Source organism: [Muricauda] lutisoli (nom. illeg.) (assembly GCF_017313105.1).
GTDB classification, from domain to species: domain Bacteria; phylum Bacteroidota; class Bacteroidia; order Flavobacteriales; family Flavobacteriaceae; genus Flagellimonas; species Flagellimonas lutisoli.
Map to the genome: position 1 here is coordinate 1 of NZ_JAFLND010000002.1, position 57,671 is coordinate 57,671.

Sequence of the window (57,671 nt, forward strand, 5' to 3'; positions counted from 1 at the left end):
TATTAATTCTACGCTGTCGTTACAATATGTATATGAACTTCTTCTCTTATATTTTACTTCCGAAATCATCCTCTCGGCCCCTCGGAAGCGCCCTGCCTTATCAGCTAAGCGGGTGCAAATATACGCACGTTATTTTGTCTCCACAAAATGTTTTTCAATATTTTTTTCGAAAAAAAATCAATTAATTTATAACTGCTTGTTTCTCAGGTTTTCCTTTTTTTCTCCTTAACATATTTTATGAAAAGAAATTCCAGACCAACCCAAATCTGATCACAAAATCCCGGTAAGGGTAGTTTGGTGCGGAATAGTAATTAGGCTCGGAAAAAATTGAGTTTATGTGTTCCGCTTTTAGATAAATTCTTGTTTGCCTCACTTTAGCGTTTATAAAAAAGTCCAATAAGGGATACCCCCCCAACTCTTCATTGTTCTGAATATAAAATTCACCCAACAAAGGATTGTATGCATTCATATTATATGAAGTGAAATATTTAAAGGTGACCCCCGTCTGTAAAAACATAGCTTTTTTAAACACATCGCTTGAAAAGTACAGGGTGTTCCTTGTAACAACTTGCGGAAGATTGAGCACCTGATTGTCTTGGGTTACTTCTTGATACATTACCGTATTCATCAGCGCCCATTTTCGCCAGCCGATTTCCTTGGTATATTTTACCTTAAGGTGATTTATGGTCCCAGATTCTTGAAACGGTCTAACAAAAGCTGTTTCCTGATTCAATTCTATCTCCTCTTGACTAGCCGTGGATGCAAAGTAGGTGTAGTTATCCACTAAACTGTATTCAGCTTCAAGTTGACCTATTTTTTTGGAATCCAAACCAAACCTTAGACTTTGAGTCTGTACGTTTTCGAAATCATTGTTGTTTTGCCAATTAAAGTTTCGATAATCACTTTGATACAGCAAATAATTAAAATCCGGCATACGTGAAGAAACATGGATGGCTCCCGTTAACGAGTTATTGTTATTTAATCTATAGGTAGCCAAGGCATCCAAATTATTACCTGTAAGATCACCCGACACCGTATAGTTGATATTTCCTTTTAGAAACAAAGGACCAATTGTATTGTTATAGTAACCCCCGACTGAAATTTCCTCTCCTTTTAGCTTGTTTTGAATAGTTTGCTCATCGGTAATCAATAGACTATTAAAGAAATAATTGTAACTATATAAACTCACGTTACCCGACAACCTACCCAATGTCCTGTTCGAAAACGCTATGGTTCCTTTATTGAACATCGTTTTTAACCTGGCCCGATCTTCGATAGGGGTTAAAAAGGGATCTTGACCAAAAGCATCGTTCTGTCGGGTTTGCTCAAAGTCATATATTTTAGATTCATAACTAAACTCATGCCCTATGGCCAGGGTGGTAGGGTCTTTATCAGTTGAGTCCTTTTTATGATTAACCAGTTTGAATTGTTGTTCCAGAAAATAGCGTTTTCCCAGAATTCTATTGTTAGCATCGGTATACAGCAAATCGATTTTTGCCCGATCCTGAAAATCCGGTGCATCATCCTCAAATTGGCTCCTGTCCAACAACCCCCCACTTTCTTCACTTTGCATTTCTTGAGCGGCTATATGCCCTCTTAATCCATACCTTCCATTTTGAGAGAGGTAATTGAAGGTTGCCCTGAATTTTCCATCTTGAGCCTCCTCATACCTATATTTTCCCAGAGAACGAAATCCATTATAGGCAACAGAGGCATTGAATCGTTCGGAGAGATTAAAGGTTAACAAAGCATCCAAATACTGTCCTTGCTCCATGGTAGTCTTAAACATAAGCTCCGTCATTGGAGTAGGGACATTATAATAGTCAATATCCTCCTTTTCAAAATAACCTGGGTGCTTTGCAGTTGCCCCAATACTGGGGTAATATATTGTTCTAGAAAAGGTTTTACCAAGTTCGTTATAGGGCTGCCCCATATTTGCGAAAGGCATTAATTCAAAGTCATCTTCCCGTATATAGTTGTACTTGTATTCCTTTCTTATGGTTAGGGTAGTGTCCAGATAAGTTGTATCCCGCTGATACGAGATTATTTTATAGTCCCGTATACTTAGCGAATCCTGCTTTGTGGATTTTGACTTCCCTGCTTTTTTACTTCCAATTTTAGCACGACCGCCCTGTATGGTATCTTTTGGGTTAATAACGTCTGGTTTGGTTTTTCCAGTACTTAACGAATCCATCCTTTTTGTTGCGGGAATTGAATCCTTCTGCGCTACCGCAGATTGGGTAAAAAACAAAAGTAGGGTCAACAATATTAATCTCATTCCACGATATTGGTTGGGCAAAGGTAAAAGTTTTGTTTCTAAAGAAATGTGAAAACTTTGGGCATAAAAAAAGCCCCCAAAATAATGGGGGCTTTAATATATAAGGCTACATAGCCATTCAAATAATTATTAGTAGTCAGCGTTCTGTTCAATGTTAGAATTCGCGTTGATCTCACCAATTGGAATTGGCCAAGGGAACAAGTTGTTAGGATAGCTCAACGTACCCAAACTATTTTGTGCAGTACCCCAGTAAGGCATGTCCATTCCTGTTCTCATCATGTCATCAAAACGGAACCCTTCGAACATCAATTCCTTTCTTCGCTCGTTAAGGATGTCTTCCTTGGTAACAGTAGCGTAGGCAGAAGCTCCACGGTTAGCCGTGATCAAGTTGATCTGTGTAAGAGCATCGCCACCTGTCTCCAACAATGCTTCCGCATAGTTCAAGATCACCTCTTCATATCGGAAAAGTGGAATGTTATCGGCACCAACAGCTGTATCAGGATATTTACCCATATTTCTCAAACGTGTACCACCATCTTGATAACCCAAGATATCAGCCCTTACATCACCATCTTCAAATAGGTCTATTACCGTGCTCACTACTTCGATGTCACCATAACCGGCAGGGGCATCTTCTGGGAAACGATAGATATAGGACAATGCATTTGAACCGCGGTTATCCGCGCTGGTGAAAGCCAACTCAAACAACACATTGGAACCACCATCCGCTGTCCAGCTACTCACGTACGAATCAGCACTTACAATGGAATACAATCCTGAGTTGATCACAGCTTCGGAAGCAGATACCGCTCTACCCCAGTCACCAAAATATACTGCAACACGAGCTTCCAAAGCTTTGGCTACATATTTGGAAACAATGGTCTTGTCAGTGTCATATGCAGAATCCATCATATTGAAAGCAGTTTGCAAATCGTTATAGATCGCAGCTTTCACTTCATCAATAGTATTTCTGCTTGGGTCCAAATTCTCACCTTTGAACTCAGTAACGACAGGCACACCTAAGTTTCCACTGGTCGCAGCATTTTGCTGACCATATACCCTCAACAAATCGTAGTGGGCAAGAGCACGCAAAATCATGGCCGCACCTTGTAAGTGTTCACCATAGGCTTGATCACCTTCCAACGTAGTTACATCGGTATTGATGATAATGTTGGCGTTTGCAATGGTTTCATAAGCTTCTTCCCATATGAACCCGGTGTTTGCATTCTGCTCGTATTCACCTTGCGTGGTAAACCTTCCCGAGTTACCGTTGGAGAAACAGTTGTCTGAACGAACCTCGCTTGTCGCGATCATGTCTCTACCATAATAACCAGCACCGGTCATAATGTTATGGGCACCTTTTAGAATACTATAAAGGTTGTCAACTTTTGTAATACTTCCCTCAACAGTTTTGTTCTGCGTAAGGGTTGGTTCAAGACTGTCCGCTGTACAAGACCCCAAAATAAGTCCGGCACCGGCCAACAGCATAATATTGAATTTATAAAATGTTCTTTTCATCTTCTTTTTCTTAGAAATTTATGTTTACACCTAATGAAATTGAACGGGCAGGAGGAGTTTCTAGACCTGTTTCCCCTGGATCTACCGTACCATTCTGGCTAGAGATATCCACTTCAGGGTCGAACAACAAATTATCATCTTTCACCCACGTAGCCAAGTTATTACCTCTTAGGAAAAAGCTCAACTTCGTCAAACCAATTTTCTCAAGTGCTTTGGAAGGCACATTGTAACCTACCGTTACAGAACGCAATCTCATGAAGTCTGCATCGTAAAGATATTTGGAGTGTCTCTGCCATGGTGTTGCAGAAGTGGTAAATGCACCATTTCTTGCAATGTCCCCTGGCTGTTGCCATCTATCCAACAAGGAAGTATACCCTTGGAAAGCCAAAATTGGATAAGCATTTGATTCGTTCAAATATCTGTGCCATCCTTCATAGATCTTGTGACCTCCGGCATAATATCCGTTGGCATTCAAGAAAAATCCTTTGAACCTAACGTTCAAGTTAAGACCTGCAGTTGTTTTAGGAATCGCATTTCCTCCTTGGAACACAGCTTCAGCTTCGTTAAAGTTGGTAGTGGTTTCACCATCAACACCGTTGATGTACCATTCCTCTACACCAGTATCAGGATTAACTCCCGCCCATGTTGGCATGTACCAAGCATATGCTGGTTGACCAGTCTCTATCCTTGTTCTAACAGTTGTAATGGTTCTCTCTTCTCCATTTGGATCAAGAGGCAATTTGGTGATTTCGTTTTCCACGAAAGAAAGGTTACCTCCAACACTCAAACCGAAATCTTCGGTATCAACCACGTTGAAGTTCAAATCCAATTCGAAACCTTTGTTGTTCAACTCACCAATGTTCTGAACTTGGCTTGTGAAACCGGTAGTTCTTGATAATGGCACATCCAACAAAAGATCTTTTGAATCTCTGTTGAAGTAAGCAAAGCTACCACTTACCGTATTGTTGAACAATCCAAAATCAACACCGATATCCAATGTGTTGGAAGTTTCCCAAGTTAAGTCTTCGTTACCGAAAGTATCCACGTACTGGGCACCTTCACCGGCGTAATCGGCAGAATAACCAAATAAGGATTGATAGTTGTTCAAACCGATGTTCGCGTTACCGGTCACACCATAAGAAGCACGTAGCTTAAGGGCGTTCACAATATCAGAATCTGCCAAGAAATCTTCTTTATTCAAGTTCCACGCAGCACCTACAGACCAGAAGTTACCCCAACGGTTGTCTTTACTGAAACGTGAGTTACCTTCCCTTCTGAAGGAAAGATCCAATACATAACGGCTATCGAAAGCGGAATAGTTAACCAATCCCATATAAGCTCCTACATACCAATCGTTGTAGGAAGAGCTTACAGATGTTGGAGTACCCAAGTTGTCCAAGAACTCAAGACCTTCGTCTGCAAAGTTCTGACCGGCACCACCAACAAAGTAACGTCTGTTGGACTGGTATTCTTGAAGAACCTTGAACTTGAATCTGTGATCTGGGTTCAATTCCCAGTTGTAATCAAAATAGTTCTGGAATACGTAGAACACATTTGTCCTGTCATACTGACTGGCATCACCACTGGTTGGCGCTCCGTAACCGTATGTTGGGTTAGAGTATGATCTAAAGTTATATAGCTGGAAATCCACGTTGAACGTAGAACCAAAAGTCAAATTATCTGTCAAATCCCAAGTCACACCATTGTTGGTAACGATACGGGTCAATCTGTTCTCGGCCGTATTGTTTTCTGTCAAGTACAATGGGTTTGGCAAAGATCCTCCGAACTGGTTGATGCTTCCATCCTCGTTGTATGGCTGAACCAAAGGAGAAAGGAAGAACTTCACAGTACGTGGGCTCTCAAAGTAAGCACTGGTTTCCAAGAATGCATTTTGAAGCATGTGGGAAGCCTGGTTATTTGATGAGAACGTAATGTTATCCGTCAAATCTTTGGAGAAGTTCAAGGAACCGGAGATTCTCTCGAAATCCGAACCGATTACGGTAGCCTCTTGCTGCATATATCCAAGGGAAGCGAAGAAAGTATGTCCTTCATCTCCACCTGAAGCAGAGAAACTGTGCTGCTGAATAACGGCATCCTTGTTACGAACTACTTGGTCCCAACGAGCTTCAGGACGTCCGTTGGCATCCCAATCGGCAAATGAAGTACCCAACAAATAATCTTGGGCTTCGGCCTTGGATGGGAAAATGCCATCATTGAAATACGCTTCCGCTGTAAGTTCCAAACGATTAGCTGCTGATAACGGCACTGGACCGGTGATAGCGTCGTTTTGGAAACCGTAAGTACTATTTATACTGAATACGGTTTTACCAGCTTTACCATCCTTGGTAGTAATAAGAATAACACCATTGGAACCACGAGCACCGTATTGTGCTGTCGCAGAGGCATCCTTTAACACAGTAATGGACTCAATGTTGTTTTGGTCCAAACCTGCCAAGGCTGACAAAGACGAGTAAGCTCCACTTGTACCAACGTTGGTGTTGGATACTGGAACACCGTCAATAACATACAAAGGCTCATTACCCGCTGTAATGGAACTGATACCACGAATACGGATATTTGCAGTAGAACCAGGTGTACCGGATGTTGCCGACACAGTAAGACCGGAAACATTACCCTGAAGGGCCTGATCCACAGATGGAGCGATAATTTCCCCAAGTTTTTCTGAATCCACCTTTACCACGGAACCTGTGATATCGGAACGTCTTTGAGAGGTATAACCTGTTACTACTACCTCTTCCAACGCTTGTGCATCTTCTTCCATCTGTACATTAATGGTACTTGATGCTCCAATTGTTCTTTCAACGGTCTTCTGACCAATGTAACTGAAACGTAACACTTGGCCGTTTGAGGCCGAGATGGTGTAATTACCATCGAAATCTGTTTGTGTTCCGTTGGAGGTTCCCACCACCATTACAGAAACACCCGGCAGTGGCAAACCATTTTGGTCCGTCACATTACCTGAAACTGTTTTCTCTTGTCCAAAAGAGAAAGACATGCATAACACCAAAAAAGGTGTCAGCATCCATGCTAACTTAGCTCTCATTTATTTCATTTTTTGAATTAGTCCGCTCAAAAATCAAAATAAAAACTTAATATTCAAAAAAATTAACAACCCCAGAAACCCGCTTAAACAGTCATGAAAATCAAACTTTTTCATAATTTTAACATAATATATTTATGTAAACACCCGATTATTTTTCATGTAGGAAAATTTTTAACCATTTTATTGATAATTCCATTTTTTTACATAATCGATTTACTAAGATTTCAGCCATTATGTTAAATTTATGTTATCATTCATCCTCCGAAGCGGGGACCGATGAAGCGGGAAGAGGCTGCCTTGCAGGCCCAGTAACGGCTTCGGCAATCATACTTCCAGAAAATTTCAGCAACACAATACTAAATGACTCCAAACAACTTTCCGAAAATAAAAGGGCCTTATTAAAGCCGATTTTGGAAAAAGAGTCGGTTTCCTTTTCCGTTTGTCACGTTTTTCAAGATGAAATTGACGAAATAAACATTTTAAACGCCTCCTTCTTGGCCATGCACCGTGCCATAGCAAAACTGGAACCTGCTCCCGACTTTATCATTGTTGATGGAAACCGTTTTAAACCTTACCCTAATATTGAACATGAATGCATTGTTAAGGGAGATGGGAAATACATGAGCATTGCCGCTGCATCTGTTTTGGCCAAAACATATCGGGACGATTATATGACAAAGATCCACGAAGAATTCCCTATGTACAATTGGAAGAAAAACAAGGGATATCCCACCAGAGAGCATCGAGAGGCGATAAAAAAATACGGACTCACCAAGTATCACCGAAAAAGCTTTAGACAACTGCCCGAACAATTGACCTTGGATATTTAAAAATCCTAACTTTGTGTCAAAATTTAAGAATGAGATTAAAGGTACTTTTTTGTTTGCTCCCCATTTTTATTGCATCCTGTACTAAAGAGGTAAAAACCAAAGATTCCCTTTTGGGACATTTACCCCCCAACCCTGCACTCGTTCTTAAAGTCAACAACCTTACCAATTTTAAAAGCGAGCTCAAGAACAATGCACTACTAAAAAGCATCGAAGGTCTCTCAACCCTAAGCGAAGTATCGGACAAAATTGAGGGATTGAACCAGCTGTCTACAGACAAAACCTGCGTGCTCGCCCTTTATGAAATAGGTAAGGACAATTACGATTACATACTCGCCACAAAAAACGTTTCGGGACTCTTTAATATTGACAGCATCTCCGACAAAAAGGTGGAAACCCTCACCTACGAAGGTGCCAAAATCACCAAATATAATCTTGATGGCCTAGAAGTGTTCAGCCTTCAAAAAAACAACGATATCTTGATGAGCTCATCGATGATGCTCATGGAAAACCTCATCAGAATTAGTGAGACTACTTTGGTGGACACGACCTTAAAAAAACTTTACGAAGCAAGTTCGCCCGACAAATCGGCAACCTTTTTCATCAATCCTAGCGAAAACATCTCCCTGTTATCCCTAAAAACACCGGACCAAGCACTGGAGACCCCGTTCTCTTCATGGATTTCTCTGGATTTTACAGCAAACTCCGACGAAGTCAACCTGAACGGCGTGGCCATGGCACCCGATTCCACTAAAAATTTTGTCAACCTATTTAAGGGAACTTCTCCTTTGGCCAACAAAACACCAACCTATGCTCCTTTAAATGCCCAAGCTACGGTATCCTATACTTTTGATGATTACCAGGTATTTGCCAAAAACCAAAATACCTATTTGGACAGGGTCAAACAAACCGATTCCCTCTTCAACACCATTGAGGAAGTCGGGATAATTTATTTGAACAACGAAAAGGTCACGCTTTTAAAGTCCTTTGGCACGGAAACCTTGTACGATTATTTGGAAAGTAAAAAAACAGCATCGGAAGAATATCAGGGCAGCGAAATCTTGATTCTTGACGAACCCAACTTGATTGAGGAAGGTTTTACACCATTGGTGACGAACTTTCAATCAAACTATTGCACCATCTTGGAAAACAGTTTCATCTTCTCGGAAGAAAAAGAGGCCCTGCAGACCATTATAAGCAATCACAAAAGCTCTTCTTCTTTTGAAAACGACCAAGGGTACAAAACCGCCAAAGCGTCTTTGGCCAGCGAATCCAGCATGCTTTTCGTTTCCAACGCATCAGGTATTGGATTTTTTACCGAACGGACGCTTGCTCCCGAAATATCGGAAGATATCAACGAAGATGATTTAAAGGAGCAAGTTTTTGCTTCGCAAATGGTCATGGACAACGGTTTCGGACATTTCAACATATTGGCATCAAAAATTGAAAAGAACCAGGAGAGGAATACGGTATCCCCCCTATTTACACTGGAACTGAATACCGATCTGGCCACAGATCCCCAATTTGTAAAAAACCACAGGACCAAGCAACAAGAAATTGTGGTACAAGATCAAAATAATGTGCTCTATTTAATTTCCACCGACGGAAAAGTTCTTTGGACCAAGCAATTGAAGGGTAGGATTCAAGGAAAAATACAACAAGTGGATATTTACAAAAACGGAAAACTACAACTCGCTTTTACCACCAACGATCAATTTTTGATATTGGACCGCAATGGCGACGAAGTTGCCCCATTTAATATCGCGTTTGAAGGCGGCAACCTAAACCCTTTGGCCGTTTTTGATTACGATGGCAGTAGGAACTATCGTTTTTTGATAACACAAGGACGCAAAGTTCACATGTACAACAACCAAGGTAAAATCGTTCGTGGATTCACCTTTACCGAGGCCCCTGCTAATATTCTGGGCGCTCCAAAACATTTTAGAGTGGGAAACCGGGATTATTTGGTATTTAAGCAAGACAATGGTACCCTAAGAATTTTACATCGGGTTGGCAGTGACAGAATAAAAGTGCCGGAAAAAATAGATTTCTCCAACAACGAAGTGTTCCTTTATAAGAATAAATTTTCGGTGACCAACAAAACCGGTGTGCTACATCAAATTGATACCAATGGGAAACTTGTCGCCACCAATTTCAACCTAAATCCCGACCACGGATTCTATGCCACAAGCAATACGCTTGTATTTATGGATGATAACGTCTTAAGTATAAAAGGAAGAAAAGTAGAGTTGGCGCTAGGTGTCTATTCCAAACCCAAAATATTTTACATCTACGATAAAATATATGTTGCCGTGACGGATATTCAGAACCATCAAATTTATTTGTACGACAGCCAAGCGGAACCCATTCCAAATTTCCCGGTATTCGGCAGTTCTTTAATTGACCTCACCGATATGGACAACGACAGGAAGTTGGAACTGGTGGCCAAAGACCAAGACAATTCGTTGATTGTTTACAAAATGAACTAATCCCGAAGCCCAGAGTTAAAAAAACCGAGGTGCGAGCCTCGGTTTTTCTTTATTCTTTATCTTCCGGTAAAGGGGATATCATAATGTGTGCCCTGTGCGTGCCGGGATTCATGATCCAAGGATGGTTTGGACCTACGGGTCTTTCTGGAAGCCCAGTAGATTCGGCCGTGGCAAACGGTAAATACACCACATACCGATAATGCGCCCCTTCCACTTCATTGGTTTCAGGATTGTATTGATCACTTTCCCCATAATAAATATGAAGTGTGGCACCCGGTTTTCCCATATCCAGTTTGCCCGATTTGGCCTCTTCTTCACGAATATCAAAAATTTCGGGACCTGTTTTACCTTCGGCCCGCAATTCACGACCTCTTGCCATAAAAGGCTCCAAGCTTTTGTGGTAGCAAGCCGCATTAAATCCCGATTGTTGGGGGTTATCGGCGAGGACAATGAATTCGTTGTCCCCTTCCCGGAATGTAACAAATTCTCCGGCCATGTTATACCCAATTACTTTACAACCATCGCGACTCTCTTCAGGAGCTGCCATTAACGATGCGGCAATCAAGGCTTCGTCAGAATCTATGGGAACATAGTTGACTTTGGGTTGGTTGGCAGTATTATTCTCCATTGCTTCTGAAACAGTCGATTCACCTGCCTCATTTTTGTTTTCGCCAGTATTCTTGCAGGCCATTAGGCTTCCTGCCAAGGCAATAGTCAAAAGAAATCTTTTCATTGTATTTAAGTTTAGTTATCGGCAACATGATGGGAGCCGGGCAAACATAAATCCATTTCACCGATGATACCCACCTGCACCTATTTTGTGCAACCAGTAAGTTAAGAATTTTTGCAACAAGGTTTTTTTGGGGATGCACTTATCGATTAGCGAAATGTCGTTTCAATGATGTTTTGATATAATAATCGTGTTATCATTTTTCCAAAACTTCATTCCAAATTCACGAATGGCCCTTTAAATCAAAGAATAAAGAACAATCTATACCCCAGCCTTTTCTTTAACCAATTCAGCTTCAAAAAGTGTGGTAAAATGTTTGAGCAGTTTTTGCTTCACTTCGGCCATGTCCACTTCCTTTTGGCCCAGTTCCACATTGAGGGAGGTTACTGCTTTGTCCTTGATGCCACAGGGAATCATCATGTCAAAATATCCCAAATCGGCATTTACGTTAAGTGCAAAACCGTGCATGGTCACCCAACGGCTGGCTCGAACGCCCATCGCACATATTTTACGGGCAAAGGGGGTGCCCACATCCAACCAAACCCCGGTCTCTCCTTTGGACCGTTCGCCCTTTAGGCCGTATTCGGCTAGTGTTAAAATGACCATTTCCTCCAAAAAACGAAGGTATTTATGGATATCCGTGAAGAAGTTATCCAGATCTAGGATCGGATACCCCACGATTTGTCCCGGACCATGATAGGTAATATCGCCGCCACGGTTGATTTTGTAGAAAGTCGCACCCTTTTCGGCCAGTTTTTTTTCATCTACCAACAAGTTGTTGATGTCGCCGCTCTTGCCCAAAGTGTACACATGTGGGTGCTCCACAAATAAAAAATGGTTTGGGGTTTCAAGGCCGGCGTCCTCACGTCTGTTGCGCACCTTGGTATCGACAATATCCTTGAAAAGCACTTCTTGGTAATCCCAAGTTTCCTTGTAATCCTTAAATCCTAAATCCTGTAGGGCTACTTTCTTGTTCATGCCACAAAGATACGAAGCTCTTTCCTGGAAAACTATTTCTCCAACTCCACCTCTAAGTCCAGAACGGATGGATCTTTCATCAAATCCAAGAATTTTACTTCATAGATCAACGTTTTGCCGTCTTGACTAAAAGTAGCTGCTTCGGCAGTCGTGGATTTTATTTTTTTAGGAAAATGATATTTAAGTGTGTATGTAGAACCCGATAGGAACATCTCTGCTCCCTGAAGACTGTCCAGCTGCTGCTCGAACAATGCTTGGTCCACAATTTTGGCGGTACGGGTGAACTTGTTTTGATTGAACGAATAATGTACCTCTGTTGGCTGTTCCGTGGGTTTCATTTGTTCTGGTTGTGGACTTGCCTTCGCCCCCATGGAACTGGCATCTTGGAATGCGCCGAAGGCATCGTTCACCTCGCTCACATTCTTAAATTCACTGAATAAATCGAACATCATCACCTTTTTTTCAGGATCCATCACCATCCGCATGTTAAAGTGCTCCAATTTTTTCAGTTTTTCTTGTTCTTCTTGAGGCAATTGGGCAATACTGTCCTTTTTTTTCTCTAAAAAATCCTTGAAAGAAATGATGGAATCAATGGGTTTCTCATCGGTCTTGGCCAATTCATCCCCAGCCATGTCCATCATCTCTGAACCGTCAAAATTAATGGAAAGCTTTCCGGAACCATCCTCTTTTAAATGAATCTCTTCCGTGAAATTACAGGATGCAGCCAAAAAAATGATTGCCACAGTGATTGCGTAATGAATTTTCTTCATGATGTTCTTCTTAATGGTTAGTGTTATTAAATATTTTTTGAGGCTGAAAAAGATTGACTATTGGGTTAAAAATACCATAATCGGCACATATTCACAATGCAACCCGATCATTTTGGGAACATCACATCCCAACCAGTCGCCCCCAATGAAAGAAACAATGAATTTTAATTAGGATTGTTCAAAATTACCAAAGCGGCAATTACGCCTGGGACCCAACCACAAAGGGTCAATAAAAAAACGATAAGAATAGATCCACATCCCTTGCCTATCACAGACAACGGAGGGAATAAAATGGCCAGTAATACTCTCCAAAAACTCATGATTATAAGATTTGATTGATGACACTATATAAGTAGTCCAAAAGCATATTTTGTTACAGGAATGCCAAGATATTCCTCAAGAAATTTAAAGACGGAACCCCTTGCAAATACATTCAATGTCAAATTACACACATTAAACCATACCAAAGGCGAGGATTTAATAGACAAAAGTGTAATTTTGCGCTTTAAATTTTTTACAGATTATGCAACTATCGGAACAAGAGATCGTTCGAAGGGAAAAATTGACCAAACTCAGGGAAATGGGCATCAACCCATATCCCGCAGCATTGTATCCTGTTGATGCCACCTCCAAGAGCATCAAGAATGATTTTGAAGAAGGAAAAAAGGTGGTGATTTCCGGTAGATTGATGTCACGAAGAATCCAAGGAAAGGCTTCTTTTGCCGAACTACAGGACAGCGAGGGCCGTATCCAAGTCTACTTTAACCGTGATGAAATTTGCCCAGGTGATGATAAAACCCTGTACAACGATGTGTACAAAAAATTGTTGGACATCGGTGACATCATCGGTATCGAGGGAGAGCTTTTCACTACGCAAGTAGGTGAAAAAACCGTGATGGTGAAGAACTTTAAGCTCTTGAGCAAGAGTTTAAGACCATTGCCGCTACCAAAAGTAGATGACGAAGGTAAAGTCTACGATGCCTTCAACGACCCCGAGCTACGGTACCGTCAGCGGTACGTGGATTTGGTAGTGAACCCTCATGTAAAGGACACATTCATCAAAAGAACCAAGATCACCAACAGTATACGGGAATTCTACAACCAAAAAGGATATTTGGAAGTAGAGACCCCGATTCTACAGCCCATTCCAGGAGGAGCAGCGGCACGTCCGTTCTTAACGCACCACAATGCATTGAACATTCCTTTGTATTTGCGCATAGCCAACGAATTGTATCTAAAAAGGTTGATTGTCGGTGGGTTTGATGGCGTGTACGAATTTTCCAAGGATTTCCGCAACGAAGGAATGGACCGTACCCACAATCCGGAATTTACCGTAATGGAACTCTATGTGGCCTACAAGGACTACAACTGGATGATGGATACCACTGAAAAGCTATTGGAAAAAGTGGCCATTGATGCCACCGGAAGCTCCAAAGTAAAAGTGGGCGATCACGAAATAGAGTTCAAAGCTCCATACCCAAGGGTTCCCATTTTGGAAGCCATTAAAATACATACTGGTTACGATGTTGCCGAAATGGAGGAAGATGAGCTTCGAGAAGTGGCCAAAAAATTGGACATTGAAGTGGATGAGACCATGGGTGTAGGTAAATTGATCGACGAGATTTTTGGTGAAAAATGCGAGCACCATTACATTCAACCAACCTTTATCATCGATTACCCCAAAGAAATGAGTCCGTTGACCAAAGAGCACCGTACCAATCCAAGGCTTACGGAGCGTTTTGAATTGATGGTGAACGGCAAGGAGTTGGCAAATGCCTACTCTGAGCTAAACGATCCCATTGATCAACGTGAGCGTTTTGAAGACCAGTTGAAACTTTCCGAAAAAGGAGATGACGAAGCCATGTTCATTGACCAGGATTTCCTGCGTGCATTGGAATATGGTATGCCCCCTACCTCAGGCATCGGTATTGGAATAGATCGCCTGGTCATGTTAATGACCAATAATTCGTCTATACAAGAAGTGCTGTTCTTCCCGCAAATGCGACCGGAGAAAAAGCAGGTGGAGCTGACCGAAGAGGAAAAATCCATTTTGGACATTCTTAAACCACAGGGTGAAATGCATTTGGCCGACCTAAAGGAAAAAGCAGGTTTGAGCAACAAAAAATGGGATAAGAGCACCAAAGGGCTTACCAAACATGGCTTGATCAAGGTAGAAAAAACAGAGGACGCCCTTCTTGTAAAGTATACAGGTTGATTTTTGTATCTTGTTGAAGACCAATCAGCTTCAACAAAATGAATACAATCGCTTTTTTCGAAATCCAGTCTACCAATCCCAAACGAGAGGTCGAGTTTTACAAGTCCATTTTTGGCTGGGAAGCCACTTTGGACACATCGGCCCCCATTGAGCTCTATCGCTTGGAAACAGATGGCCTGCAAGGGGCCATATTAAAAAGACCCGTGGACACTCCGCCTACCTATCAAGGCACCAATGCGTTTACTTGCTCGATTCAGGTGGACGATTACGACCAAAAGGAGAAAATCATCATAAAAAATGGTGGACAAGTGGCCATGCCAAAATTTGCGGTTCCTGGCAAATGTTGGCAAGGTTATTTTTTGGATGCCGACCATAATGTTTTCGGCATCTTCGAAATGGATAAAAATGCGAAATAGTATTTTTTTCAAGTTTCAATTAAAAATCCTAGCTTAGGACCCCAATGGAACTAAGCAAAAAAATTGGGCTGGTCCTCGGACCTGTTGTCTTTCTTGTATTGAACCTGTTGCCTTTTGAAATGGTATCCGAAAAAGGCGACCCTGTAATTTCAATTGCGGCATGGATGCTGATCTGGTGGATTACCGAAGCAGTCTCCATTTCAGTAACGGCACTCCTACCCTTGCTTTTGTTACCTATTTTAAAGGTGTTGCCCATTGCAGAGGTCGGCGCCAATTATGGCAGCCCTATCGTATTCCTGTTTTTTGGTGGCTTTGTAATGGCCTTGGCCTTGGAGAAGGTCAATCTGCATCGGAGAATCGCTTTAAACATCATAAAACTCACGGGGACAACCCCGAACAAGGTAATATTGGGCTTTATGATCGCTACGGCCACTTTAAGTATGTGGATCAGTAATACGGCCAGCACAGTGGTTATGCTGCCCATCGCGGTTTCGGTTATCAATCTTCTGATCAATGATGAAGATGGTTTTACCAAAAGTGACCAGAATTTTGCTTTGAGTGTAATGCTGGGTATCGCTTTTTCCGCCAACGCGGGTGGAATTGCAACAGTCATCGGAACACCTCCGAACTCTGTCCTCATCGGTTTGTTGGAAAATGAATACAACACAGAGATCTCCTTTTTAAAATGGATGACCATTGGTTTACCCTTCTCCATTATCATGGTCGGGATTTGCTATTTGGTTTTGGTGAAATGGATGTTTCCCAACAGAGATTTAAAGTTCAGCGCTTCCAAAGATGTAATCTATACCGAGCTGGAAAAGTTAGGTCCAACTTCAGGGAAAGAAAAAATGGTTCTTATCATTTTTGGCGTTACTGTTTTTCTATGGATTTTTAGGACCTTGATCAATAATGTATTCCCCAATTTGGGACTGACTGATACCATGATCAGTATTTTGGCAGCTGTTGCGCTATTTGGGATTCCTTACAACATAAAAAAAGGTGATTTTATAATTATTTGGAAAGATACTTCCAAACTGGCATGGGGTATTTTAGTTCTCTTTGGCGGAGGTTTGGCCCTTGCCCAAGGAATGTCTGCAAGTGGGATTGTGGACATGGTGGCCAATTCCATAGCACAAAGTGAAATAAGTGTTTTATTCACAGCCGCACTGTTGATTTTCTTGATGTTGTTTATGACGGAGTTGATGAGCAATGTAGCCTTAGTGGCCGTTTTGGCACCTGTTGTGGCCGGTATTGCCATTGGTTTGGATATTCCAATGCTGCACTTATTGATTCCGGTTACCATTGCCAGTAGCTGTGCCTTTATGCTACCTATGGCCACGCCACCCAATGCCATTGTGTTTGCGAGTGGCTATGTGAAAATTCCTCAAATGGCACGCGTTGGGGTCATCTTAAACCTTATTGCCGTAGTACTTCTTATTTTGGTTTTTCAGTTTGTAATTCCACTATTGTTCTAAACTAAAAATGCCCTTCCGGGCGGAAGGGCATTTTTACAAACTAACTAACTCAAAAAAATGTAAGAAACTAACTTAACTAACGCTACTGGCTTTTAAGCAAGTGTGGCGTAACTCTTTGTTAGGTACAAAGTTATAACTCTTTTTGGGAAAGATTATTGTAATTAGATTTTTGTTAACGTAGCCATTCAAAAAGCAGGGTGGTTCGTTTTTCAGTTTTAAACTAAAAAGAGTGCATTAATTTCAGCCTACGGTAAAAAACGTTGATCATTCTGCACATTAAAAAGCTTTTCACTAAAGATTCCACTTAATGAAAGTCCAATGTTATTTTTTTGTTAACCAGTACTTTATAGGATTTTATTAACAAACAAAAACCCCTCGGTAGAGGGGTTTTATAGCTAACTCAAATAAGTTGTAAAATGAAAAACATCTTACTGTATTGATCCAGAGTAAGGATCAAAGTTTTCTGGGAGATACTTGGAAGTATCAAAACCCAAATCCATTTCTTCTTCCTCCATATAGTTGATGGAAGTAATCGCTATCACATCGGTGTAAGGGTCAAAACCTTCTGGCAACAAATACTTGCTGTTTATTCCTAATTCAAGTTCAAATTCTTCCTCTACATATGAAATCGATTTTAAATCCACATAAGCCTCATAAGGAGAGAAATCTTCTGGCAAGTAATCTTTGGTATCAAAACCTAGGTCCATGTCCTCTTCCTCCATATAATTGATGGAATGCACATCCACCACCTCTGTGTAAGGGTCAAAATTTTCCGGCAAATACTCTTTGGTATCAAAACCTAATGCGGGTTCAACTTTGTTTTCGAGGTATATGATGGAATTCAAATCAAAATAGCTTTCGTAAGGATTAAAGTCCTCGGGAAGGTAATCAGTGGTGTCAAAACCTAAATCCAAATCAGGTTCTTCCTCTAAATACACTATTTCGTTCAAATTCAATTCATACGATGCATAATCCGTCATCTCTGAAGTTGAATCGTTTATCTCAGCACTGATGTTCAATGTGGTTAAACTGTTCTCTAAACTACCGGGTGTCTCGGATTGAACCTCGACAACCTTGGTATTTTGTTGGTCGTTTGCTATGGCGGTACTACTTAATAATACACTTCCATAAATTAATAATAACTTGTTCATTTTTTGATTGAATTTTATGATTGATGTTATGCCTATAAGACTACTCAAAACCCAAAACGTTACAGTCTTTAGGATTTTTTTACGAAATTTAAATACTCCCTGAGCCCAGCTATACAGGGCGATTCGCTCCAAACCATCAGTAAAACGCAGGACTCCCAAAGGTTGAGGCATTCCGTTAAAAAAATGACTGTTAATATATATTTAACAGTTAATTTTCGCGATTTTTAGGTTCTTTGAATCTTCTTACTTATTCAAACGGACTTAAAAAATGATTAAAAATTTACTGCCTCGACTATTAGTAGTCTTTATTCTATTGGGAACCGTTCAAAATTTGGACGCCCAACTTTTCAAAAAGAAAAAGAAACAAACCGAACAAAAAAAGGACGACAAGTCCAAACCTGGTGACATAAAGCCTTACGATAAGGTAATCACCAAAGACGCAAAAACCGACGAAGGACTTTTTAGCGTCCATACCGTGGATGACAAACATTATTACGAAATTCCGGACTCCCTGTTCAACCGTGAAATGCTCATGGTAAGCCGAATCTCCAAAACTGCCACAGGAATTGGTTTTGGTGGTGGAAAAATAAACACACAGGTACTGCGCTGGGAGAAAAAGGACAAAAAGGTATTGGTTCGCGTAGCTTCCTACGAAAATGTAGCGGCCGATTCATTGCCAGTTCACGAAGCCGTGGTAAACTCAAACTTTGAACCCGTACTTTATTCTTTTGACATCAAGGCCATCAATAAAAAAGATTCTTTGAATCCAGCTACGGTGATAGAAATTGACCCCTTGTTCTCCAAGGATGTAAAAGCCCTTGGATTTCCGGACCGATACAGAAAAAGGTACAAGGTTACACGACTGGATGGAGACCGAAGCTATATCGAATCCATTAAAAGTTATCCTCTTAATATTGAGGCCCGTCACGTAAAAACATACTTTTCCAACGACCCTCCCAGTAATTCGAGTCTAGGTTCCATTTCGTTGGAAATCAACAACTCCATGATCTTGTTGCCCAAAGAACCGATGAAACGTCGTTATTTCGATCAACGCGTGGGCTGGTTCGCCAGAGGACAGGTAGATTACGGTCTTGACGCCCAAGAAAGCAAAACGGTTACCTATTTGGACCGTTGGAGACTCGAGGTCAAAGACGAAGATATCGAAAAATACAAGGCCGGTGAATTGGTTGAGCCAAAGAAACCAATTGTTTATTATGTAGACCGAGCTACTCCAAAAGAGTGGGTACCTTTCATAAAACAAGGCATAGAAGATTGGCAAGTTGCCTTTGAAGCGGCTGGCTTTAAAAACGCTATTATCGCCAAGGACCCTCCTTCCCCAGAAGAAGACCCTGAATGGTCTCCGGAAGATGTGAGGTATTCTGTGGTGCGTTATTTGGCCTCTCCTATTCCAAACGCCAATGGTCCACACGTAAGTGACCCTAGAAGTGGTGAAATCTTGGAATCGGACATCAACTGGTACCACAATGTAATGAGCTTGCTGCGCGGTTGGTATTTTGTGCAGACAGCGGCCATTAATCCTGCTGCGCAGAAAACAGAATTCGAAGAAAAAGTCATGGGACGTTTGATACGTTTTGTATCCTCCCACGAAGTAGGTCACACTCTTGGATTGCCCCACAACATGGGAAGCAGCGTTGCTTACCCTGTTGATTCTTTGCGTTCGGCCAGTTTTACCAAAAAGTATGGAACCGCTCCTTCCATTATGGACTATGCCCGTTTCAACTATGTGGCCCAACCAGGTGACGAAGGCGTTGCATTGATGCCCAATATTGGTGTTTACGATAAATATGCCATTAAATGGGGATACAAACCCATTTTGGACAAAACGGCCAAAGAAGAAAAACCTATCCTGAACAGTTGGATTTTGGAGCACGCCGGAGACCCGATGTACCGTTTTGGCCACCAGCAAGTTGGTGACATCCATGATCCAAGTTCCCAGACCGAAGATTTAGGGGACGATGCCATTAAGGCAAGCTTATATGGTATCGAAAACTTAAAACGTATTGTTCCCAAATTGATGGAATGGACCACCGAAGAGGGTGAAAACTATGATGACCTGGAAACCATGTACGGACATGTAGTCGCGCAGTTCCGTAGATACATGGGGCATGTATCCAACAATATTGGTGGTGTTTACGAATATCACAAAACAGCCGACCAAGAGGGAGCCGTTTATACGCATGTAAGCAAGGAGCACCAAAAAAATGCGATGAACTTTATGCAGGAACAACTCTTTGAAACCCCTGAGTGGTTGATCGATCAAAACATTTTCAATAAAATTGAATACTCTGGTTCGGTAGAACGTATCCGTGCTACCCAAGAACGTTATTTGAACACTATGTTGCAATTGGGCAAATTGGCTCGAATTATTGAAAACGAGACCTTGAACGGTGATGAAGCCTATGGATTGGTAGAAATGATGCGTGACCTTCGTAGGGGAATATGGTCCGAAACACGAAGTGGCAGAAGCATAGACACCTATCGCAGAAACCTTCAAAAGGCGCATATTGATCGTTTGGAGTATTTAATGACTGCGGATAGCCAAAGTAAGCAGCCAGATTTTGGAGGGTATAGAAAATCTACCCCTATCAATACAAGCCAATCCGATATACGTTCAGTTGCACGCGCTGAACTCAATAACTTAAAAAGAGATATCAGAGGCGGTCTTGCCAGGATTTCGGACACGATGAGCCGTTACCATTTACAGGACGCTTTGGAACGTATAGATCTTATTTTGGAGCCTGCTAAATAGGCGACTTTTTATACATTGTACAAATTGCAAAGGTGTAACCGATTCGTTTATCGGTTACACCTTGTTTTTTTAAACATTCACATCCATTCAAGGTCGTTTCACAACAAATCGGTGAAAATCCCGTTAGGTTTAATTACATTAGTAATCCCAAATCTCAACATCATGACCTACAAGACAAAAAGCCTTATTTATTTTATTTGTTTCGTGGCAGCTTCCACACTATACTACGTTGTGGACAAGCACGATGAATTCCAAAATCAAATCAATTCAGAAACTTACGTCGAGACTAATTTCCAAGACGCCGACGATTATACTGATGATACCAAAGAAGATTTGGAAAAAGAACTCAAGTAATTTCCCTAAAACACATTTGTACTGTTAAATGCTTCATAAACTATGTTGCAATGATTAAACCTTTGGACACCGTATCTGTCCAAGGAATAAATCATTAAAGTTTAGACATATGAAACGATTAACAGTAGTATTGGTTATGCTCATGAGCATTGGCATGGCCGCGCAAAGAAATGATGGCCCCAGAATGCGTAAAGGTCCGAAAATGGACATGACCGCGGAGCAAATGGCCACATTGCAGACAAAACACATGACCTTGGCACTGGATTTGACCAAGGCACAACAGGATAAGGTGTATGAGATCAGTTTGGAAAATGCCCAATTTAGAAAAGCCAAATGGGATGAGATAAAAGCTTTAAAAGAGAGCGGTGATTGGAAAAGGCCATCTTCTGAGGAGCGATTTGAAATGGAAAATGCCCGATTGGACCGTCAAATTGCGATGCAGGGAAAAATGAAAAAAGTACTGGATGAAAAACAGTATGAAACTTGGCAAAAAATGCAGAAAAGCAGAAAAGCCAAACACGGCAAAAAGAGAATGGAGGAGAGAGGGAGAAGACGATAGTGTTTTTTGTTGATTTTAAGAAGCCGCGCCTGCCATGGTCGCGGTTTCTTTTTTTTATCGCCTTTATTATCGATATTTTGATATATCGGTTTTTTTATCGATATTTGTTTGAATCGTCAAATTAAACGATAAAAAAATGATAGCCGTACTTACTGGAGACATCAAAAACTCCAAAGATCATGAAGCCAACATATGGTTGCCCGTATTAAAAGCGGCATTGGATCATTATGGTTCCGAACCATCGGACTGGGAGATTTATAGGGGTGATAGCTTTCAGCTGCAAACCACTCCAGAACAAGCCCTGGAAGCCGCCATCTTTATAAAGGCCAGCATCAAACAAATACGACACTTGGATGTACGGATAGCTATTGGTCTGGGCAAAAAAAATCATACTGCAGCCAAAATCACGGAGTCCAATGGGGAAGCTTTTGTAAATTCTGGCGAATGTTTCGACCAGTTAAAAAAACAGACCTTGGCCCTAAAATCCAACGCCGATGCTTTCAACGATACCCTGAATACCATGCTGCAATTGGCCGCATTGACCATGGACAATTGGTTGCCCGCTACCGCTACCGTGGTTAAAAACACCATGGAACATCCCGAGGCCAACCAAAAAGAACTGGCAACCCTGCTGGGCAAATCCCAAAGCACCATAAGCGAGGCATTAATCAGGGCAGGATTTGACGAAGTCCAAAAAATGATTGAATTTTACAGAACACAACTCGCCCAATTATGATGCTTTTAGCCCTAAAATTGATACTTGCCCATTTTATAGGAGATTTTGTTCTACAACCGGCACATTGGGTGAAAGACAAACTAAAAAACAAAGGCAAGTCAAAATATCTCTACTTTCATATCGGGGTGCATGCTTTGGCACTTTTGCTCCTATTGCAATTTCAATATTTGGGTGCCATTGCGGTTATTATTGTGACCCATTACCTCATCGATTTGGGAAAATTGTCACTCACTAATCCTAAAAATTACCGTTGGCTCTTTGTAGTGGATCAAGTGCTTCATTTGTTGGTGTTGTTCGGCATGCTGTATTGGATATTCCCTTTTACATTGGATTTCAAAACCATTTTCACGGAGAACACCCTACTGTTGATTACTTTTTTGGTCTTTGTCACCTACGTATCCGGCATTGTTATGCGCATGTTTCTGGCACCGTATATTGATGAGGTGGCCAAAAGCGATGAACCTGGAGAGGGAGGTTCCCTTAAAAATGCCGGCACCTACATTGGCATGTTGGAACGCCTTTTTGTATTCGGGTTTATACTCATGCAGCAATGGGCCGCCATTGGATTGCTTATCGCTGCAAAATCCGTGTTCCGTTTCGGGGACCTGAACAAGGGCAAAAACCGAAAACTTACCGAGTATGTGCTCATTGGTACGCTGTTGAGTTTTGGACTCGCCATACTTTCGGGCATGTTGTACCTCTATTTAACGGACCAGCTGGCCCCATAAAAAAACCGTCCCAAAGGGACGGCTTTCTCCGAATAAAAAATCTACTTTATTAAAACACTTTGTATGTATGGCATTGGAGCATCATAACATCCGTATAAAGGTACTTAAAAATTTTTATTTAGATTTATTTTAAATTATTTAATTTTGTTGTCAGATGCATAAAGAAAAAGTGTCACATCAATCTTTTTTATCTCTTTGCATTCTATTGAGTTAGTTTAAGTGAAAAGCGGGGCCATGTCCCGCTTTTTTTGTGGTTTTACGATACAAAATAATTGGATAGCGTTAAACACAGCCATCAAAAAAGTGTTAGTTTACAGTAAATTACAGTTTTTAATGAAGAAAGACATGGGAGTAATAGCAACAAACAACCGAGAAATAAACCTATACTACAACGCCGAGACCAATAAGGGCATGCAGACCCTGGCCTATGTACAATCTTCCAAGAAAAAAGTGTTGGACGTGGATTTGTCCAAAACCAAGGTAACGGGTACCCAATGGACTGAACTCGCCAAACGTTTGGGCAAGCCCATTAAAGAATTGATCAATACGGAACATCCTGATTTTATAAACGACTACGGAAAAAACCACAACCTCCAAAGCGACGAAGATTGGCTAAAAGTGTTGGAAAACAACCCAAAAGTAGTGACCCAACCCATTTTGGTACAGGGAGACAAAGCCGTACAAATTGATACTCCTTCGGAAGTAATGGTATTTTTGGAAGAAGAAGACCAAAGCTAAGTCCCTACCCTTAAAAGCAGACAGCTGATAGCTTAAAGCTAATACTCCCAACCTATTTCATTTTCAATTTTCAACTTTCCATTCCTTCACCTTTCACCTTTTCACCCTTCACCCAACACCCCTTAACCCTTAACCTATCACCCTTTACCTTTCACCTTTCACCCCCATTGTAAATCACACCTTGCTTATTGATAATTGTCAACTGTTTATTGCCTATTGTAGATTTACCCTAATTTTTTAAGGTTTTCTAACAGCATGGTATCATAGATATTGATTACTTTGCAACCTCAACCTCCCTTAAATTTATTCCAACACGTATTGCAACTGTGACCCAATGTCATAGGATAACCTCCTTTACCTGTTAGTCAAAAAACTAAGAGGTTGCAAACGGACTGGCCATCCAACGTCAAAATATGTGAAAGCCAAAAAAAGACACCAAAAATAATTGGACGAGATATCCGAAAATCGAAAGAGTAGGTTATTACTAACATCTTAAATTTTAAGATAATGTTCAATTACCGTAAAACACTTAACCTGATTCTTGCATTGGTTTTATTAGCCTCATGCACCGAAAATACAGCTGAAGAAAATGACATCGTAAAATCATCGGATATAAATGAGACTTCTTTAACTATTCGCGAAAATGGCAAATTTCATAACGAAGCAATACTATCCATCTTGGACAAGAGTAAATTTAATGACCCACTAATAACAACTGGTGAGGTCTTAAAACTAATGTACTATGAAATGTCAAGTAAGTATCCTGATAAATTTCACAAAACTGACCTATCTACACTTGATCAAGTTTTTGATTTTGACCAAAAGTATTCTGATTTCAAATTTGATTCCGAATTTTATGAATCCCTAAAATCTAAAATTGGTAAAAACAATATTGAGCAAAATATTCTTTCTTTTTTGGACAAAGCTTTTTATGAGGGACAGGTAACAGAAAAGGAATTCGTTGCTTTTGATACCAAAACCGGTTCTTCAAACATACAAATCGAAATCTTTAAGTCTTATTATGAAGCTTCTGAAATTCTTTGGACGCAAGACGCTGGAAAGACATTTGCAATTAATCCAACCGCAAAATGTGATGCAGCAAGTCAAGTAATAATAGCCGATGCAGTCGGAGGAACCTTAATTGGCATATTAACCGGTGGAGCCGGTGGTCCGTTGGGAGGAGGAGCTGTTTCCCTTGCAGTGAGACAAGCACAAATTGAGGAGTATGGAGGAGGTTGCATCGAATAATTTTAATTAATGCCCATGATAACCCTAAAACGAAAAAAAGACCTAATCGACCTACTGATACCTTATAGGTATTGTGTAAATGGCAGGGAAGGTCAAATAAAGGCGGGAGAAACGGTTCCACTAGAGTTTGAGGATGACTATGTTTTCTTTCAGCTCAAATACCTCTACTTCAAATCGCCCAAAATACTCTTGAAAAAAGATGTAAAAACGGAAATTACGGTAGGAACGGCTATCAGCAATTCGTTTATACTCACCGTGATTCCATTCTTGATTTTGATATTTATTCTAATCTCCTTTACCAAGCAAGACATAGGAATTTGGAACGATGTAGCTAAGATTATTGGTATAGCATACTTTGGTGTGCTTTGTTACTTCCCCACTTTTGGCTATAAAAAGTATCTAAGCATAGACATTGCATTTGAAGAATAAAAATAAGGCGGTGCGTATGCTCCGCTTTTTTCTTTCATCTCCCCCCTCCCATTAAACTTTTATCAATTTACCTTTTACCCTTAACTCTTCACCCCTTCTTAATTGTCAACTGAATTGCCTTCGTACTTCCGACTTCATACTTCGTATTCATGGAAAACCCCCCAGTTTTTTTAAGGTTTTTGTACAACGCTGTTTTGTTAACATTTGGTAATTTGCTGACCGCAGCCCCTTTCCCCAAGAATTTTATAGCACCGATTTATGGCTTACAAATAGATGTCTGAATACATTAGTTATCTCCTGATTTTGGCATATAGAAGAGCATTTTAATATTCAACAAGCTAGCAGCAATAAAAGTTAATCCATATAGAACAAAAAATGGAAATTAAATTACCAAATATTGAAAAACTAATCTACGAAAATGGAGACAATCATATTAAACAATATTATGAGGATTCACCAACCTTAGATTTTGAATTCGTGCAAAGCACACCATTCATAATTTCTTCAAATGGAGAATCTTATTTCATAACAAATAAAACTGATGATGAGATTCCCCAAGATTGCAACTATGCTTTACTTGCTACAAGAAAACCATCTAAGAAATATTTTTTAGCTAATAGCTTAAAACTATATAGATGGATAAAACATCCCTCTTTTGAAGATTTAACTCCACAAGATGTATTGACTTCATGGAAAGGCAAATTCAAGTTCATTAAGGAAGATCTTGAGAATGACATAAAAGGATTAAGACCACCACAATTGGGAGCATTATATTCCATCTTAGCTCATACACAAAGCCCTGAAGATAAAGGGGTTGTTGTGATGCCTACTGGAACGGGCAAAACAGAAACAATGTTATCGACCTTAGTAGCCAATGAATGTGAGAAGCTCTTGGTGGCGGTTCCATCTGATTCACTGCGCACCCAATTATCAAACAAATTCTCTAAGCTTGGATTGTTAAGGGAATTCGGAATGGTAGATGACACTTGCCATAATCCAATAGTTGGAGTAATACAATCAAAGTTTGAAAGCAAGGAAAGCCTATTAGAATTCATTACTAAAACAAATGTAGTGGTTACTACAATGAGTATTCTTGGGGGGGGCGATTACCAACATCAAATGGCTTTCTCCGATTCCTTTTCGCATCTATTTGTTGACGAAGCTCATCATTCAGCAGCTAGTACATGGAAGAAATTCATAAACCGATTCGATAAGGAGAAAGTGTTTCTATTTACAGCAACTCCTTTTAGGAACGATGGGAAGAATCTAGATGGCAAATTCATTTTCAACTTTTCACTTAAAGAAGCACAAAGACAAGGGTACTACAAACAGATAAATTATTTACCCATTAGAGAGTATGATAAGGATGAGGCTGACAAAAAAATAGCAGATAGAGCAGTAGAGCAATTGAGAGAAGATTTAGCTAATGGATATCCACATATAATCATGGCAAGATGTGTTTCAAAAAGTAGGGCTAAAGATGTCTTTAAACATTATAAAGAGCATGAAGATTTAAACCCTGTTATTGTCTATACAGGAGTTCCTGGTCTAAAGGATAAGGTGAAAGCTATAAAGGCGAAACAACATGGTATTATTGTATGTGTAAACATGCTAGGAGAAGGGTTTGACCTTCCAGAACTCAAAATTGCGGCCATACATGATGAAAGACAAAGCCTTCCAATTACACTTCAATTTGTTGGCAGGTTTACGAGAACATCTTTTGCAGACCTTGGCAATGCAAGTTTCGTAACAAACATTGCTTATCCACCTATTCAACAAGAGCTTAATCATCTTTATGCTAAAAATGCGGACTGGAATTTACTACTTCCAAACATAAGCGAAGGTGCCACTGATAAGGAAATTAATTTCCAAGAATTTTTAGATGGATTCAATGATCTTGAGAACTCAAAAATACCTTTTCAGAATATTAATCCTGCGATGAGTTCGGTTGTATTTCGTAATAATGGAGATGTTTGGAACCCTAAAAATTGGAAGGAAGGCATTAACAATATTGGAACTTATGAGCATCAATTTAGTAGGATTAATAACGAGAAAGGCACGTTAGTAATTATCTTGGGCAAAGTTGATAAGGTAGAGTGGGGTGATTTCGATGTGGTACAAAATATGGATTGGAATATGATAGTAGTCCATTGGGACACTAGACCCAACAAGAATTTGGTTTTTATACATACTTCCCTAAAAAACCTATCATATACTAAACTTGTTAAATCAATATTTGGAGATGAGGTTTCCCAAATTAAAGGGATGGATGTGTTCAAAATCTTTCATGAAGTTAAAAGACTTACCTTATATAATGTTGGCGCAAGGAAAGGTACTGGCCGTGATATAAGCTTTCAATCCTTTTTTGGAAAGGGAGTGCAAGATGGAATAAAACTATTGGAGCAAGGAACTTTTATTAAAAATAATTTCTTCGGAGTTGGTTATAAAGATGGAGAAAAAGTATCCCTGGGATGTTCTGTAAAGGGCAAGGTGTGGTCTTATTTAAGGGGTAATTTAGATGAATTAATTAAATGGTGCAAGGATGTAGGGGATGTACTAATAAACCCAAATATCAATCCTAATACTGTTTTAGAAAACACTCTTATACCTAAAACTATCACGGTAAAACCAGAAGTTACTCCAATTGCAGTTGAATGGCACCATGAGATGTTTCAACATGCTGAAAATAGATATAGGATTAGTATCAATGGGAGCACCTATGATCTTTCTAATTCTGAATTGAATATTGTGGAAAGCCCTAATCACGCTCCATTACGTTTTTGCTTCAAATGCGAAGATTATTGCATTGAATATGATTTAGTTTTGGGAGCTAAAATCGTTGATGGAAAAGAAGTTGCTTTCCATAAAGTCACAAAAAAATCTATTGAGAATCCTATTATTGAACATGGTAGTAAAAGAGAAAATTTAGGGAGCTTCTTACAAGAGTTCACCCCTATTTTTTGGTTTGCAGATGGTAGTCAATTATTTCAAAATAGCTATGTTGTTCCTAAGCCTTGGGTTGATGGAATTTCATTGGATAATATTATACCAATGAATTGGGAAGGTGTTTCAATAGGAAAGGAGGCGCAAGGAATTGTACCTTATGAAACAGATTCAATACAATATCATTTCATCAATCAGATTAGAGCTGATTATGAAATCATTTATGATGATGATGGGTCAGGAGAGATTGCTGATGTTATAGGAATTAATGATGGAGATAATAAAATTGATATTCACCTATTTCATTTGAAGTATGCTAAAAATGGACATACAGGAAACGACATAGGAAACTTCTATGAGGTATGTGGTCAGGCACAAAAATCTCTTAATTGGAAGTATCGTAACGGTAAAGACTTTTTTGACCATCTATTAAGAAGAGTAACTAAGAAAAAGAACGGTGCTACTTGTAGTAGAATAATAAAGGGTAGTGAAGATGATTTAGAACGTCTGTTAAATGCTGCGAAATGGACAAAGGAGATGAAGTTTCATATTTGCATAGTTCAACCTAGTTTAGTGAAAGGAGAGGGTTCTAATAATATTATGTTGCTCTTGGGAAACACCCATCATTATCTACATACAGTCGGAAATGTTGAATTAAAAGTTTATTCCAGCTAATAGCCAGTTAATAAAAATAGCTATAAGTAATGGCCCAGCACTCACCTGCTTCTTAAAACACCTTCCCCACCGCTTCAATGGTCTTATCCAAATCGGCATAGCTGAGGGCGTCGTTTAAAAAGTAGCTTTCAAAAGCAGAAGGCGGTAAGTATACCCCGTTCTCCAGCATCCCGTGGAAGTATTTCTTAAACGTTTCGTTGTTCCCCTTCGCCGAACTGGCAAAATCCACCACAGGTTCCTCCGTAAAGTGTACGGAGATCATACTGCCATAACGGTTGATCTGGTGGGTCACCCCTTTTTTGGTCAACACCATGGCAATGCCTTTGTGCAGATACTCCGTTTTTTCGGCCAAACTGGTAAAAATTTCAGGTTGGTTGTTCAAGGCGGTGAGCATCGCCAGTCCGGCACTCATCGCCAAAGGGTTTCCGCTCAAAGTTCCTGCTTGGTACACGGGGCCTTCGGGTGCCAAATGTGCCATGATCTCGGCCCGGGCCGCGAACGCTCCAACGGGCAGTCCACCACCGATCACTTTCCCGAACATTACAATATCGGCATCAATGCCCAAGGCTTCTTGCGCCCCTCCTTTTCCCAAACGAAAGCCTGTCATCACCTCATCAAACAACAACAAAATGCCTTCTTGAGTACAGAGTTCGCGCAATCCTTTTATAAATTCCTCTTTGGGGATAATACAACCCATGTTCCCTGCCACGGGTTCCAAAATAATAGCAGCAATTTCACCTTTATTGGCTTCCACCAAGGCTTTTACGCCTTCCAAATCGTTGTAATCGGCCAATAGCGTATCCTTGGCCGTGCCCTGCGTTACCCCAGGGCTGTTGGGGCTACCAAACGTAACGGCACCGCTTCCCGCTTGTATTAAAAAAGAGTCGGAGTGGCCGTGGTAGCAACCCGCAAATTTGATGATTTTTTCCTTGCCCGTGTACCCACGCGCGAGGCGTACCGCACTCATACATGCTTCGGTTCCGCTGTTCACAAAACGGATTTTGTCAATGTTCGGCACCATGGAAACCGCCAGTTTAGCAATTTCTGTCTCAATCTCGGTGGGCGTTCCAAAGGAAGTTCCTTTTTTGGCCTTATCGATCACCGCATCGATCACCGGTTGGTAGGCATGACCCAAAATTAGCGGACCCCACGAAGCAATGTAGTCGATGAGTTGGTTACCGTCTTCATCGTACAGGTAGGCCCCTTTGGCCTCCTTGATAAAAATAGGGTCGCCCCCAACGGCTTTAAACGCTCGTACAGGTGAATTTACTCCTCCGGGAATGTATTTTTTGGCCTCTGCGAACAAGGCGCTGCTTCGTTGGTAGATCATATATGCTCTATGTCATTCCCGTGAAGACGGGAATCTATTTTAGTATTCTCTTGCTTGTCATTCCTGCATTCGCATGAATGACATTCGTGCAGCAAAGGTAATGAGGATCATTCGTTTTGGGAAATGGTTTTCTGTGAATGCCCATCTGTCATTCCTGTGAAAGCAGGAATCCATTTTACCCAGTGGATTCCGCATCGGGTGCGGAATGACATTCTTCCAGCAAAGGCAATGAGGATCGTTCGCTTTGGGAAATGGTTTTTGTGGTTATGGGAGATGCTTCGTTTCACTCAGCATGACAAATAAACTACGAAAGTATTAGCCACCATGGACAACCGAACAAAAAACCTACAATCGAACCATCGAACCACCCATCAAGCCAATTTCGAAATCCTAAAGTTTACTGCGCCCTTCGGATATTGAGGGTTTGTCCTATGGAAATTATGTTGTCGTTCAAATTATTGAGGCGGCGAAGTTCCTCCACGGAGATATCATATCTTTTGGAAATCCCATACAGGGTATCCCCTTTTTGCACTTCGTGGGTAAACACCTCGTAGTTTTTGGGTTCCCGCACTGTTGCCAATCCACTATGAACCACTTCTTCATCATATTTATCCAAATCGTAGCGTTCAATGAGCGCAATCAACTTTTGCGGATACTTGCGATCAGTAGCGTAGCCTGCTTGGCGAAGCCCATGCGCCCATTTTTTATAATCGTCCCGTTTGTAGTTGAACAAAAACGCATAGCGTGACCGTGTGGACAGAAAAATACTGTGGTCTCGGAAGGAGTACATTGGATGGTTGTACTTACGAAAACATTCTCCCTTGGCATCATCATCATGAAAATCGAACTCGCCCTGCCAACCTGTATGGCATTTGATACCAAAATGGTTGTTGGTCTTTAACGTCAATTCACCACGGCCAGAGCCACTTTCCAAAATACCCTGCGCCAAGGTAATACTGGCAGGAATACCATAGGCACGCATTTCGTACTGGGCTATTTCGGCAAAGGTTTCAATATAGTCTTGGGTATCGGAAATAGGAAAACGTTCAAAACGCCCAGTATCCTCAGGCATGGGGTACAAACCATCGTCTTCTTTGGTATCCTTGCTACGGTTGGCGTTGGTGTTTTCCGAATTACTGATTACGGGAGCTCCTTTCCTATGGGTAGTTCGTCTTTTTTTTGCACCGCAGCTAGTAAGCAAAAGTGCTGCTATCAATATATATCCTATTCGCCTGATCATACGTTCAATAACGGTAAATTCTTCTTTTCCAGTAAAAGGTTCATGCCTTTTATGCCCTGCAATCCCCCTGTATGTATCGCCAAGATCTGGGTTCCTGGTTCAAAAAAATCCTGTTTTATAAGGTCAAAAATACCAAAAAGCATCTTACCTGTATATATAGGATCCAATGCTATGCCTGTTTCACTTTTGAAGAGGTTGATAAATGCAATCAATTGCTGGTCTACTTTCGCATAACCTCCAAAATGATAATCGGTTACGAGTTTCCAACCCTTGTTTTGGGTAAAGGTACGAATCTCCTCGATTAAAAAATTACCCTTGAGTGCCGGGAACCCCAAAACGGTTTGATGGGACTGGGCAGCATTGATCAATCCTGCCACGGTGCCACCTGTGCCCACGGCACTGCAGATGTAATCAAATGTTGCATCTTCTTCGGTCAATATTTCGGAACAACCCTTTACGGCCAAGGCATTGGTTCCACCTTCGGGCAAAACATAAACATCGCCAAACGCTTCCTTTAATTTTTGAATGAACGATGGCTCGTTTTTGAGCCGGTAATCGCTACGGGACACAAAATGGAACCGCATACCGTCTTCGTGAGCCAATTTTAGGGTCGGATTGTCCTGCCATTTGTCTGCCAGTTCTTCACCACGAATCACACCAATGGTTTTTATGCCCCCCTCATGCCCTGCAAAGGCGGCAGCCGCAATGTGGTTGGAAAAAGCCCCACCAAAAGTGAGCAAGGTATCTTTGCCCTGTTTTTTGGCTTCGAGCAGGTTGTACTTGAGCTTACGGTATTTGTTCCCGGAAATAAACGGATGGATGGTATCTTCCCTTTTTAGGTAAAGACGAACCTTCTTTTCTCGAAAAAGAGGCATATCAATATGCTGATTGGGTATCTTCAACACAAGAAATTAACGGGTCAAGTACTGCAAAAAGCCAAAGGTTCGGCGCTTGGAAAGATACTGCATATCCTTTTCGTTGGCATAGGCCTCACGTTCAAAACTAATATTTTGATAAGCACGATAACTGTTCAAATAGAGTACGGTTCTAATCAACCATTCCATCAAATAGATAATGTAAAAAGGCAGGATCAACAGTTCCCTCTGCTGCTTTAAATGGATACGCTCATGATTGATGAGCACCTCATCCGCCTTTAAGGAGTCTTCCTTTACAATAATGAAAGGCCACAATGAGAGCCCCACATAATTTTTATAAAAGAAATGTTTAAAGACTAGTATCACCTGATTGCTATCATTAGGTTTCCCAACAAATATAACTGCAAAAACCGCTCAAAATTGGATAGTTAGCAGAAATCAATCAACATTTTCGGTGAACAACGTTCTTTTGAAAAGGTTAAAACCTTCGTCCTATTCCCACTAAAACCGTAAATTTATATAGTAAAATGGTTGCTATACATGAAAGAGCGCATTCCCTTGGAAGAGGGGGATTATTACTTATCGGAACAAGGGTATAAGGTGTTTACCGAAAAATACCTTTTAAAACGTGGTTATTGTTGCGAGAGTGGTTGCCGCCATTGCCCCTATGGATATAATGCCAAAACCAACACTCAAAATTAGGGATTCGGCATAATATTTGTGGGTTAGTTAAAGACATCTCAAGAATTTAAAAATAACGCTATGAAAACTTTACAACGCTTTGCACTCCTTGCATTCTCCTTTGGTTTGTTGGCCTCCTGTTCCTCTGTTCGGGTAGTTTCGGATTATGACCGACAAGCCGACTTCAACAATTATAAAAGCTATGCTTTTTACAAAACAGGGATAGACAAGGCCCAAATCTCGGATTTGGACAAGAAAAGAATTTTAAGGGCCATTGAGGCCGAACTGGGATCCCGCGGATTCGTAAAATCCGACAACCCAGATGTATTGATCAGCATTTTTACCAAAGAACGCGAACGCGTGGATGTATACAACAACTACGGCTGGGGCTGGGGCGGCTTTTATAGTCCATGGGCCTGGGGTCCCGGTTGGGGCTGGGGCTGGGGCGGCAACAATGTGAGCACCCGTACCGAAGGCTCCCTATATATTGACGTAATAGATGCGGATAAGAAAGAGTTGGTATGGCAAGGTCGTGGCGTAGGAACGTTGAACAACACCAAAAACATAGAAAAGAAGGAACAGCGCATCAAAGAATTTGTTTCGCAGATCCTAGAAGAGTACCCGCCGCAAATGGCAGTGGCCTCTAACTAAAACACAGACCGCCCGGTTGGGCGGTTTTTTTATCGCACTTAACTTTCCTTAAGATAATTTCCGTTCCCTATTTCGTATCTTTAAGTCGCACAAAAAACTACTTATGAGCTACGAATCCAATCCTATACTGGACAAACTACCAAAGCACCTTAAACAATTCATAAAACCACAGAATTATGAAGAGTATACCGCCATTGACCAAGCGGTTTGGCGCTATGTTATGCGAAAAAATGTGGATTACCTCAGCAAGGTGGCCCATAAATCGTATGTGGACGGCTTAAAAAAGACAGGGATATCCATTGACCATATTCCCAATATGTACGGAATGAACCGTATCCTGAAAGAAATCGGATGGGCGGCCGTTGCGGTGGACGGTTTTATCCCGCCCTCTGCTTTTATGGAATTCCAGGCCTACAACGTATTGGTAATTGCTTCAGATATTCGTCAGCTTGAAAACATTGAATATACCCCTGCCCCCGATATCATTCACGAAGGGGCCGGACACGCACCCATTATCGCCAATCCAGAATATGCAGAATACCTGCGTAGGTTCGGGGAAATTGGCTGCAAGGCCATTTCCAGCGCGAAAGATTATGAACTGTACAACGCGGTGCGCCACCTTTCCATTATAAAAGAAGCCAACGGCACGCCCCAAAGTGAGATCGATGAAGCCGAAAAACACATTGAGCACTTACAAGAAAATATGGGAGAGCCCAGCGAGATGGCCCTTATTCGAAACTTACATTGGTGGACCGTGGAATACGGTTTGATCGGCACTGTGGAAAACCCCAAAATTTATGGTGCAGGACTACTTTCATCCATTGGTGAAAGTACGTGGTGCATGACGGACAAAGTGAAAAAGATTCCTTACTCCATTGAAGCGGCCCACACGGAGTTTGACATCACCAAACCACAACCACAGCTATTTGTAACCCCCGATTTTGCCTTTTTGAGTCAGGTGTTGGAGGATTTCGCCAATACCATGGCCGTGCGGACGGGAGGGCTATCCGGAATCAAAAAATTGATAGGCTCCAAGGCATTGGGAACCATTGAACTGAGCACGGGACTACAAATCTCGGGAGAATTCAGCAATGTCCTGGAAGATGATGGCAAACCCATCTATATCCAAACTACCGGCGGTACGGCATTGGCCTATCGCGAAAAAGAATTGGTAGGGCACAGTATTGCCCACCATGCAGATGGTTTTGGGTCCCCCATCGGAAAATTGAAGGGCATCAACATTGCCATTGAGGATATGGGACCCCGTGATCTTAAGGCCTATAAAATTTATGAGGGTGAACAAATTGCCCTGGAGTTTGAGGGAGGTGTAAAAGTTGAAGGAACCATCATCACAGGAACCCGAAACTTAATGGGAAAAATTATCTTGATCACATTTGAAGATTGCACCGTTACCCATAACGACAAAGTTCTATTTCAGCCCGAATGGGGCTTGTATCACATGGCAGTTGGCCAAAACATCGTATCAGCCTATAATGGCCCTGCAGACTTGAACAGTTTCGATCTGATCACGCATCAGATTACGGAAAGTACCATCAAATCCAAAAAAGATGAAAAACGATTGGAACTGGAGCGATTCTATGAGCAGATAAGACATTTTAGGGAAGGAAAAAACACCACGGTTTCCCGAAACAAAGTATTCCAGGCCCTAAAAAAAGACCATCCCAAAGACTGGTTATTGCCCGTAGAATTGTACGAACTTGCCAAGCAGGACAACAATCTAGAATTTCAGCAAGAGATTTTGGATCACTTGGAACATATTAAACGGGACAATCCAAAAGTTGGCCATTTAATTGATGACGGCCTGCAATTGGTGGACACTGCTTTGGTAAGCTAAAACCCCAGTTTTTCACTATTCTCGGAAGTGGGCTCCAATTGGGGCACCGCAGCTTTTGTAATAGGGTAAAAGGAAATGTTGAGCTTTTCCCCATTTCTTCTTAGGCCCAGCTCAACTTCATGGTCGATACTGCCCTGCCACATGCTCCGGGAAAACACTTCATCCCCTGCTCGCACACCTGCTTCCCATGCCTTGCTTCCTTCAGTTACGCTCGCAATGCCTTTTCGGTCCTCTGTAAACTCGAATCCAAGCTCGTAAATGTCACTTTCTGGGCTGTATTCCAATCCCAGTTCATCAAACAATGCCACTAAATCCACTTTTTGACCTTCTTCGATATGCTTTTGGAAAATCGTTTCAAAATCTCCATCCCAAAAGGCATCCACTACCCCAACAAAATAATCATGGGTCAGTTTTTGATCCTTGGTGGTCGCATCGGTATAAACTTGATGCATCACATCGTCCAAACTTTGGTTGCCCTCACTTATTTGTTGAATTTTCTGATCAAGGTAAAACGCAAAAATCGCCCCTCTCCAATAAGGCAGTTTGGAATACTCGTAATTGGTCCAAAAATTGTCGTAATTGATTTCAGAATTGGGAGCCTCTCCTACCGATGAGGCATATAAATCTCGAATGGTTCGGTTGAATTCATCCATAAAAAAGTTGGCTTCCAAACCATTGATCCTGTTCTTTGCAATGTTTTTATAAGTGTAATATTCGGTAAATCCTTCACTAAACCAATATTGCTCCTCTTCGTTATCGTTCTGGATGGCATGTCCGATCCAATTGTGCATCAACTCGTGATTGAAAAGGTATACCATTTGGCCAATATCCGTCTGATCATTATTGGAAACAGAGGTCGCAAAAGAGTTGGTCAATCCCGTTCCTTGGAAACTACTGCCGTTTTCTTGTGGAAAAGGTTGCATGGTCACTGTAAAATATTCTTGGGAATGGTCGTTCCAAAAATTACGTTGGCAGGTAAGGGTTTCTTCCAGCACCTTAAAGACTTCTTCGTCTATAAATGGAATCCATTCACCACGCGTAGCCAAACTGATTTGATTCCCCTGTATCTCACCAGTGAAGACCCTAAAATCACCTCCGACAAAAATGGCGCTACCGAAGAGGTCCATGTTTTGGTCGTTCAACATTTGGACTTTTTCCTTGCTCCCAAAACTGTTGTGAATGGTATATTCCGTTGGAAACGAAGACCAATCCAGTAGAATATCCTGATGATCTTCCACATTTTCGGGCACCATGAACATATTGTGTGAAAACACGTGGAAATAGTCTTGGTTGATGATGGGCCGATAAATCCGACGCGTAGAAATATCCCCTTCGAAATCCTGCTTTAAGAAATATTCAAACTCCAATTCTTTGACATCCTTCGGGTGCATTAAAACTATGCGTCCACTATCAGCATCTTTTTCAATGGCCCCTTCTACATTTAACAGCTGCATTTTTCCCAGGGAATTGTATAGTCCTTCCTGCCCCCAAGCATCATCTGGAAACGACAATTCCGTTGTTCCATCCGGATTGGCGGCCAAAGTCATTTTAATCTTAAGTTGTGGAATACTATCGATTACTACGGGTGATATTTCGTAGCTGATATCAGATTCGGATTTTTTCTGACAGGAAAATAAAAAAGTGGCTAAAAGGGCGGTTAGTAATACTCTTTTAAACATGGTTTATAATCAATTGATGTGTCTAATAGACGCATCAGATCAAGAAATGTGACAGCTCAATCGATAAAAGTTTTCAACTGCTCGGTATTTTCCACAGGAGTGTTGTTGTATACCAGCGTCCAGCCCATGGTATTGGTCAGCACCAAAATTCGTGAAAGCTCGCTCACCAAGCGATTCTCCGCATTGGCACGCAGTGCGGAAGCCTCGATTTTACCCATCAAAGATGCGTTTACGTTTCGCTTTATCGTATTATAATCATCCGCATTGAAGGGATTCAAGTAATCTGCTGTCACATCGTAATACTCAAAATCGGGACTGATCTTTATTTCCGGCTCGGGTATCCGAGTAATCTTGAGCAATTTTTGCCCTTCGTCCACTTCGTACTTGATTTTGGACATATCGTAGGCAATGGATACATCGGCATTGACCACCACCAAAGCTTTTTTATGGGCAGTGACCAAGGGACCGAACAGCTCTTTGGAATCCTTATAATTGTACACCTCGGCAAAATGCCCTTCGGTGACCACCAATTTGGAAACATTCCGTAACTCCTGCCGAATCAGCATTGAATTTTCTTCCAAAATCGATTTTTGATCACGGTCATCGGTGCACGATTTATAGATCAAAACCGACGCTAACGCAATTAGTGCTCCAAATAATACTTTCTTCATTTAACCGAATTTCATGAAAGGATACCTTTCTTGAAGATACGTAATTTTTGCACGGAGCGATGTTTTGAACTTTTGATGGGCTTCGGAATCTGGGTTAAAGGGTCGGTGCAGCAATCCTTTTTGAAAAGCATCCACTTCATCCATAACAGGGTAAGCATCCTGGGAAATCCAAGCGGACCTAAAACGTTCCCAAATATAATCCACCGCGAGTTGGTTAGGATGGACCATATCGGTTCCATAAAAACGGTAATCCCGTAGCTCGTCCATCATAATTTCATAGGATGGAAAGTAGGACACATTGTGCCCATTTATTATTTGATGCAGAGCGGTAATTAACTGCGCCTTGCTGCGTTGATTTTCCACAAAACCATCTTTTAAATGGCGAACGGGCGAAATGGTGAAGGTAATATATGCCTTGGGATTCACCTTTTGAATCAGCGCTATCACATTTTGAAGACTTGATTCAATCTCGGCTACGGTCAATAACTTTTTTGTGAATTGCTTCTGCGGAACCTTATGGCAATTGGCCACCGTTTTGCCTGACGAATTGTACTCGTACACCCAAGCCGTCCCCAAGGTGATGAAGATATGGGAAGAGGTTTCCAGTCCAACTTTGGCACCCTTCAATCGTTGATTTAACAGGCGCAACAATGCTTCGGGTTTATCGGAACGCAAATCGGAATGCGCATCAAAACAGCGCCAAACCCCATCCTGTTCAAAAATCTCTTCTTGCTGATATGCTTTTTCCTCAATGGCTCGTTGAACCAAATTCTCAATGGCCACGGGATGAAACAATATCCCAAAGGGATTCTGTAAGTGTTGGAACTTAAAATAATCCAGCTTAGCTCCAATATTTTCAACAAAACAAGACCCTAACAACACCAGCTTACTCTGATAATCGATGGGATTATCACTGAGCGTTAAAGGTATTCTTGTTTGTAGTTCCATTAAGAAAGGTATTCCTTCACTTTGTCGAGTGCTTCGGGAATTCCAGCAGGGTTTTTGCCACCGGCGGTAGCGAAGAAGGGTTGCCCACCGCCACCACCTTGGATGTACTTCCCAAGTTCGCGGACAATGGTTCCGGCATTCAAGTCTTTTCCTGCCACCAAATCTTTTGAAATGTAGCAAGATAATATGGCTTTCCCATCCTTTTCGGAAGCAAGCAACAGGAACAGCTTATCCACTTGACCGCCCATTTCAAAGGCTAAATCTTTAATGCCTCCAGCATCCAAATCCACTTTTTTGGCTAAGAATTGGATACCGTTTACTTCTTCCAGTTCAGCAATGAGTTCATTTTTGAGTCCCCTGGCCTTGTCTTTCAACAATTGCTCCACCTGTTTTTTCAGGGCTAGGTTTTCTTCTTGCAAACTGGCAACGGATTTTACAGGGTCTTGAGAATTCTTCAACATGTCCTTGATCTCGAAGAGCATACGGTTATTGTTGAAGTAAAATTCTTTAACGGCATCCGAAGTAATGGCCTCAATTCTACGAATTCCAGCAGCAACCGCCCCTTCCGAAACAATTTTAAAATGCCAGATATCGGCCGTGTTCTTCACGTGGGTCCCACCACAAAGTTCAATGGATTGCCCAAAACGTATGGTTCGCACCGTATCACCATATTTTTCTCCAAAAAGTGCCATTGCACCTTGTTCCATAGCTTCCTTCATAGGGACATTACGGCTTTCTTCCAAAGGAAGGTGTCCATCGATACGGGCATTTACAAAGTTTTCAACTTCCCGGAGCTCTTCAGTGGTCAATTTTGAAAAATGGGAAAAATCGAATCGTAAATACTTGGAATGTACCGCAGAGCCTTTTTGTTCCACGTGGGTTCCCAAAACTTCACGCAATGCCTGATGCAACAAGTGCGTGGCGGTATGGTTACAGGCCGTTCGCCAACGTTGTTTTTTGTCCACCACCGCTTTAAAGGTTCCCGAAACTTCCTTGGGCAAGGATTTTGCAAAATGCACAATCTCGTTGTTCTCCCTTTTGGTATCCACGATATAGGTTACATCACCATTGGATGCTTCCAAATAACCCTTATCCCCAACCTGACCACCGCCTTCGGCGTAGAACGGGGTAAGATTGAACACCATTTGGTACTGATCCCCTTCCTTTTTGCTGGTGACTTTACGGTATTTTACCAGTTTCACATCGGCTTCCAAACTATCGTAACCGATGAACTCCTGCTCGGTATCTGTCTTCAAGATATTCCAATCATCCTTGGACACTTCGGATGCTGCCCGGGAACGGTCTTTTTGTGCTTTCAATGCTTTTTCGAAACCTTCCTTGTCCAATTGATAGCCTTTCTCTTCCAAGATCAGAGCGGTCAAATCTATCGGAAATCCAAAAGTGTCGTACAGTTCAAAAGCCTTATCCCCTGCAATGGTTTTATCTTTTGATGATTTGATCACGGAATCCAACAACACCAAACCTTGCTCCAAGGTACTCAAGAAGGAACTTTCCTCCTCTTTGATCACATTTTCTATCAACTGGTATTGCTCTTTCAACTCTGGGAAAGCTTTGCCCATTTGTTCGCTCAAAACTCTTACCAATCTGTAAATAAACGGTTTGTTGGTATCCAAAAAGGTGAATCCGTAGCGAATGGCACGGCGTAAAATCCTTCGAATCACATAACCTGCACCCGTGTTGCTCGGCAATTGCCCATCGGCAATGGAAAATGCTACAGCTCTCACGTGATCGGATATAACACGGATGGCGATATCGGTTTCTTCGTCCTTACCGTATTTTTTTCCGGTAATAATTTCCACTTCGCGAATCAAAGGGGTAAAAACATCGGTGTCGTAATTGGATTGTTTGCCTTGCAGCACCATGCACAAACGCTCAAAACCCATTCCCGTATCGATATGCTTTTCCGGAAGCGGTTCCAAACTACCATTGGCCTTACGGTTGAACTGCATAAAAACCAAGTTCCATATTTCCACCACCTGCGGATGGTCTTGGTTCACCAAAGAAGCACCATCAACTTTTGCTTTTTCCTCTTTGGAACGAATATCCACATGAATTTCGGAGCAGGGTCCACAAGGGCCTTGATCACCCATTTCCCAAAAGTTGTCCTTTTTGTTTCCCTTGATGATTCTGTCTTCGGGCACAATCGCCTTCCATAAATCGTATGCTTCTTGATCTAGTGGCAATCCATCATCTTCGCTTCCTTCAAAAACAGAAACGTATAAACTATCCTTGTCGATTTTATATACCTCGGTAAGCAATTCCCATGCCCATGCGATGGCTTCTTTTTTAAAATAATCCCCAATACTCCAATTCCCCAACATCTCGAACATGGTATGGTGATAGGTATCTTTACCTACCTCCTCGAGGTCGTTGTGCTTACCGCTTACCCTCAAACATTTTTGGGAATCGGTAAGGCGTTTGCTCTTAGGAACCGAATTTCCCAAAAAGTACTCCTTGAACTGGTTCATACCTGCATTGGTGAACATCAAGGTAGGGTCGTCCTTCATCACCATGGGTGCCGATGGTACAATTTTGTGGTTCTTTTCTTTGAAAAAGTTTAAAAACTGGTTTCTAACTTCTTGGGATGTCATTGAATTCCTAGGGTTTTCTTAAATTTAACAGTTTAAGCAAAACAATTTTTATATTTGTTTGTTCTGTTTAAAATGAGTGAGCAAAAATAGGATAAAATCCATTCATGTCTAAAGTAAAGTACTATTACGATCCCGATACACTTTCGTACAGAAAGATTGAGCCGAAAAAATCCAAGCGATATAGGAATATTTTCCTGTTCTTGTTAGGCTCAGCGTTGTTCGGCTTCCTTGGACTGATCATCCTTTTGAACACCCGATGGGTAAATACCCCAAAAGAGCTTTCCTTGGAACGTGAAGTTCGCAATTATGAGCTCCAATACGACATCCTTAGCCGAAAAATGGACCAAATGGAACAGGTTTTGGCAAACATTGAGGAAAGGGACAACAATATTTACAGATTATATTTTGAAGCCAACCCCATACCCGAGGAGCAGCGAAGAGCTGGTTTTGGAGGGGTAAACCGCTACAAGGACCTTGAAGGCTTCAACAATTCCGAGATAATCATCGATGCTACCAAACGCTTGGATATCATCCAGAAAGAAATGGTCATACAATCCAAATCCTTGGATGAAATCGCCAAATTAGCGGAAGAAAAAGAAAAACTATTGGCTTCCATTCCTGCCATTCAGCCCGTAAGCAACGAAGACCTTACCCGAATGGCCTCCGGTTATGGATGGCGCTCCGACCCATTTACCAAAGCACGTAAAATGCATTGGGGGATGGACTTTACCGCTCCGCGGGGAACCCCGATATATGCTTCCGGTGATGGAAAGGTGGTACGTGCCGACAATAGATCTTCTGGATACGGAAAACACGTGCGTATAGATCATGGGTATGGTTACATCTCTTTGTACGGACACATGAGCAAATACAATGTTACCGTAGGCCAAAAAGTCAAAAGAGGTGACCTCATCGGCTTTGTTGGCAGCACGGGACGTTCCCAAGCACCACACGTACACTACGAAGTGTTCAAGGATGGGGAACGCATCAACCCCATTAACTTCTATTACGGAAGTTTGTCTGCTGAAGAATTCGAGAATATGCTCAGGTTGGCAAACCAAGAGAACCAATCACTGGATTAATGCACATAGATCTACCCGAAAAACGATATTATGGCATTGGCGAAGTGGCCAAAGCCTTTGGAGTGAACACCTCCCTGATTCGTTTTTGGGAAAAAGAGTTTGATTTGCTCCAGCCCAAAAAAAATGCCAAAGGCAATCGTAAGTTCACGCCACAGGACATCCAAAATCTTCAATTGATCTATCACTTGGTCAAAGAACGTGGATTTACTTTGGAAGGAGCCAAAATCCATCTGAAAGAGGAGAAGCAAAAGGCCCTTTCCAATTTTGAGGTGATTCAAAAACTGCAAAAGGTAAAAGCAGAGCTCCTGAAAATAAAAGAACAACTATAAACACTTTAACCAATAAAAAATGAAAAAAGGTATAATAGCCATTATTGTCCTAGGAATATTGGGGGTAATCATCGTGGGCTGGTATGTAAGAACCAACAACAACCTCATCAACATGAAAGGACAGGCGACCAAACAATGGGCGAATGTGGAGAGTTCTTACCAACGTAGGAGCGATTTGATCGGAAACTTGGTAAAAACGGTTCAGGGTGCAGCGGATTTTGAACGTGAGACCCTTTCGGAAGTTATCGAAGCTAGGGCCAAAGCCACATCCACCAATATTGATGCAAACAATATTACGCCAGAACAAATGGCAGAGTTTCAACAAGCGCAATCGGGGCTATCATCCGCTCTGTCCAGATTATTGGTTACGGTGGAGCGTTATCCCGACCTTAAGGCAAGCCAAAACTTTTTGGAACTTCAATCGCAATTGGAGGGCACTGAGAACAGAATCAATGTGGAGCGTAACCGCTTTAATGATTTAGCGGGCGAATACAATATTAAAATTCAACAAATTCCGACAAACATAGTGGCTAGCATTGGAAATTTTGACCCTATGGCACTCTTTGCATCGGATGCAGGTTCCGAAAGTGCCCCCGATGTGAACTTCGAATTCAACTAAATTATGTCGCACGTAGAAGAGTTTTTGACTGCTGAGGAAGAAAGTGATATTGTAAATGCCATTGTTGAGGCCGAAAACAATACTTCTGGTGAAATACGGGTGCACATTGAGGCATCGTCAAAAATAGACCACTTTAGTAGGGCACAACAGCTATTCCACTTCCTGAAAATGGATAACACCAAAGAAGGAAACGGTGTTTTATTGTACGTAGCCGTGGACGACAGAAAATTTGTGATCTATGGCGGTGAGGGTATTGACAGGGCCGTTCCCAAAGGATTTTGGGACACCACCAAGGATGTAATCGCCTCCCACTTTAAAAAAGGAAATTTTAAAAAAGGAATTGTTGAAGGTATCCTAATGGCGGGCAAGGAACTACAAACCCATTTCCCATGGGACCAAGATGACACCAATGAACTGAAAGATGCTATATCCAAAGGGTAGTTTTTTACTGTTTTTTTTATGGGTTTCCCTAGCTTGGGGGCAGTTTACCATACCCGAAAAGCCGCAAAAAGAAACGAGTGTTTACGATTATGTGAACCTGTTGCCCCCTTCACAGAGCAATGCACTGGAGCAAAAGCTGGTACGATATTCCGATAGTACATCCACCCAAATTGTAGTTGCCATTATAAGCTCTACCGAAGGTGAGGAAATCAATTTCTTGGGAGCACAGTGGGGACAAAAGTGGGGCATTGGACAAGAGGACAAGGATAATGGTGTGCTTATACTTTTGGCCAGGGACGACCGTAGAATTGCAATCAACACAGGCTATGGTGTGGAGGGCAGGCTTACCGATTTAATGTCGAGACGCATTATAGAAACCGTTATTATCCCCGAATTTAAAAAGGGCGATTATTATGGCGGTCTGGACAAAGGTTCCGATGCCATTTTTAAAGTTTTAACCGGTGAATTTACCGAGGACCGCTCTTTTGGTAGCGGCAAAAAAATCCCGATAGATGCCCTCTTTCCCATCATTATTTTTATTGTGATCATTATTATTTTGTGGAGTCGCAAAAACAAGGGTGGCGGTGGTCGCGGTGGCCGTAGAGGCCGGGGGCTCGATATTTGGGACATGATCATACTTAGCAACATGGGGCGTAGTTCCGGGTCTTCCGGTGGCTTTGGCAGTGGAGGCTTTGGCGGTAGCGGTGGTTTTGGTGGCGGTTTCGGTGGTGGAGGCTTTGGAGGCGGAGGTGCCTCTGGCGGATGGTAAATCCATGCGAAAGCAACCAAAACATCTTGTCATCATCTTCTCGGTAAAGCTGTTATGTCAAAGAAAATCCTTCTTCTACTTGTTACGGTTCTGGCCTTCTCATGCAATGCTGATAACGATTCAATAGATTTAGATTGTTCAGCCGTTCTTTGTGCTGCAGCGGACAATATGCTTTATCTTAAGTTTTTGAATCCAGAAAACGATGAGGACTTATTGGCCAATGGAACTATCAACATCAACCTGATTGAAATAGTGAATGAAAAAAGTGCTGATGTGACCTTTACGGTTGAAGAATATCCTGACATGGGTATGTTTTTGATCATTCCTATTTCTACGGAATCGTTTGGTCAAAAAAGTTTCACAATAGATTTTTACGAAGGTGATTCGTTCACTGTCAGTTTTGAAACAAGTCTCCTCGATGATGGAGGATGTTGCGGCCCATATACGACCATAGCGAGTTTTAGCCTAGACAACTATTCACATGAATTGGTGGAACCTTCGTTTCTGCCCGTTTTCAGTACTGTCTATATTCCAAATCTTGATTAAAACCTCATAAACCGAGGGCCACCTCTTTTATTTGGAGCTCCCTTGCCAACAAAGGAATCAAACATTATAGTTAAACTGCCCATAAGGATCTTTTAAGTACGGTTCCTTGAAAATCCAGCACAAAAAAATTAATGGGATGGGATAAAGCTCGAGACTTGTTCCATTTATAAATTCAATAAGGCCATCTGTAAACTATCAGGTTTTCCAATGGCCATTTTTAACTATCTTGCTGTTAGATAAAATTCTGAATTAAATATTCTCTTCTACATGTTTCAGTCCTATAAAGCGCTCCTTATTGCATTCTTCATCCTTTTCACATCCTGTAAAAACAAGAACGGTTCGGAAACGGACAACCTTTTTAAGTTCAAGGATTACATTAGCTATCACACCAATGCCAACCAAAGTATTTCCACTCCCATTACCATAGCCTTGGCCCAGCAACTGGAGCAGTTTGAATTGACCCAAGAACTTCCCAAGGAATATCTGGACATTTCACCAGAGGTGGATGGCAAGTTGATCATCGAAAACGGCAGGCAGCTCACCTTTCAGCCAACAGAACACCTAAAACCAAATACCGAATACACCATTAGTTTGAAGCTCGACAAACTCTTCGAGGAAATTGAGAGTGAGTTCAAGACCTACACTTTTAAGTTTAAGACCATTGCGCCAAATTTTAGAGTCAATCTGGGGGATTTGCAATCTTACAGCAAAGATTGGCAGTACCTCACGGGCACTTTGGATGCTTCGGACATGCTGGATGCCTCAAAAATAAAAACGGTACTGAGTGTTAAGCAAGGAGAAGAAAACATTCCCGTAAAATGGGACAACATTTCGGATAATGCACAGTACTTCAGTTTCAGAATTGATAGCATTTCCAGAAAAACGGACGATAGTGAACTTACAATCGAATGGACAGGCGACGCCTACAATATTGAGAATCAAGGTTCGGAAACCTATCCCATACCGGGCAAGAACAAATTTGTAATCGTTGACGCCAAAACCACAGCGGCACCCAATGCAGTGCTTACCCTAAATTTCTCGGAACCCTTGGAGCAAGAGCAAAACCTGAATGGTTTGGTAACCATTGAAAACGCTGAAAGCCTACGATACGAAATCAACGGAAACGTTTTGAGTATATACCCCTCCAACCGGATTTTGGGCGAAGTACGCGTCAATGCCTTTCAAGGTATCAAAAGCGAATATGGATTTACCTTGAAGGATAATTTCTCCGAGCTAGTCTCTTTTGAGCAGTTAAAACCGGCCGTTCGATTGATTTCCAAAGGAAGCATACTGCCCAATGCAGCTTCCACACCAATTTACTTTGAAACGGTCAACCTTGCAGCAGTTGAAGTTCGAGTGATTCAGGTGTACGAGGACAATATGCTTCAATACCTCCAATTCTATGATTTGACTGAAAACTACAGTCCAGATTTTAGACCGGTGGGGCGCAGGGTTGCCTATAAAGTAATCCCGCTCACGGAAGATGGAAACAAAAATACCAGCTATTGGCAGGCGCACGGTTTGGATTTATCCGAATTGATCAAAATACATCCAGGTTCGCTGTATCGGGTCGAGTTCAGTTTCAAGAAAGAGCATACCACATACGATTGCGGGGACAGTGCTGCAACCGAAGAAACACCTACGGCCTATGCATTAGAGCAAAGCTCCGATGAGGCCTCGGAAGAAGAACGCTATTGGGACAACGAAATCTACGATTACAGAAACTACGACTACAATTGGGAACAGCGGGACAATCCCTGTCACTCTGCCTACTACAACTACGATAGAATAGCCGCAACCAATTTATTGGGAAGCGATTTGGGGCTAATCGTTAAAAAAGGAAGCAACCGCTCCCATCATTTTGCAGTGACCAATCTGCTTACCACCCAACCCGTGGCGGGCGCCAAAATAAAGCTCTATAATTACCAGCAACAACTTGTCGGCGAAACCACGACCGATGCGAAAGGCCTTTCCGTTTACGATAGCGACAAAGGCTTTGCTTTTGCCGTAGCGGAGCACAGTAACAACTTTGCCTACGCTAAACTTGCGGACGGCAATGCATTGTCACTTAGTAAATTCGATGTGTCAGGTGAAAAGCTCCAGAAAGGCCTACAAGGCTATTTATATACCGAAAGAGGTGTGCACAGACCAGGCGATGTCATCCATTTAACCTTTGTTCTGGATGATAATGCCAATCCCTTGCCCAAAGGGCATCCGGTGACTTTGGAAATTAGCGATGCGCGCGGCAAATTGATACAGCGAAATGTTTTAAAAGAGGGAAGCATTCCAGTTGCTGATGGTTTGTATGCAAAAAAAGAAAAGAATTTTTACTACTTCCCCATTCCAACGGAAGCTACGGCCCCAACAGGGAATTGGTCGGCCAAAGTAATCGTGGGGGGAGCGCAATTCAGTAAAACCTTAAAAGTGGCCACGGTAAAGCCGAATCGATTAAAAGTGGATTTCTCTTTTGATGACGAAGTACTGGAAGCCAATTCCTTCAACAGAGGAAAAGCCGAGGTGAAATGGTTGCACGGTGCTCCCGCCCGAAACCTTAAAATCGACATTAATGCCACGTTGAGTCAAACTTCCACGGCCTTTCCAAAGTATAGAAATTATATTTTCCAAGATCCCGTGCGAACCTTCAACCAGACCGAATTGCAGTGGGTTTCATCAAATTTGAATGCCAATGGCGTACTGGATATCAACAAAAAAATAGATGTGAACGGCAATGCTCCAGGAATGTTACAAGCCACCTTTACCACAAAGGTTTTTGAAGGTGGAGGCGACTTTTCCATAGATGTGTTCTCCAAAAATTTGGCGCCGTTTTCCAATTTTGTAGGGCTCCGTTCACCAGAAGCCAAACAATATGGGTCTTTCTTAACGGACGATAACAATACATTTGATGTGGTTACGGTTGATGCGCAAGGAAACCCATCGGGCAATCGAAAATTAAAAGTGAACGTATTCAAAATTGAATGGCGCTGGTGGTGGAACCGCGGGTATGACAACCTATCACGCTATGAAAATGCCACCGTTCACCGACCTTTCAAAGAAATGGAGATCACTACGGGAAGTGATGGCAAGGCCAATTTCAATATCAATGTCCCGGATGAGCAAGGCGGACGTTTTCTGATTCGGGTAATCGATGAAGTTTCCGGTCACGCCACAGGTCGTACCGCGTATTTCTACCGCAATTGGTGGCGAAGACCAGCATCTGCAGATGCCGAGAGCTCCAAAGTTTTGATTTTCTCCACCGACAAGGAAACATATACCCTTGGAGAAGAAGCAAGAGTCACTTTCCCATCGGATAACGGCGGCCGTGCGCTGATCAGCATCGAAAATGGCACCGAAGTACTCTCACAACAATGGATAGAAACCTCTACCAAAGAAACTAGGGCCACCATCCCGATTACAGCGGAAATGGCACCGAATGCCTATGTGAACATTTCCTTGTTGCAACCACACAGCCAGGCTAAAAATGACCTGCCCATCCGATTGTACGGCGTTGTTCCGCTCTTGGTAGAAAATCCCGCAACATTTTTAGAGCCACAGATCAGTATGCCCAATGTGCTGCAACCGGAAACATCATATAATGTTACAGTTTCAGAAGCGGGCGAAAAACCAATGACCTATTCGTTAGCGGTTGTGGATGATGGCCTTTTGGACCTCACCCGTTTTAGTACTCCTGACATTCACAGTTCTTTCTATGCTAGACAAGCACTGGGCGTAAAGACTTTCGATATATTTGACGATGTGATGGGAGCCTACTCAGTGAGTGTGGACAATATTTACGCCATTGGCGGTGGTGGCATTGGCGCAGGTGGCAAAAACCGAAAAGCACAACGTTTCAAGCCAGTGGTGACGTATTTAGGCCCGTTTACCTTGAAAGCAGGAGAAAAAGCAGTACACACCATTGACATGCCCAATTATGTCGGCTCTGTCCGAACCATGGTAGTTGCAGGAAATTTGAACAGTGCTTACGGCAATGCAGAGAAAACCACACCTGTCCGCAAGCCGTTGATGGTATTGACTTCGATTCCACGAAAATTATCTCCCGGAGAGACGGTGACCATTCCCGTTACCGTATTTGCAATGGAGTCCAAAGTAAAAAACGTAACGGTCAATATCGATGCAGGAAAGGCATTGGAACCCATCAATGGAACATCCAAAAACATCATCTTCAATGCGGTTGGGGAACAGATCGTCAATTTTGATTTTAAAGTCAATCCAACATCATCGTTCCAAACCATAAAAGTTACCGCTTCGGGAGCTGGGGAAAGTGCGTCCAACGAGACCGAAATCGATGTGGAAAACCCAAATCCTATTACCACCAAAAGCGAATTGTACACTTTAGAGGCCAATGATTCTCAAACCATCTCAATGGAAACTTTTGGTACGTCGGGAACCAATGAAGCATTCATAGAATTCTCAACGCTTCCACCCATGGATTTCTCCAAACGAATGGATTATCTGTTGCGTTACCCTCACGGATGCGTGGAACAGGTCACTTCCGCAGCCTTCCCTCAATTGTTCTTGCCGGATGTATTGGATATCACTTTTGATAGAAAAAAGGACATTGAGAACAACATAAAGGCTGCCATTGATAAGTTGGGCGATTTCCAGATTCCCAATGGGGGATTGAGCTACTGGCCCGGTTATGGCGCTGCCGATGATTGGGGAACCTCTTATGCAGGGCATTTTATGTTGGAAGCCAAAAAAGAAGGGTATCAACTCCCCTTGACGTTCTTGAGCAATTGGTTGAGATATCAAAAAAATGCCGCGCGCCAATGGAGCAACCAGAGCACCTATTACAACGATGATGTTTCGCAAGCATACCGTTTGTACACCTTGGCCTTGGCACAACAACCCGAACTGGCCGCGATGAACCGTTTACGGGAAACCGCAAACCTCAGCAACGAGGCTAAATGGAGATTGGCTGCCGCTTATGCCTTGGTTGGCAAAAAAGAGGTCGCAGAAGCCATTGCACAAAAGGCAAGCATCAATTTCACACCCAACAGTTACAATTATAGAACCTATGGTTCCGTATTCCGAAACCGAGCTATGGCGTTGGAAACCATGGTCATATTGGGCGACTCACAACAAAGGGAACTGGCCATTTCCTTGGCCAAAAATTTATCATCACAGCGGTGGTACAGCACACAGGAAACTGCGTTTGCTCTCTTGGCCATGTCGAAAATGGTAATGAAAAATGGAGGCAGGTCCATCGACCTCACCTTTACCAGTAATGGAAAGGATATCAATGTTAAAACCGATAGGGCCATAGCGCAACGGGAACTTTCCGTTACTTCCTTTAAAGAAGACATCGAAGTGAAAAACAACGAAGCAAATATCATCTACGTTACCCTCACACAAACTGGAAAATTACCTGTTGGTGAGGAGTTGGCACAGCAACAAAATCTACGATTGTCGGTGAATTACGTAGATCCGCTTGGCAACTCGGTGAATGTGGGCGAGTTGCGACAGGGAACAGAGTTCGAAGCAAAAGTGACCATTTTCAACAGTTCCGACGACTATATTGACAATGTTGCCTTGACACATATTATACCCAGCGGATGGGAAATAGTGGACAACTCTTTTGTAAGCGGTGATAATGAAAATGCATCCAAAGCGGATTATGTGGATACTCGGGATGACCGAACCCATTTGTATTTTGATTTGGACGCGAAAAAATCCAAAACCTTTACTATCAAGTTGAACGCATCGTTCTTGGGCGATTACTATTTACCCGGAGCCCAGGCTGAAGCGATGTACGACAACAACTATCAAGCCCGAAACAAAGGGCAATGGGTAAAAATAGTTCAGTAATTGTTGAATGAGTGAATTTTTATCGCCAGTAAAGAGAATATTTATCAACCATAAGATCAAGTTCGGTGTATTTTCCATTGTTTTGACTTTATGGTTGTTTTGCCTGCCCAATAATCTGTTCGAAGACCCAACATCCACAGTCGTTGAAAGCTCGGAAGGCTCACTCATCGGGGCACGAATTGCGGACGATGGCCAATGGCGATTTCCTAAAATGGATGCTGTTCCCGAACGCTTTAAGCAGAGTATCCTACTTTTTGAGGACGAGTATTTTTATCGGCATCCAGGGTTTAATCCGATTTCCATCCTTAAGGCTATCGGGCATAATCTTACCAAAGAAACCAGAAGGGGCGGCAGTACCATCACCCAGCAAGTGATAAGATTGAGCAGAAAAAACCAAAGCAGAACCTACTGGGAGAAACTCATCGAAGTATTTATGGCGACCCGATTGGAACTACGCTACTCCAAGGAAGAAATTTTGAAACTATACGCATCCCACACACCTTATGGTGGTAATGTCGTAGGATTGGAGACAGCGGCTTGGCGCTATTTTAGGATTCCAGCACACGAATTGAGCTGGGGACAATCCGCCGCCTTGGCCGTTTTGCCCAATGCACCTGCCCTTATTTTCCCAGGTAGAAACGAACAGGCTTTTTTGGACAAGCGCAACCGATTGTTGAAAAAGCTATGGGAAAAAGAAGTCATTGATGAGACTACCTACGAATTGGCCGTAGCCGAACCTTTGCCACAAAAACCTTTCCCTTTGCCCGATGTGGCGCCCCATCTTACCGAACGTATCAGAAACGAGCATCCTGGCAAACGTGTCACCACTTCGCTGCAACGACCATTGCAACAACGACTGAATCTTTTGGCAGAACGGCATTATCGGCAATTGCAAAGCAACGAGATACACAATTTGGCTATTTTGGTAATGGATGTAGAAACCCGTAAAGTGCTCGGGTATGTGGGGAATTCGCCTTCGGAAGAAACACACGCCAACTATGTGGACATCATCACAAAAAAAAGAAGCACGGGCAGTACCTTAAAGCCCTTTTTATTTGCTTCCTTGTTGAATGAAGGCCAATTGTTACCGAACAGTCTGGTGGAAGATGTTCCTACGGTGATCAACGGATATAATCCCAAAAACTTTGATTTGAGCCATGCTGGGGCGGTACCTGCAAGCAAAGCACTGTCCCGTTCACTGAACGTGCCCGCCGTCCGTTTGTTACGTGCATATGGGCTTCAAAAGTTCTATAACAAGCTCCACAAAATGAAGATGGAATCTTTGGACAAACCATCATCCTACTATGGACTCTCCTTGATTCTCGGTGGTGCGGAAAGTTCCCTTTGGGAAGTAACCTCAACGTATGCCGCAATGGCCTCCAGTCTAAATTATTTTTTGACCCATTCCAGCACGTATAGAAACCAAGAATTTACCAAGGCTACCTATTTACAAAATGAGACCAAGGATTTTGGCAAGGAACAGTTTGACCCTTTGGTTTTCGGCGCTGGGGCCATCTACAACACTTTTCAGTCCATGTACGAGGTCAACCGACCTGAAGGCGACGAAAATTGGCAATTTTTTGATTCTTCCCAACCCATTGCCTGGAAAACCGGGACAAGTTTCGGATTTAAAGATGCATGGGCCGTGGGGGTCACGCCAAAATACGCCATTGGGGTATGGGCCGGCAATGCCGATGGCGAGGGCAGACCGGGGCTTACGGGCATCACGGCCGCCGCCCCTCTACTTTTTGATGTGCTGGACGCCCTACCACAAAGCGGTTGGTTCCAAGAACCTTTTGATGACCTTGTTGAGCTGGAAGTTTGTGCCCAAAGTGGATTTCGTGCTTCGGTTTATTGTGATGAAATCAAAAAAGAATGGGTCCCCACACATGGTACAAGAAGTGGCCCATGCCCATATCATCAACAGTTGTTTTTAGATGCTTCGGAACAGTATAGAGTAAATTCAGAGTGCTATCCTTTAGAAGATATGGTAGCCAAAAACTGGTTGGTGCTCCCCCCTATTCCCGAATATTATTATGCTTCTTCAAATCCAAACTATAAACCTTTACCACCTTATCTGGAAGGTTGTTCCACTTTGGAAAACAATTTGATGGAATTCATCTACCCGAAGAAAAACGAAGTCGTGCTACTTCCGAAGGATTTGGGCACCAAAACATCAGAAATCATTCTAAAACTGGCGCACCAACAATCCAAAGCCATCATTTATTGGTATTTGGATGAACTATTTGTCGGCAAGACCGAGAATTTTCACGAGCTGATGCTACCCGTCGAACCTGGGGAATATATGCTCACAGCCGTAGATGATAAGGGCAACCGGATTCAACAAAATATTCAAGTTCGATTGGCTTCGGGCGAATAATTACTTCTTTCGCATAAAAATGGTCATGGGAACTCCTGTAAAATCAAAATTCTGCCTGATTTTATTCTCCAAAAACCGTTTGTAAGGATCCTTCACATATTGGGGCAAGTTACAGAAAAAGGCAAACTGCGGATATGGTGTGGGCAATTGGGTGCAGAACTTGATCTTCACATACTTTCCTTTGGTGGATGGTGGTGGTGTTTTTTCAATGATGGGAAGCATAATATCGTTCAACTTTCGTGTTGGGATGCGCCTTGAACGGTTATTGTATACTTCTACAGCCGTTTCGATAGCCTTGAAAATTCGTTGTTTGTTCAAAACTGAAATAAACAAAATCGGTACATCTTCAAAAGGGGAGATCACTTCTTTTATGCCTTTGGTGTACTCTTTTACCGAATTGGTCTCTTTTTCCACCAAATCCCATTTATTCACCAAGATCACTATGCCCTTATTGTTGCGCTGTGCGAGCCAAAATATGTTCTGTACCTGTCCATCAAAACCTCTAGTGGCATCCAACATCAAAATACATACATCACAATGTTCTATGGCACGAACCGAACGCATTACGGAGTAGAACTCCAAATCCTCCTTTACTTTGGACTTTCTGCGGATACCGGCAGTATCCACTAAATTGAACTCGAACCCATACCGATTGTATTTGGTATCGATACTATCACGGGTTGTCCCCGCAATGTCAGTAACAATATATCTATCCTCACCTATCAATGCATTGATAAAGGATGATTTTCCCGCATTTGGCCTTCCTACAACAGCGAACCTGGGCAACTCACTTTCTTCTTCCGCTTCGTCGGGAAGCACTTCCACAAGGGCATCCAATAAGTCTCCTGTACCGCTACCATTAATACTGGATATGGTATAGTATTCACCCAATCCCAGAGAATAAAACTCTACGGCATCGGCCAATCGTTTGTTGTTGTCCACTTTGTTGACAGCCAAAAAAGTAGGCTTATCGGCCCTGCGCAGGAGCTTGGCGACATCTTCGTCCATACCTGTTACTCCCGATTCCACATCCACCATAAAAATGATGGCATCCGCCTCATCAATGGCCAGTTCAACTTGTTTGTCGATCTCTTTTTCAAACACGTCGTCGCTACCTACCACGTAACCACCGGTATCAATCAAAGAAAACTCTTTGCCGTTCCAATCACTTTTGCCGTAATGGCGGTCCCGTGTAACACCACTTACGGCATCGACAATCGCTTCACGGCGCTGAATGAGTCGGTTAAAAAAAGTGGACTTCCCAACATTGGGTCTTCCTACAATGGCTACGATAGCTCCCATTAGGTTTAATTTTTGGCAAAAATACCATTTATTATGAAGAAAAAATGATACCTTTTTTCATCATTTTCAAATGATTATGAGCGACTTGACCAACGAGATAGTTTTACGGCCCCGTTTTCGTGTCTCCCTGAAGGCAAATTTAGAACAATTGGAGTCCATTTTTGATAACGCCTCGGCGAATCCGTTTTTGGTAAAAAGACTGGACGAGCACATTTTTGTCAAGTTCAAAAAGGCTGAAACTACTTTTTGGACGCCGCAACTTCATCTGGAGCTTTCCTCATTTGAGGAGGGTGTGAGCAATATTCGCGGTGTTTTTGGCCCCAACCCCACCCTTTGGACCTTTTTTATGTTCTTGCATTTTGGTGTCGGTACGGTTTTTATCATTCTGGGAATTTTTGCTTATTCCAACTATTCCTTGGGCAAGGACATTACCTTTTGGTTAGTGGGCATGTTCTTTTTAGTGGTTGTTTGGTTCGCACTTTACGCCTTTGGTCGTATGGGAAAATCGAAAGGAAAAGGACAAATGGAGCAGCTAAAGCAATTTGTTCGGGACACCATTGCTCCCTTTGAACGCATCAACAACGATGCCTAGCCATTGTACCCAAAGCGCTTGAGCTGTTGGGAATTACTTCGCCAGTTCTTGTTTACTTTTACATAAAGTTCGATATGGACCTGTTTGGCAAAGAATTTTTCCAGGTCTTTACGGGCCTCCACCCCTACTTTTTTAATCGCACTTCCCTTGTGCCCGATGATGATTCCTTTTTGTGTATTGCGCTCCACCATGATCACAGAACGGATCCTGATGATATCCTCATCTTCCAAGAACTCCTCGGTCTCCACCTCAACGGAATAAGGGATTTCCTTTTTATAATTGAGCAAGATCTTTTCGCGGATGGTCTCGTTCACGAAAAAGCGCTCGGGCTTGTCCGTCATTTGGTCTTTTGGATAATACGGAGGTCCTTCTGGCAATAGCTCCAAAATACGGTTGAACACTTCGGTGACGTTAAAGTTTTCCAGAGCGGAAATGGGATGGATCTCCGCATTGGGCAATTGTTCCTGCCAATATTGCATTTGCTCTTCGAGCTTTTCCTGGTCGGATGTATCTATCTTGTTGAGGAGCAATAACACAGGTATTTTACTGTTCTGTATTTTTTTAAAGAAGCCTTCATCCTTAAGGGCTTTCTCCCCTATTTCCACCATATAGAGCAACACATCTGCATCCTCAAAAGCGGATTTCACAAAATCCATCATGGAACTTTGCAGTTCATATGCGGGTTTTATGATACCGGGCGTGTCGGACAAAATCACTTGGAAATCATCTCCGTTGACTATCCCCAGAATACGATGACGGGTAGTCTGTGCCTTGGAGGTAATAATGGACAGTTTTTCGCCCACGAAGGCATTCATCAATGTGGACTTGCCCACATTGGGATTCCCGATAATATTTACAAATCCAGATTTATGCGCCACCTTTCTTTCTTTTTTCAAAATATTGTTTGGATGCTGCGTTCACTTTTGGTGAAAGATACAGCACAGCTATCATATTGGGAATGACCATCAATGCATATGATAGGTCAATCAGGTTTTTCACCAATTTTAAAGATGCGATTGCCGCAAAAACAATCATCACTATAAAAAATACATTGTACCATTTTCCAATTTTGGCGTTGGTCAAAAATGACAAACTCTTAACGCCATAGTACGAATACGTAAACAGGGTCGACAAGGCAAATGCAGCCACAATGACCATAAGAAGCACATCTCCTATTCCATATAGCGTGGTCTCAAAAGCGGTCATCGTCATGGTGATTCCACTACCATCCTCGAGATAGGCCCCGCTTAAAATAATGACCACCGCCGTAAAGGTACACACTAATATAGTATCGATAAACGGACCCAACATGGCCACGAGCCCTTCTTTTGCCGGTTCGTCGTTACGGGATTGCCCGTGGTACATGGGTGCACTACCGAGACCTGCTTCGTTCGAGAACATCGCTCTGCGAACACCTACAATCACGAGACCCCAGAAACCGCCCGTAACGGCAGAGTCGAAATTCCAAGCTTCGACCAAGATCATTTTTAAGGCGGGCCAAACTTCCCCAGCGTGACTTGCCATCACAAAAACGACCGCCAAAAGATAAATCCCCACCATAAAAGGCACTATGGCCGAAGCTACTTTGGCTATCTTGGTCAATCCGCCAAATATGACAATAGAGGTGATAATGGCAAGAAAAAAGCCTATTCCGAGTTTCCAATTGAATTCGCTGGTGGCCAAAAGGGTCTCGTGGGGTTGCACAACACCCATAAAAGCTTCGGTAAACTGATTGGCGGTAAAGACGCCCAAAAATCCGAACAACCCACAAATACTGAAAAATATGGCCATGGGTTTTGCCCATTTGCCCATCCCTTGAGTGATATAGAACATTGGCCCACCCTGCATATGTCCATCGGAATCGGTACCTCGGTACATAATGGCCAAACTGCCCGAATAATATTTGATGCCCATCCCCAAAAGTGCGGTCATCCAGATCCAGAAGACCACACCAGGGCCCCCATCGTGAATGGCAATGGCCACCCCGGATATATTCCCCAAGCCCACCGTAGCAGCAACCGCAGCGGACAATGCCTGGAACGAACTTACATCTCCTTTTGCATTTTTATCATCGTACTTACCGGATACAACCGCTATTGCATGACCAAAATGCCGAAAGGGTGCAAATTTTGAATAAAAGGCCAAAAATAGT

The 57,671-nt window shown here is 42.2% G+C and carries 45 protein-coding genes (1 of these 45 running past the window's edge); 26 read left to right on the plus strand and 19 right to left on the minus strand.

Annotation, left to right across the window (positions count from 1 at the left end; all coding sequences use genetic code 11):
• Positions 1-235: 235 nt before the first annotated feature.
• The 3 genes from J0X13_RS07440 to J0X13_RS07450 all read right to left on the minus strand — a co-directional run bounded on the left by J0X13_RS07440 (position 236) and on the right by J0X13_RS07450 (position 6,860).
• Entirely contained in the window at positions 236-2,278 is a 2,043-nt protein-coding gene (locus tag J0X13_RS07440; protein WP_242535668.1) for a putative porin, read from the minus strand.
• A gap of 129 nt (positions 2,279-2,407) precedes the next feature.
• Positions 2,408-3,796, minus strand: a complete 1,389-nt coding sequence (locus tag J0X13_RS07445; protein ID WP_207070842.1) for a RagB/SusD family nutrient uptake outer membrane protein — start codon at positions 3,794-3,796, stop codon at positions 2,408-2,410.
• A gap of 10 nt (positions 3,797-3,806) precedes the next feature.
• Positions 3,807-6,860: a SusC/RagA family TonB-linked outer membrane protein gene (locus J0X13_RS07450; RefSeq protein ID WP_242535669.1), complete on the minus strand. Its 3,054-nt coding sequence runs from the start codon at positions 6,858-6,860 to the stop codon at positions 3,807-3,809.
• A 233-nt stretch (positions 6,861-7,093) separates the two neighbouring features.
• On the opposite strand from J0X13_RS07450, the gene rnhB reads away from it, so the two are divergent.
• Both rnhB and J0X13_RS07460 read left to right on the plus strand, forming a co-directional pair.
• Positions 7,094-7,690: a ribonuclease HII gene (gene rnhB, locus J0X13_RS07455; protein WP_207070843.1), complete on the plus strand. Its 597-nt coding sequence runs from the start codon at positions 7,094-7,096 to the stop codon at positions 7,688-7,690.
• 29 nt (positions 7,691-7,719) lie between these two features.
• Complete coding sequence (locus J0X13_RS07460; RefSeq protein WP_207070844.1) at positions 7,720-10,176, plus strand: ribonuclease HII; 2,457 nt, start codon at positions 7,720-7,722, stop codon at positions 10,174-10,176.
• Between the two features lie 49 nt (positions 10,177-10,225).
• On the opposite strand, the gene J0X13_RS07465 is transcribed toward J0X13_RS07460, so the two are convergent.
• The 4 genes from J0X13_RS07465 to J0X13_RS07480 form a co-directional block, all read right to left on the minus strand.
• Positions 10,226-10,909, minus strand: coding sequence for a hypothetical protein (locus J0X13_RS07465; protein ID WP_207070845.1), 684 nt, complete (start codon positions 10,907-10,909; stop codon positions 10,226-10,228).
• Positions 10,910-11,167: 258 nt separating this feature from the next.
• Positions 11,168-11,884 (minus strand): lipoyl(octanoyl) transferase LipB, encoded by a 717-nt coding sequence (lipB, locus tag J0X13_RS07470; RefSeq protein WP_207070846.1) that lies wholly within the window; start codon positions 11,882-11,884, stop codon positions 11,168-11,170.
• A 32-nt stretch (positions 11,885-11,916) separates the two neighbouring features.
• Positions 11,917-12,654 carry a hypothetical protein gene (locus J0X13_RS07475; RefSeq protein ID WP_207070847.1) on the minus strand — a complete coding sequence of 246 codons (738 nt, stop codon included), beginning with the start codon at positions 12,652-12,654 and terminating at the stop codon, positions 11,917-11,919.
• A gap of 164 nt (positions 12,655-12,818) precedes the next feature.
• The gene (locus tag J0X13_RS07480; RefSeq protein WP_090291467.1) at positions 12,819-12,974 is read right to left on the minus strand and encodes a YqaE/Pmp3 family membrane protein; all 156 of its coding nucleotides are present in this window, start codon (positions 12,972-12,974) and stop codon (positions 12,819-12,821) included.
• A 203-nt stretch (positions 12,975-13,177) separates the two neighbouring features.
• Between J0X13_RS07480 and lysS the strand changes: the two genes are divergently transcribed.
• The 3 genes from lysS to J0X13_RS07495 are packed head-to-tail and all read left to right on the plus strand — an operon-like array spanning position 13,178 to position 16,760.
• On the plus strand, positions 13,178-14,869 hold the full coding sequence (gene lysS, locus J0X13_RS07485) for a lysine--tRNA ligase (protein ID WP_207070848.1): 1,692 nt from the start codon (positions 13,178-13,180) through the stop codon (positions 14,867-14,869).
• Between the two features lie 38 nt (positions 14,870-14,907).
• Entirely contained in the window at positions 14,908-15,285 is a 378-nt protein-coding gene (locus J0X13_RS07490) for a VOC family protein (RefSeq protein ID WP_207070849.1), read from the plus strand.
• A 44-nt stretch (positions 15,286-15,329) separates the two neighbouring features.
• Entirely contained in the window at positions 15,330-16,760 is a 1,431-nt protein-coding gene (locus tag J0X13_RS07495) for an SLC13 family permease (RefSeq protein ID WP_207070850.1), read from the plus strand.
• 428 nt (positions 16,761-17,188) lie between these two features.
• Here J0X13_RS07495 and J0X13_RS07500 read toward each other — a convergent pair whose 3' ends face one another.
• Entirely contained in the window at positions 17,189-17,911 is a 723-nt protein-coding gene (locus J0X13_RS07500) for a hypothetical protein (RefSeq protein WP_207070851.1), read from the minus strand.
• A gap of 268 nt (positions 17,912-18,179) precedes the next feature.
• On the opposite strand from J0X13_RS07500, the gene J0X13_RS07505 reads away from it, so the two are divergent.
• The 9 genes from J0X13_RS07505 to J0X13_RS07545 all read left to right on the plus strand — a co-directional run bounded on the left by J0X13_RS07505 (position 18,180) and on the right by J0X13_RS07545 (position 29,091).
• Positions 18,180-20,681 carry a zinc-dependent metalloprotease gene (locus J0X13_RS07505; RefSeq protein WP_207070852.1) on the plus strand — a complete coding sequence of 834 codons (2,502 nt, stop codon included), beginning with the start codon at positions 18,180-18,182 and terminating at the stop codon, positions 20,679-20,681.
• A 162-nt stretch (positions 20,682-20,843) separates the two neighbouring features.
• Positions 20,844-21,035 carry a hypothetical protein gene (locus J0X13_RS07510; RefSeq protein WP_207070853.1) on the plus strand — a complete coding sequence of 64 codons (192 nt, stop codon included), beginning with the start codon at positions 20,844-20,846 and terminating at the stop codon, positions 21,033-21,035.
• 109 nt (positions 21,036-21,144) lie between these two features.
• Entirely contained in the window at positions 21,145-21,594 is a 450-nt protein-coding gene (locus tag J0X13_RS07515) for a DUF4890 domain-containing protein (RefSeq protein WP_207030013.1), read from the plus strand.
• Between the two features lie 136 nt (positions 21,595-21,730).
• Positions 21,731-22,330, plus strand: coding sequence for a transcriptional regulator (locus J0X13_RS07520; RefSeq protein ID WP_207070854.1), 600 nt, complete (start codon positions 21,731-21,733; stop codon positions 22,328-22,330).
• Positions 22,327-23,058 (plus strand): DUF3307 domain-containing protein, encoded by a 732-nt coding sequence (locus tag J0X13_RS07525; protein WP_207070855.1) that lies wholly within the window; start codon positions 22,327-22,329, stop codon positions 23,056-23,058. The genes J0X13_RS07520 and J0X13_RS07525 overlap by 4 nt, the downstream gene beginning before the upstream one ends.
• Before the next feature lie 333 nt (positions 23,059-23,391).
• Entirely contained in the window at positions 23,392-23,796 is a 405-nt protein-coding gene (locus J0X13_RS07530) for an arsenate reductase family protein (protein WP_242535670.1), read from the plus strand.
• 507 nt (positions 23,797-24,303) lie between these two features.
• Complete coding sequence (locus J0X13_RS07535) at positions 24,304-25,044, plus strand: hypothetical protein (protein ID WP_207070856.1); 741 nt, start codon at positions 24,304-24,306, stop codon at positions 25,042-25,044.
• Between the two features lie 15 nt (positions 25,045-25,059).
• Positions 25,060-25,473, plus strand: a complete 414-nt coding sequence (locus J0X13_RS07540; protein ID WP_207070857.1) for a hypothetical protein — start codon at positions 25,060-25,062, stop codon at positions 25,471-25,473.
• Between the two features lie 375 nt (positions 25,474-25,848).
• Positions 25,849-29,091: a DEAD/DEAH box helicase gene (locus J0X13_RS07545; RefSeq protein WP_207070858.1), complete on the plus strand. Its 3,243-nt coding sequence runs from the start codon at positions 25,849-25,851 to the stop codon at positions 29,089-29,091.
• Positions 29,092-29,143: 52 nt separating this feature from the next.
• Here the strand turns inward: J0X13_RS07545 and hemL are convergent, their stop codons facing one another.
• From hemL to J0X13_RS07565, 4 genes are all read right to left on the minus strand, one after another.
• Positions 29,144-30,421 (minus strand): glutamate-1-semialdehyde 2,1-aminomutase, encoded by a 1,278-nt coding sequence (hemL, locus tag J0X13_RS07550; protein WP_207070859.1) that lies wholly within the window; start codon positions 30,419-30,421, stop codon positions 29,144-29,146.
• A gap of 397 nt (positions 30,422-30,818) precedes the next feature.
• A complete protein-coding gene (locus tag J0X13_RS07555) occupies positions 30,819-31,661 on the minus strand; it encodes a glucosaminidase domain-containing protein (protein WP_207070860.1) in 843 nt (280 codons plus the stop codon).
• Positions 31,658-32,536 carry a 1-aminocyclopropane-1-carboxylate deaminase/D-cysteine desulfhydrase gene (locus tag J0X13_RS07560; protein WP_207070861.1) on the minus strand — a complete coding sequence of 293 codons (879 nt, stop codon included), beginning with the start codon at positions 32,534-32,536 and terminating at the stop codon, positions 31,658-31,660. Before J0X13_RS07560 ends, J0X13_RS07555 begins: the two co-directional genes overlap by 4 nt.
• Positions 32,537-32,572: 36 nt before the next feature.
• Positions 32,573-32,902, minus strand: coding sequence for a hypothetical protein (locus J0X13_RS07565; protein ID WP_207070862.1), 330 nt, complete (start codon positions 32,900-32,902; stop codon positions 32,573-32,575).
• A 174-nt stretch (positions 32,903-33,076) separates the two neighbouring features.
• Between J0X13_RS07565 and J0X13_RS07570 the strand changes: the two genes are divergently transcribed.
• From J0X13_RS07570 to J0X13_RS07580, 3 genes are all read left to right on the plus strand, one after another.
• Positions 33,077-33,238, plus strand: a complete 162-nt coding sequence (locus J0X13_RS07570; protein WP_207070863.1) for a C1orf53 family protein — start codon at positions 33,077-33,079, stop codon at positions 33,236-33,238.
• A gap of 60 nt (positions 33,239-33,298) precedes the next feature.
• Positions 33,299-33,868: a DUF4136 domain-containing protein gene (locus J0X13_RS07575; protein WP_207070864.1), complete on the plus strand. Its 570-nt coding sequence runs from the start codon at positions 33,299-33,301 to the stop codon at positions 33,866-33,868.
• Between the two features lie 103 nt (positions 33,869-33,971).
• Complete coding sequence (locus J0X13_RS07580; RefSeq protein ID WP_207070865.1) at positions 33,972-35,723, plus strand: aromatic amino acid hydroxylase; 1,752 nt, start codon at positions 33,972-33,974, stop codon at positions 35,721-35,723.
• Here J0X13_RS07580 and J0X13_RS07585 read toward each other — a convergent pair.
• Genes J0X13_RS07585 through alaS form a run of 4 tightly spaced genes read right to left on the minus strand, consistent with a single transcriptional unit; the run spans position 35,720 to position 41,633 of the window.
• A complete protein-coding gene (locus J0X13_RS07585; RefSeq protein ID WP_207070866.1) occupies positions 35,720-37,402 on the minus strand; it encodes a M1 family aminopeptidase in 1,683 nt (560 codons plus the stop codon). The genes J0X13_RS07580 and J0X13_RS07585 overlap by 4 nt on opposite strands.
• A 56-nt stretch (positions 37,403-37,458) precedes the next feature.
• Entirely contained in the window at positions 37,459-38,073 is a 615-nt protein-coding gene (locus J0X13_RS07590; RefSeq protein ID WP_207070867.1) for a DUF4230 domain-containing protein, read from the minus strand.
• Positions 38,074-39,021 (minus strand): GSCFA domain-containing protein, encoded by a 948-nt coding sequence (locus tag J0X13_RS07595; RefSeq protein ID WP_207070868.1) that lies wholly within the window; start codon positions 39,019-39,021, stop codon positions 38,074-38,076.
• Entirely contained in the window at positions 39,021-41,633 is a 2,613-nt protein-coding gene (alaS, locus tag J0X13_RS07600; RefSeq protein WP_207070869.1) for an alanine--tRNA ligase, read from the minus strand. The genes J0X13_RS07595 and alaS overlap by 1 nt, the downstream gene beginning before the upstream one ends.
• Before the next feature lie 104 nt (positions 41,634-41,737).
• Here alaS and J0X13_RS07605 point away from each other — a divergent pair, with 104 nt between their 5' ends.
• The 8 genes from J0X13_RS07605 to pbpC all read left to right on the plus strand — a co-directional run bounded on the left by J0X13_RS07605 (position 41,738) and on the right by pbpC (position 53,625).
• On the plus strand, positions 41,738-42,715 hold the full coding sequence (locus tag J0X13_RS07605; protein ID WP_207070870.1) for a M23 family metallopeptidase: 978 nt from the start codon (positions 41,738-41,740) through the stop codon (positions 42,713-42,715).
• Positions 42,715-43,044, plus strand: a complete 330-nt coding sequence (locus J0X13_RS07610; RefSeq protein ID WP_207070871.1) for a MerR family transcriptional regulator — start codon at positions 42,715-42,717, stop codon at positions 43,042-43,044. Before J0X13_RS07605 ends, J0X13_RS07610 begins: the two co-directional genes overlap by 1 nt.
• A 19-nt stretch (positions 43,045-43,063) precedes the next feature.
• The gene (locus J0X13_RS07615; RefSeq protein WP_207070872.1) at positions 43,064-43,663 is read left to right on the plus strand and encodes a LemA family protein; all 600 of its coding nucleotides are present in this window, start codon (positions 43,064-43,066) and stop codon (positions 43,661-43,663) included.
• Positions 43,664-43,666: 3 nt separating this feature from the next.
• Positions 43,667-44,104 carry a TPM domain-containing protein gene (locus J0X13_RS07620; RefSeq protein ID WP_207070873.1) on the plus strand — a complete coding sequence of 146 codons (438 nt, stop codon included), beginning with the start codon at positions 43,667-43,669 and terminating at the stop codon, positions 44,102-44,104.
• Complete coding sequence (locus tag J0X13_RS07625; protein ID WP_207070874.1) at positions 44,085-44,873, plus strand: TPM domain-containing protein; 789 nt, start codon at positions 44,085-44,087, stop codon at positions 44,871-44,873. The genes J0X13_RS07620 and J0X13_RS07625 overlap by 20 nt, the downstream gene beginning before the upstream one ends.
• A gap of 54 nt (positions 44,874-44,927) precedes the next feature.
• Positions 44,928-45,419: a hypothetical protein gene (locus J0X13_RS07630; RefSeq protein WP_207070875.1), complete on the plus strand. Its 492-nt coding sequence runs from the start codon at positions 44,928-44,930 to the stop codon at positions 45,417-45,419.
• A 267-nt stretch (positions 45,420-45,686) separates the two neighbouring features.
• Positions 45,687-51,245 carry an alpha-2-macroglobulin family protein gene (locus J0X13_RS07635; protein WP_207070876.1) on the plus strand — a complete coding sequence of 1,853 codons (5,559 nt, stop codon included), beginning with the start codon at positions 45,687-45,689 and terminating at the stop codon, positions 51,243-51,245.
• A gap of 7 nt (positions 51,246-51,252) precedes the next feature.
• Positions 51,253-53,625, plus strand: a complete 2,373-nt coding sequence (gene pbpC, locus J0X13_RS07640) for a penicillin-binding protein 1C (RefSeq protein ID WP_207070877.1) — start codon at positions 51,253-51,255, stop codon at positions 53,623-53,625.
• Here the strand turns inward: pbpC and der are convergent, their stop codons facing one another.
• A complete protein-coding gene (gene der, locus J0X13_RS07645; RefSeq protein WP_207070878.1) occupies positions 53,626-54,927 on the minus strand; it encodes a ribosome biogenesis GTPase Der in 1,302 nt (433 codons plus the stop codon).
• Between the two features lie 76 nt (positions 54,928-55,003).
• Here der and J0X13_RS07650 point away from each other — a divergent pair, with 76 nt between their 5' ends.
• Positions 55,004-55,519 carry a GTP-binding protein gene (locus J0X13_RS07650; RefSeq protein ID WP_207070879.1) on the plus strand — a complete coding sequence of 172 codons (516 nt, stop codon included), beginning with the start codon at positions 55,004-55,006 and terminating at the stop codon, positions 55,517-55,519.
• On the opposite strand, the gene era is transcribed toward J0X13_RS07650, so the two are convergent.
• Entirely contained in the window at positions 55,516-56,397 is an 882-nt protein-coding gene (gene era, locus J0X13_RS07655; protein ID WP_207071435.1) for a GTPase Era, read from the minus strand. The two genes, J0X13_RS07650 and era, sit on opposite strands and share 4 nt — an antisense overlap.
• On the minus strand, positions 56,387-57,671 hold the 3' portion of the coding sequence (locus J0X13_RS07660) for an alanine/glycine:cation symporter family protein (protein WP_207070880.1). Its footprint extends 80 nt past the window's final position; 1,285 of the gene's 1,365 nt are visible here — the last part of the coding sequence; its start codon lies off the right edge, out of view — the gene reads right to left on this strand; it ends in the stop codon at positions 56,387-56,389. The genes era and J0X13_RS07660 overlap by 11 nt, the downstream gene beginning before the upstream one ends.

Excerpts from the sequence above, each read along its gene's own strand:
- J0X13_RS07440 (WP_242535668.1), bottom strand. The coding sequence starts at position 2,278 with ATGAGATTAATATTGTTGACCCTACTTTTGTTTTTTACCCAATCTGCG.
- J0X13_RS07445 (WP_207070842.1), bottom strand. The coding sequence starts at position 3,796 with ATGAAAAGAACATTTTATAAATTCAATATTATGCTGTTGGCCGGTGCC.
- J0X13_RS07450 (WP_242535669.1), bottom strand. The coding sequence starts at position 6,860 with ATGAGAGCTAAGTTAGCATGGATGCTGACACCTTTTTTGGTGTTATGC.
- rnhB (WP_207070843.1), top strand. The coding sequence starts at position 7,094 with ATGTTAAATTTATGTTATCATTCATCCTCCGAAGCGGGGACCGATGAA.
- J0X13_RS07460 (WP_207070844.1), top strand. The coding sequence starts at position 7,720 with ATGAGATTAAAGGTACTTTTTTGTTTGCTCCCCATTTTTATTGCATCC.
- J0X13_RS07465 (WP_207070845.1), bottom strand. The coding sequence starts at position 10,909 with ATGAAAAGATTTCTTTTGACTATTGCCTTGGCAGGAAGCCTAATGGCC.
- lipB (WP_207070846.1), bottom strand. The coding sequence starts at position 11,884 with ATGAACAAGAAAGTAGCCCTACAGGATTTAGGATTTAAGGATTACAAG.
- J0X13_RS07475 (WP_207070847.1), bottom strand. The coding sequence starts at position 12,654 with ATGAAGAAAATTCATTACGCAATCACTGTGGCAATCATTTTTTTGGCT.
- J0X13_RS07480 (WP_090291467.1), bottom strand. The coding sequence starts at position 12,974 with ATGAGTTTTTGGAGAGTATTACTGGCCATTTTATTCCCTCCGTTGTCT.
- lysS (WP_207070848.1), top strand. The coding sequence starts at position 13,178 with ATGCAACTATCGGAACAAGAGATCGTTCGAAGGGAAAAATTGACCAAA.
- J0X13_RS07490 (WP_207070849.1), top strand. The coding sequence starts at position 14,908 with ATGAATACAATCGCTTTTTTCGAAATCCAGTCTACCAATCCCAAACGA.
- J0X13_RS07495 (WP_207070850.1), top strand. The coding sequence starts at position 15,330 with ATGGAACTAAGCAAAAAAATTGGGCTGGTCCTCGGACCTGTTGTCTTT.
- J0X13_RS07500 (WP_207070851.1), bottom strand. The coding sequence starts at position 17,911 with ATGAACAAGTTATTATTAATTTATGGAAGTGTATTATTAAGTAGTACC.
- J0X13_RS07505 (WP_207070852.1), top strand. The coding sequence starts at position 18,180 with ATGATTAAAAATTTACTGCCTCGACTATTAGTAGTCTTTATTCTATTG.
- J0X13_RS07510 (WP_207070853.1), top strand. The coding sequence starts at position 20,844 with ATGACCTACAAGACAAAAAGCCTTATTTATTTTATTTGTTTCGTGGCA.
- J0X13_RS07515 (WP_207030013.1), top strand. The coding sequence starts at position 21,145 with ATGAAACGATTAACAGTAGTATTGGTTATGCTCATGAGCATTGGCATG.
- J0X13_RS07520 (WP_207070854.1), top strand. The coding sequence starts at position 21,731 with ATGATAGCCGTACTTACTGGAGACATCAAAAACTCCAAAGATCATGAA.
- J0X13_RS07525 (WP_207070855.1), top strand. The coding sequence starts at position 22,327 with ATGATGCTTTTAGCCCTAAAATTGATACTTGCCCATTTTATAGGAGAT.
- J0X13_RS07530 (WP_242535670.1), top strand. The coding sequence starts at position 23,392 with ATGAAGAAAGACATGGGAGTAATAGCAACAAACAACCGAGAAATAAAC.
- J0X13_RS07535 (WP_207070856.1), top strand. The coding sequence starts at position 24,304 with ATGTTCAATTACCGTAAAACACTTAACCTGATTCTTGCATTGGTTTTA.
- J0X13_RS07540 (WP_207070857.1), top strand. The coding sequence starts at position 25,060 with ATGATAACCCTAAAACGAAAAAAAGACCTAATCGACCTACTGATACCT.
- J0X13_RS07545 (WP_207070858.1), top strand. The coding sequence starts at position 25,849 with ATGGAAATTAAATTACCAAATATTGAAAAACTAATCTACGAAAATGGA.
- hemL (WP_207070859.1), bottom strand. The coding sequence starts at position 30,421 with ATGATCTACCAACGAAGCAGCGCCTTGTTCGCAGAGGCCAAAAAATAC.
- J0X13_RS07555 (WP_207070860.1), bottom strand. The coding sequence starts at position 31,661 with ATGATCAGGCGAATAGGATATATATTGATAGCAGCACTTTTGCTTACT.
- J0X13_RS07560 (WP_207070861.1), bottom strand. The coding sequence starts at position 32,536 with ATGCCTCTTTTTCGAGAAAAGAAGGTTCGTCTTTACCTAAAAAGGGAA.
- J0X13_RS07570 (WP_207070863.1), top strand. The coding sequence starts at position 33,077 with ATGAAAGAGCGCATTCCCTTGGAAGAGGGGGATTATTACTTATCGGAA.
- J0X13_RS07575 (WP_207070864.1), top strand. The coding sequence starts at position 33,299 with ATGAAAACTTTACAACGCTTTGCACTCCTTGCATTCTCCTTTGGTTTG.
- J0X13_RS07580 (WP_207070865.1), top strand. The coding sequence starts at position 33,972 with ATGAGCTACGAATCCAATCCTATACTGGACAAACTACCAAAGCACCTT.
- J0X13_RS07585 (WP_207070866.1), bottom strand. The coding sequence starts at position 37,402 with ATGTTTAAAAGAGTATTACTAACCGCCCTTTTAGCCACTTTTTTATTT.
- J0X13_RS07590 (WP_207070867.1), bottom strand. The coding sequence starts at position 38,073 with ATGAAGAAAGTATTATTTGGAGCACTAATTGCGTTAGCGTCGGTTTTG.
- J0X13_RS07595 (WP_207070868.1), bottom strand. The coding sequence starts at position 39,021 with ATGGAACTACAAACAAGAATACCTTTAACGCTCAGTGATAATCCCATC.
- alaS (WP_207070869.1), bottom strand. The coding sequence starts at position 41,633 with ATGACATCCCAAGAAGTTAGAAACCAGTTTTTAAACTTTTTCAAAGAA.
- J0X13_RS07605 (WP_207070870.1), top strand. The coding sequence starts at position 41,738 with ATGTCTAAAGTAAAGTACTATTACGATCCCGATACACTTTCGTACAGA.
- J0X13_RS07610 (WP_207070871.1), top strand. The coding sequence starts at position 42,715 with ATGCACATAGATCTACCCGAAAAACGATATTATGGCATTGGCGAAGTG.
- J0X13_RS07615 (WP_207070872.1), top strand. The coding sequence starts at position 43,064 with ATGAAAAAAGGTATAATAGCCATTATTGTCCTAGGAATATTGGGGGTA.
- J0X13_RS07620 (WP_207070873.1), top strand. The coding sequence starts at position 43,667 with ATGTCGCACGTAGAAGAGTTTTTGACTGCTGAGGAAGAAAGTGATATT.
- J0X13_RS07625 (WP_207070874.1), top strand. The coding sequence starts at position 44,085 with ATGCTATATCCAAAGGGTAGTTTTTTACTGTTTTTTTTATGGGTTTCC.
- J0X13_RS07630 (WP_207070875.1), top strand. The coding sequence starts at position 44,928 with ATGTCAAAGAAAATCCTTCTTCTACTTGTTACGGTTCTGGCCTTCTCA.
- J0X13_RS07635 (WP_207070876.1), top strand. The coding sequence starts at position 45,687 with ATGTTTCAGTCCTATAAAGCGCTCCTTATTGCATTCTTCATCCTTTTC.
- pbpC (WP_207070877.1), top strand. The coding sequence starts at position 51,253 with ATGAGTGAATTTTTATCGCCAGTAAAGAGAATATTTATCAACCATAAG.
- der (WP_207070878.1), bottom strand. The coding sequence starts at position 54,927 with ATGGGAGCTATCGTAGCCATTGTAGGAAGACCCAATGTTGGGAAGTCC.
- J0X13_RS07650 (WP_207070879.1), top strand. The coding sequence starts at position 55,004 with ATGAGCGACTTGACCAACGAGATAGTTTTACGGCCCCGTTTTCGTGTC.